The organism is Streptomyces sp. PTY087I2, from assembly GCF_001687325.1.
Taxonomy (GTDB): Bacteria; Actinomycetota; Actinomycetes; order Streptomycetales; family Streptomycetaceae; genus Streptomyces.
The window spans coordinates 1-56880 of sequence record NZ_LZRD01000024.1 but is presented as its reverse complement, the minus strand read 5'-3'; the positions used below and the strand labels follow the sequence as shown (position 1 = coordinate 56880).

Annotated in this window: 53 protein-coding genes and 1 tRNA gene (1 of these 54 only partly in view); 14 read left to right on the top strand and 40 right to left on the bottom strand. The window is 71.1% G+C overall.

Translation table 11 applies throughout. From position 1 onward, the window contains the following. Positions 1-392, top strand: partial view of a transcriptional regulator BldD gene (gene bldD, locus A3Q37_RS25955; protein ID WP_006123181.1) — the 3' portion only. Its footprint begins 109 nt before the window's first position; only the last 392 of its 501 coding nucleotides appear in the window; its start codon lies off the left edge, out of view; it ends in the stop codon at positions 390-392. Positions 393-564: 172 nt separating this feature from the next. Here bldD and nusB read toward each other — a convergent pair whose 3' ends face one another. The 7 genes from nusB to aroC all read right to left on the bottom strand — a co-directional run bounded on the left by nusB (position 565) and on the right by aroC (position 7085). After that, on the bottom strand, positions 565-996 hold the full coding sequence (nusB, locus tag A3Q37_RS25950) for a transcription antitermination factor NusB (RefSeq protein ID WP_006123183.1): 432 nt from the start codon (positions 994-996) through the stop codon (positions 565-567). Between the two features lie 2 nt (positions 997-998). Continuing rightward, positions 999-1565 (bottom strand): elongation factor P, encoded by a 567-nt coding sequence (gene efp / locus A3Q37_RS25945; RefSeq protein WP_006123185.1) that lies wholly within the window; start codon positions 1563-1565, stop codon positions 999-1001. A gap of 50 nt (positions 1566-1615) precedes the next feature. Next, positions 1616-2722, bottom strand: coding sequence for a M24 family metallopeptidase (locus A3Q37_RS25940; RefSeq protein ID WP_065488049.1), 1107 nt, complete (start codon positions 2720-2722; stop codon positions 1616-1618). Between the two features lie 68 nt (positions 2723-2790). Next, positions 2791-3687, bottom strand: a complete 897-nt coding sequence (locus tag A3Q37_RS25935; protein ID WP_065488048.1) for a Pro-rich N-terminal domain-containing protein — start codon at positions 3685-3687, stop codon at positions 2791-2793. Positions 3688-3829: 142 nt separating this feature from the next. Continuing rightward, complete coding sequence (aroQ, locus tag A3Q37_RS25930) at positions 3830-4270, bottom strand: type II 3-dehydroquinate dehydratase (protein WP_030712607.1); 441 nt, start codon at positions 4268-4270, stop codon at positions 3830-3832. Continuing rightward, entirely contained in the window at positions 4267-5904 is a 1638-nt protein-coding gene (aroB, locus tag A3Q37_RS25925; RefSeq protein WP_079137998.1) for a 3-dehydroquinate synthase, read from the bottom strand. The genes aroQ and aroB overlap by 4 nt, the downstream gene beginning before the upstream one ends. Next, a complete protein-coding gene (gene aroC, locus A3Q37_RS25920) occupies positions 5901-7085 on the bottom strand; it encodes a chorismate synthase (protein ID WP_030712602.1) in 1185 nt (394 codons plus the stop codon). The genes aroB and aroC overlap by 4 nt, the downstream gene beginning before the upstream one ends. A gap of 296 nt (positions 7086-7381) precedes the next feature. Between aroC and A3Q37_RS36020 the strand changes: the two genes are divergently transcribed. Continuing rightward, positions 7382-7846 (top strand): hypothetical protein, encoded by a 465-nt coding sequence (locus A3Q37_RS36020; RefSeq protein WP_079137997.1) that lies wholly within the window; start codon positions 7382-7384, stop codon positions 7844-7846. An 83-nt stretch (positions 7847-7929) separates the two neighbouring features. On the opposite strand, the gene A3Q37_RS25915 is transcribed toward A3Q37_RS36020, so the two are convergent. From A3Q37_RS25915 to A3Q37_RS25890, 6 genes are all read right to left on the bottom strand, one after another. Beyond that, the gene (locus A3Q37_RS25915; protein ID WP_065488047.1) at positions 7930-8760 is read right to left on the bottom strand and encodes a shikimate dehydrogenase; all 831 of its coding nucleotides are present in this window, start codon (positions 8758-8760) and stop codon (positions 7930-7932) included. Continuing rightward, the gene (gene mltG / locus A3Q37_RS25910; RefSeq protein WP_065488046.1) at positions 8753-10516 is read right to left on the bottom strand and encodes an endolytic transglycosylase MltG; all 1764 of its coding nucleotides are present in this window, start codon (positions 10514-10516) and stop codon (positions 8753-8755) included. Before mltG ends, A3Q37_RS25915 begins: the two co-directional genes overlap by 8 nt. A gap of 98 nt (positions 10517-10614) precedes the next feature. Then, positions 10615-11088, bottom strand: coding sequence for a Holliday junction resolvase RuvX (gene ruvX / locus A3Q37_RS25905; RefSeq protein WP_176711514.1), 474 nt, complete (start codon positions 11086-11088; stop codon positions 10615-10617). Between the two features lie 8 nt (positions 11089-11096). Next, positions 11097-13766 carry an alanine--tRNA ligase gene (gene alaS, locus A3Q37_RS25900; protein WP_065488044.1) on the bottom strand — a complete coding sequence of 890 codons (2670 nt, stop codon included), beginning with the start codon at positions 13764-13766 and terminating at the stop codon, positions 11097-11099. After that, complete coding sequence (locus A3Q37_RS25895; protein WP_065488043.1) at positions 13766-14113, bottom strand: DUF6167 family protein; 348 nt, start codon at positions 14111-14113, stop codon at positions 13766-13768. Before A3Q37_RS25895 ends, alaS begins: the two co-directional genes overlap by 1 nt. Before the next feature lie 7 nt (positions 14114-14120). Further along, positions 14121-14582 (bottom strand): DUF948 domain-containing protein, encoded by a 462-nt coding sequence (locus tag A3Q37_RS25890; RefSeq protein WP_065488042.1) that lies wholly within the window; start codon positions 14580-14582, stop codon positions 14121-14123. A 219-nt stretch (positions 14583-14801) separates the two neighbouring features. On the opposite strand from A3Q37_RS25890, the gene A3Q37_RS25885 reads away from it, so the two are divergent. Then, positions 14802-17003: an AAA family ATPase gene (locus A3Q37_RS25885; RefSeq protein ID WP_065488041.1), complete on the top strand. Its 2202-nt coding sequence runs from the start codon at positions 14802-14804 to the stop codon at positions 17001-17003. Between the two features lie 17 nt (positions 17004-17020). Here A3Q37_RS25885 and rpsD read toward each other — a convergent pair whose 3' ends face one another. Continuing rightward, a complete protein-coding gene (gene rpsD, locus A3Q37_RS25880) occupies positions 17021-17635 on the bottom strand; it encodes a 30S ribosomal protein S4 (RefSeq protein WP_065488040.1) in 615 nt (204 codons plus the stop codon). Positions 17636-17826: 191 nt separating this feature from the next. Between rpsD and A3Q37_RS25875 the strand changes: the two genes are divergently transcribed. Further along, positions 17827-18528 carry a DUF2470 domain-containing protein gene (locus A3Q37_RS25875; protein ID WP_065488039.1) on the top strand — a complete coding sequence of 234 codons (702 nt, stop codon included), beginning with the start codon at positions 17827-17829 and terminating at the stop codon, positions 18526-18528. Between the two features lie 20 nt (positions 18529-18548). Here A3Q37_RS25875 and A3Q37_RS25870 read toward each other — a convergent pair whose 3' ends face one another. Continuing rightward, entirely contained in the window at positions 18549-19919 is a 1371-nt protein-coding gene (locus tag A3Q37_RS25870) for a replication-associated recombination protein A (protein ID WP_065488038.1), read from the bottom strand. A gap of 55 nt (positions 19920-19974) precedes the next feature. Further along, entirely contained in the window at positions 19975-20613 is a 639-nt protein-coding gene (locus A3Q37_RS25865; RefSeq protein ID WP_065488037.1) for a vitamin K epoxide reductase family protein, read from the bottom strand. A gap of 136 nt (positions 20614-20749) precedes the next feature. Here A3Q37_RS25865 and A3Q37_RS25860 point away from each other — a divergent pair, with 136 nt between their 5' ends. Genes A3Q37_RS25860 through A3Q37_RS25845 form a run of 4 tightly spaced genes read left to right on the top strand, consistent with a single transcriptional unit; the run spans position 20750 to position 24265 of the window. Then, positions 20750-21607 carry an ABC transporter ATP-binding protein gene (locus A3Q37_RS25860; RefSeq protein ID WP_065488036.1) on the top strand — a complete coding sequence of 286 codons (858 nt, stop codon included), beginning with the start codon at positions 20750-20752 and terminating at the stop codon, positions 21605-21607. Next, the gene (locus A3Q37_RS25855) at positions 21604-22425 is read left to right on the top strand and encodes an ABC transporter permease (RefSeq protein WP_065488035.1); all 822 of its coding nucleotides are present in this window, start codon (positions 21604-21606) and stop codon (positions 22423-22425) included. The genes A3Q37_RS25860 and A3Q37_RS25855 overlap by 4 nt, the downstream gene beginning before the upstream one ends. Further along, on the top strand, positions 22383-23645 hold the full coding sequence (locus tag A3Q37_RS25850; protein ID WP_065488034.1) for a sensor histidine kinase: 1263 nt from the start codon (positions 22383-22385) through the stop codon (positions 23643-23645). Before A3Q37_RS25855 ends, A3Q37_RS25850 begins: the two co-directional genes overlap by 43 nt. Beyond that, complete coding sequence (locus A3Q37_RS25845; protein ID WP_065488033.1) at positions 23645-24265, top strand: response regulator transcription factor; 621 nt, start codon at positions 23645-23647, stop codon at positions 24263-24265. The genes A3Q37_RS25850 and A3Q37_RS25845 overlap by 1 nt, the downstream gene beginning before the upstream one ends. 63 nt (positions 24266-24328) lie before the next feature. Here the strand turns inward: A3Q37_RS25845 and hisS are convergent, their stop codons facing one another. Beyond that, positions 24329-25591: a histidine--tRNA ligase gene (gene hisS, locus A3Q37_RS25840; RefSeq protein ID WP_065488032.1), complete on the bottom strand. Its 1263-nt coding sequence runs from the start codon at positions 25589-25591 to the stop codon at positions 24329-24331. Positions 25592-25608: 17 nt separating this feature from the next. Continuing rightward, the gene (locus tag A3Q37_RS25835) at positions 25609-26298 is read right to left on the bottom strand and encodes an MBL fold metallo-hydrolase (RefSeq protein WP_065488031.1); all 690 of its coding nucleotides are present in this window, start codon (positions 26296-26298) and stop codon (positions 25609-25611) included. 157 nt (positions 26299-26455) lie between these two features. Here A3Q37_RS25835 and A3Q37_RS25830 point away from each other — a divergent pair, with 157 nt between their 5' ends. Both A3Q37_RS25830 and A3Q37_RS25825 read left to right on the top strand, forming a co-directional pair. Then, on the top strand, positions 26456-27244 hold the full coding sequence (locus A3Q37_RS25830; protein WP_065488030.1) for a peptidylprolyl isomerase: 789 nt from the start codon (positions 26456-26458) through the stop codon (positions 27242-27244). Between the two features lie 213 nt (positions 27245-27457). Next, entirely contained in the window at positions 27458-28687 is a 1230-nt protein-coding gene (locus A3Q37_RS25825) for a DUF349 domain-containing protein (RefSeq protein WP_065488029.1), read from the top strand. Between the two features lie 57 nt (positions 28688-28744). On the opposite strand, the gene A3Q37_RS25820 is transcribed toward A3Q37_RS25825, so the two are convergent. The 17 genes from A3Q37_RS25820 to pgsA form a co-directional block, all read right to left on the bottom strand. Further along, positions 28745-29953 carry an MFS transporter gene (locus A3Q37_RS25820; protein WP_065488028.1) on the bottom strand — a complete coding sequence of 403 codons (1209 nt, stop codon included), beginning with the start codon at positions 29951-29953 and terminating at the stop codon, positions 28745-28747. Next, positions 29950-30402: a carboxymuconolactone decarboxylase family protein gene (locus A3Q37_RS25815; RefSeq protein ID WP_176711513.1), complete on the bottom strand. Its 453-nt coding sequence runs from the start codon at positions 30400-30402 to the stop codon at positions 29950-29952. Before A3Q37_RS25815 ends, A3Q37_RS25820 begins: the two co-directional genes overlap by 4 nt. A 155-nt stretch (positions 30403-30557) precedes the next feature. Beyond that, positions 30558-33179 carry a bifunctional (p)ppGpp synthetase/guanosine-3',5'-bis(diphosphate) 3'-pyrophosphohydrolase gene (locus tag A3Q37_RS25810; RefSeq protein ID WP_065488026.1) on the bottom strand — a complete coding sequence of 874 codons (2622 nt, stop codon included), beginning with the start codon at positions 33177-33179 and terminating at the stop codon, positions 30558-30560. Between the two features lie 171 nt (positions 33180-33350). Continuing rightward, positions 33351-33902, bottom strand: coding sequence for an adenine phosphoribosyltransferase (locus A3Q37_RS25805; protein ID WP_065488025.1), 552 nt, complete (start codon positions 33900-33902; stop codon positions 33351-33353). Between the two features lie 3 nt (positions 33903-33905). After that, positions 33906-34988 (bottom strand): protein translocase subunit SecF, encoded by a 1083-nt coding sequence (secF, locus tag A3Q37_RS25800; RefSeq protein WP_065488024.1) that lies wholly within the window; start codon positions 34986-34988, stop codon positions 33906-33908. 1 nt (position 34989) lies between these two features. Beyond that, positions 34990-36780 (bottom strand): protein translocase subunit SecD, encoded by a 1791-nt coding sequence (gene secD / locus A3Q37_RS25795; protein ID WP_065488023.1) that lies wholly within the window; start codon positions 36778-36780, stop codon positions 34990-34992. 150 nt (positions 36781-36930) lie between these two features. Then, a complete protein-coding gene (gene yajC, locus A3Q37_RS25790; RefSeq protein WP_065488022.1) occupies positions 36931-37416 on the bottom strand; it encodes a preprotein translocase subunit YajC in 486 nt (161 codons plus the stop codon). Between the two features lie 167 nt (positions 37417-37583). Further along, positions 37584-38669 carry a Holliday junction branch migration DNA helicase RuvB gene (gene ruvB, locus A3Q37_RS25785; protein ID WP_065488021.1) on the bottom strand — a complete coding sequence of 362 codons (1086 nt, stop codon included), beginning with the start codon at positions 38667-38669 and terminating at the stop codon, positions 37584-37586. Positions 38670-38699: 30 nt separating this feature from the next. Then, positions 38700-39326, bottom strand: a complete 627-nt coding sequence (gene ruvA / locus A3Q37_RS25780; protein WP_032780883.1) for a Holliday junction branch migration protein RuvA — start codon at positions 39324-39326, stop codon at positions 38700-38702. Further along, positions 39323-39910 (bottom strand): crossover junction endodeoxyribonuclease RuvC, encoded by a 588-nt coding sequence (gene ruvC, locus A3Q37_RS25775; protein ID WP_065488020.1) that lies wholly within the window; start codon positions 39908-39910, stop codon positions 39323-39325. The genes ruvA and ruvC overlap by 4 nt, the downstream gene beginning before the upstream one ends. Before the next feature lie 160 nt (positions 39911-40070). Beyond that, entirely contained in the window at positions 40071-40823 is a 753-nt protein-coding gene (locus tag A3Q37_RS25770; RefSeq protein ID WP_006123225.1) for a YebC/PmpR family DNA-binding transcriptional regulator, read from the bottom strand. Positions 40824-40884: 61 nt separating this feature from the next. Continuing rightward, on the bottom strand, positions 40885-41478 hold the full coding sequence (gene pdxT / locus A3Q37_RS25765) for a pyridoxal 5'-phosphate synthase glutaminase subunit PdxT (protein WP_065488019.1): 594 nt from the start codon (positions 41476-41478) through the stop codon (positions 40885-40887). 6 nt (positions 41479-41484) lie between these two features. Further along, a complete protein-coding gene (pdxS, locus tag A3Q37_RS25760; protein ID WP_065488018.1) occupies positions 41485-42405 on the bottom strand; it encodes a pyridoxal 5'-phosphate synthase lyase subunit PdxS in 921 nt (306 codons plus the stop codon). Positions 42406-42526: 121 nt separating this feature from the next. Then, the gene (locus A3Q37_RS25755) at positions 42527-43075 is read right to left on the bottom strand and encodes a hypothetical protein (protein ID WP_065488017.1); all 549 of its coding nucleotides are present in this window, start codon (positions 43073-43075) and stop codon (positions 42527-42529) included. Positions 43076-43220: 145 nt separating this feature from the next. Further along, entirely contained in the window at positions 43221-44381 is a 1161-nt protein-coding gene (locus A3Q37_RS25750; RefSeq protein WP_065488016.1) for a glycosyltransferase family 4 protein, read from the bottom strand. Beyond that, a complete protein-coding gene (locus tag A3Q37_RS25745) occupies positions 44378-45289 on the bottom strand; it encodes a phosphatidylinositol mannoside acyltransferase (protein ID WP_065488015.1) in 912 nt (303 codons plus the stop codon). The genes A3Q37_RS25750 and A3Q37_RS25745 overlap by 4 nt, the downstream gene beginning before the upstream one ends. Then, the gene (gene pgsA, locus A3Q37_RS25740; RefSeq protein WP_065488014.1) at positions 45286-45978 is read right to left on the bottom strand and encodes a phosphatidylinositol phosphate synthase; all 693 of its coding nucleotides are present in this window, start codon (positions 45976-45978) and stop codon (positions 45286-45288) included. The genes A3Q37_RS25745 and pgsA overlap by 4 nt, the downstream gene beginning before the upstream one ends. 297 nt (positions 45979-46275) lie before the next feature. Here pgsA and A3Q37_RS25735 point away from each other — a divergent pair, with 297 nt between their 5' ends. Together A3Q37_RS25735 and A3Q37_RS25730 are read left to right on the top strand one after the other, a co-directional pair. Next, the gene (locus A3Q37_RS25735; RefSeq protein WP_065488013.1) at positions 46276-48501 is read left to right on the top strand and encodes an elongation factor G-like protein EF-G2; all 2226 of its coding nucleotides are present in this window, start codon (positions 46276-46278) and stop codon (positions 48499-48501) included. Between the two features lie 153 nt (positions 48502-48654). Then, positions 48655-50325, top strand: a complete 1671-nt coding sequence (locus tag A3Q37_RS25730; protein ID WP_065488012.1) for a hypothetical protein — start codon at positions 48655-48657, stop codon at positions 50323-50325. Positions 50326-50375: 50 nt separating this feature from the next. Here the strand turns inward: A3Q37_RS25730 and A3Q37_RS25725 are convergent, their stop codons facing one another. Next, entirely contained in the window at positions 50376-50942 is a 567-nt protein-coding gene (locus tag A3Q37_RS25725) for an HIT domain-containing protein (protein ID WP_065488011.1), read from the bottom strand. Positions 50943-51008: 66 nt separating this feature from the next. Here A3Q37_RS25725 and A3Q37_RS25720 point away from each other — a divergent pair, with 66 nt between their 5' ends. Continuing rightward, on the top strand, positions 51009-51686 hold the full coding sequence (locus A3Q37_RS25720) for a potassium channel family protein (protein WP_065488010.1): 678 nt from the start codon (positions 51009-51011) through the stop codon (positions 51684-51686). Positions 51687-51719: 33 nt separating this feature from the next. Here the strand turns inward: A3Q37_RS25720 and thrS are convergent, their stop codons facing one another. From thrS to A3Q37_RS25705, 3 genes are all read right to left on the bottom strand, one after another. After that, on the bottom strand, positions 51720-53696 hold the full coding sequence (thrS, locus tag A3Q37_RS25715; RefSeq protein WP_065488009.1) for a threonine--tRNA ligase: 1977 nt from the start codon (positions 53694-53696) through the stop codon (positions 51720-51722). Between the two features lie 100 nt (positions 53697-53796). Then, positions 53797-55050 (bottom strand): hypothetical protein, encoded by a 1254-nt coding sequence (locus A3Q37_RS25710; protein WP_065488008.1) that lies wholly within the window; start codon positions 55048-55050, stop codon positions 53797-53799. After that, entirely contained in the window at positions 55050-55646 is a 597-nt protein-coding gene (locus A3Q37_RS25705; RefSeq protein WP_010057269.1) for a DUF4365 domain-containing protein, read from the bottom strand. Before A3Q37_RS25705 ends, A3Q37_RS25710 begins: the two co-directional genes overlap by 1 nt. A gap of 226 nt (positions 55647-55872) precedes the next feature. Here A3Q37_RS25705 and A3Q37_RS25700 point away from each other — a divergent pair, with 226 nt between their 5' ends. Beyond that, on the top strand, positions 55873-56598 hold the full coding sequence (locus A3Q37_RS25700) for a 3'-5' exonuclease (RefSeq protein ID WP_065488007.1): 726 nt from the start codon (positions 55873-55875) through the stop codon (positions 56596-56598). 65 nt (positions 56599-56663) lie between these two features. Here A3Q37_RS25700 and A3Q37_RS25695 read toward each other — a convergent pair. Continuing rightward, a tRNA-Val gene (locus A3Q37_RS25695) sits at positions 56664-56735 on the bottom strand. Between the last annotated feature and the right edge of the window lie 145 nt (positions 56736-56880).

Sequence of the window (56880 nt, the reverse complement as noted above, 5' to 3'; positions counted from 1 at the left end):
CCGTCGTGGTCGGTTCGTACGAGCGCGGCGACCGTGCCGTGACCGTGCAGCGCCTCGCCGAGCTGGCGGACTTCTACGGGGTCCCGGTGCAGGAGCTGCTGCCCGGCACGACGCCGGGCGGGGCCGCCGAGCCGCCGCCGAAGCTCGTTCTGGATCTGGAGCGCCTCGCCCACGTCCCGCCGGAGAAGGCCGGTCCGCTCCAGCGTTACGCGGCGACCATCCAGAGCCAGCGCGGTGACTACAACGGCAAGGTGCTCTCGATCCGCCAGGACGATCTGCGCACGCTGGCCGTGATCTACGACCAGTCGCCGTCCGTGCTGACGGAGCAGCTCATCAGCTGGGGCGTGCTCGACGCGGACGCGCGCCGCGCGGTCTCCCACGACGAGAGCTGAGCGAGCGGGGCCCGGCCCCACAGCAGAAACGTGCCGCCGGGTGGGCGGGGACCTTCGGGTTCCCGCCCACCTGGCGTTTGTGTGCCCGTATGTCGCGGCGGTACACCGAAGGGCCCACAGCCGGTCGGCTGTGGGCCCTTCGTGGTGTGCGGCCGGATCGCCGCCGCCGGGGCTACTGCTCCCGGCGGAGGTTCGGCTTCAGGTCCTTGAAACGGGCCAGCAGGCCGTTCACGAAGGACGGGGAGTCATCGGTGGAGAACTCCTTGGCGAGCTGGACGGCCTCGTCGATCACCACGGCGTCCGGGGTCTCGTCCATCCAGATCAGCTCGTACGCACCGAGCCGCAGGATGTTCCGGTCGACGACCGGCATGCGGTCGATCTCCCAGTCCACGGCGTAGGTGACGATGAGGTCGTCGATCCGGTCCGCGTACTGCGCGTACCCCTCGACGAGCTCCATCGTGAACTCACCGACCGGCGGCTGACGGTCGTCGGTCCGCGAGTGCCGTACCCAGTCCGCGAGAACGCTCTGCACGGACGCACCGCGCTGGTCGGCCTCGAAGAGAATCTGGAAGGCACGCTTGCGGGCCTTGTTCCGGGCGGCCACGGTTAGCTGTTCACCCGGCCGAGGTAGTCGCCCGAGCGGGTGTCGACCTTGATCTTCTCGCCGGTGGTGATGAAGAGCGGCACGCCGATCTCGTAACCGGTCTCCAGCGTGGCGGGCTTGGTGCCGCCGGTGGAGCGGTCGCCCTGGACGCCCGGGTCGGTGTGCTGGATCGTCAGCTCGACGGCGGCGGGCAGCTCGACGTAGAGCACCTCGCCCTCGTACTGGGCGACGGAGGCGGTGAAGCCCTCGATCAGGAAGTTGGCGGCGTCGCCGACGGCCTTGCGGTCGACCATGAGCTGGTCGTACGTGTCCATGTCCATGAAGACGAAGTACTCGCCGTCCATGTACGAGAACTGCATGTCGCGGCGGTCAATGGTGGCCGTCTCGACCTTCACGCCGGCGTTGAACGTCTTGTCGACGACCTTCCCGGAGAGCACGTTCTTGAGCTTGGTGCGCACGAAGGCAGGGCCCTTGCCGGGCTTGACGTGCTGGAACTCGACGACGGACCAGAGCTGGCCTCCGTCGAGCTTGAGCACCATGCCGTTCTTGAGGTCGTTCGTGGAAGCCACGGTTGCGGAATCTCCTGGACTGAAGCTGGTGGAACGACCGAGGATCCGCGCTAGAGCGCGAGCAGTTCCTTGGTCGTCATGGTGAGTAGCTCGGGTCCGCCGTCCGCCTCGGGGCGCACGACGAGCGTGTCATCGATCCGGACACCGCCCCGGCCCGGGAGGTGGACCCCCGGTCCGACGGTGACCGGCACACAAGCGTCCAGTTTACCCATGGCTGCCGGTGCCAGTTGCGGGTCCTCCTCGATTTCGAGCCCCACACCGTGCCCGGTCCTCGGCGGAAGCCCTTCTCCGTACCCCGCGGACTCCAGCGGATGCCGGGCCGCGCGGTCCACGTCCCGGTAGGCGGCACCGGGCGCCAGGGCCTCCCTGCCCGCCCGCTGAGCGGCGAAAACAAGGTCGTACAGCTCGATCTGCCAGTCGGCGGGGGCCGTGCCGATGACGAACGTACGGCCGATCTCGCAGCGGTAGCCGTGGTAGCTCGCGCCGAGGCGGACGGAGAGGAAATCTCCCTCTTCCACCCTGCGGTCCGAGGGCCGGTGGCGTCCCTGGCCGGAGTTGGGTCCGGTGGCCACGGAGGTGACGAAGGCCGGGCCGTCGGCGCCGTGGTCGACGAGGCGGCGCTCCAGTTCGAGGGCGAGGTGGCGTTCGGTGCGGCCGACCAGGATCGATTCCAGGAGTTCGCCGAGGGCCTGGTCACTGATCTCGGCGGCGATCCGGAGGCAGCCGATCTCCTCCTCGTCCTTGACGATCCGCTGCTGTTCCACGGTGAAGCCCAGATCGGCCAGTTTCAGCCGCGGGGCGGACTTCCCCATGGCCCGGTGCCGGGCCACGGTCAGGTCGTGCTCCTCGACGGCGAGGGATTCCGCGCCCGAAGCGGCGGCGAGACCGGCGGCGACGACGACCGGGTCCTCGTCCGGGACGGGCAGGAGATCGATCCGCAGGGCCTCGTCGGGCCGCCCGTGGGCGCCGTCGCCGGCCGGGGCGCGCGGGCAGAGCAGAACGTCCTCGCCGGGGCCGAGCAGCAGCACGGCGCCGGGGGGCGCTCCGCCCGCGAGATAGCGGACGTTGGCGGGGCGGGAGACCAGGGCGGCCGCGGAGCCCGCGGCGGCGCACCGGTCGCGGAGCAGCCCGCGTCGGACGGCGTGCACCTCTGACATGGTTCGAGCGTACGAGCGGGCGCGGTGGCCCGCTCGGCCGGCGCATCCGACCGGGGGGCGAGGCTCCGCTACCAGGCGGGCGGGCTCGCGATGGAGCGGGCCAGCACGTCGTCCAGGACGCGGGCGGTGGTCTCGACGTCGTACGTGGAGTTGTCGATGATCGGGAGGCCGGAGCCGTACCAGCCGGCCATCCGGCCGTGGATGCGGGCGACCTCCTCGTCGGAGAGCCGGCGGTTGCCGCTGCGCTCCGCGTTGCGCTCCAGGACGATCTCCAGGCCGGGCAGCAGGACCACGGGCAGCAGACCGGGGCCCACATGGCGCTTCCAGCCGCCGAGGCCGACGACCGGACGGTCGGGGAAGACGGCGTCGTCGAGGATGCAGGAGATGCCGTTGGCGAGGAAGTTGCGGGCGGCGAAGCCGCAGGTGCGGCGGGCCAGGCGGTACTGGGCCTCGGAGTGGTCGTTCCAGCCGGCCTGCGGGTCGGCGAAGCCGGAGCGGACCCATTCGCGGACGTCGTCGAGGGAGACATGGGCGGTGGGCACCCGGCGGCGGGCCGCCCAGAGCTTGGCGACGGTGGTCTTGCCCGCTCCGGCGGGGCCGATGAGCAGCACGGCGAGCGTCGCGCCGCCGGTGCCGGGCTCGGCGGGGGGCGCGGGCAGCGGCACGGGGCCGCCCGGGGGCAGCTGGACGTGTCCGGTGTGCCCGGCGGTCTCCCTGGCGGGGGGCGTGGGGCCGGTGCCGCTCCAGCCGGGGCCGGGGGCCTGACCGGGGGCGGACGAGGGCTGGGCGTGGCCGGGAGGAGCCTGGCCGGGGGCCGCCGGGGGCGGGGCCTGGCCGGGGCCCGGGGGCGGCGGGGATATCGGGGGCGGGCCGGGGTGGCCGGGGTGCTGGGCCTGGTACGGCCGGCCGACGTGCCCGCTACCGGGTCCGTGGGGCGGCAGCGGGGCCCCCACTGCGTGCTGCATCCGGTGCCACTCCGTCTCGTCACTGCAACTGGCGCTGCTGGGAGGGCTACCGTACCTTCCCGGGCCGTCTCGGGGTGAACGGCCCGGGAGGGTACGAAGTGCCCGTCGGCCACGCGGCGGGGCGGGCGGGAACCGCGGGGTGTCAGTCCGTCAGTTCGTCGGCGAGGGCGCGCAGGGCGAGCCGGTAGGAGCCGATGCCGAACCCGGCCACCGTGCCCGTGGCCACCGCGGCGACCACGGAGGTGTGCCGGAACTCCTCGCGGGTGTACGGGTTGGAGATGTGCACCTCGATCAGCGGGGCGGTGCGCTGGGCGGCCGCGTCCCGCATGCCGTACGAGTAGTGCGTGAAGGCGCCCGGGTTCAGAACGACCGGAATCGATCCGTCCGCCGCCTCGTGGAGCCAGCGGATCAGTTCGCCCTCGTCGTTGGTCTCCCGTACGTCGACGTCGAAGCCGAGCTCCTTGCCGAGCGCGGTGCAGGTCTCGACGAGTCCGGCGTAGGAGGTGGCCCCGTAGACGTCGGGCTCGCGCGAGCCGAGCCGGCCGAGGTTGGGGCCGTTGAGAACGAGGACCCTGCGGGTCACGCGGAGACCTCCCCGTAGGCGGCGAGCAGCACGGCCGGGTCGGGGCCCTCCAGGACGGTGGGCTTGCCGATGCCGTCCAGCACGATGAAGCGCAGCAGGTCGCCGCGCGACTTCTTGTCGACCTTCATGTTCTCCAGCAGCTTGGGCCACTGGTCGCCGCGGTAGGTGAGCGGCAGGCCCACCGACTCCAGGATCGTGCGGTGCCGGTCGGCGGTGGCGTCGTCGAGGCGTCCGGCGAGCCGGCCCAGCTCGGCGGCGAAGACCATGCCGATGGAGACGGCCGCGCCGTGGCGCCACTTGTAGCGCTCGTTCTTCTCGATGGCGTGGCCCAGCGTGTGGCCGTAGTTGAGGATCTCGCGGAGCCCGGACTCCTTGAGGTCGCTGGAGACGACCTCGGCCTTGACCCGGATGGAGCGCTCGATCAGCTCGGCGGTGTGCGGTCCGGAGGGCGTACGGGCGCCTTCGGGGTCATCCTCGACCAGGTCGAGGATGACGGGGTCGGCGATGAACCCGGCCTTGATGATCTCGGCCATGCCTGAGACGTAGTCGTGGACCGGCAGCGACTCCAGCGCGGCCAGGTCGCAAAGAACCCCGGCGGGCGGGTGGAAGGCGCCGACGAGGTTCTTGCCCTCGGCGGTGTTGATGCCGGTCTTGCCGCCGACGGCCGCGTCGACCATGCCGAGCACGGTGGTGGGGACGGCGATCCAGCGCACCCCGCGCAGCCAGCTCGCGGCGACGAATCCGGCGACGTCCGTGGTGGCGCCGCCGCCGATGCCGACGATGACGTCGGTGCGGGTGAAGCCGGTCTGGCCGAGCGCCTTCCAGCAGTAGGCGGCGACCTCGACGGTCTTGGCCTCCTCCGCGTTGGGCAGCTGGATGGCGATGGCCTCGTACCCCTGGTCGGCGAGGTCCTGGCGGACCGCCTCACCGGTCTCGGCGAGCGCCTCGGGGTGCAGGACGGCGACCCGCTTCGCGCGGTCGCCGATGAGCTGGGGCAGCTCGCCGAGGAGCTGGTGGCCGACGAGAACCTCGTACGGGTCGGAGCCCGCGGAGCCTGCGACCTGGATGCGGGTGGGGCCCTGCTGCGTCATGCCGGTCTTCTCCACGCCGGGGGCCGCCTGGCCCTCCGGCAGTTCCAGTGCGTCGATGATCGCCTGGGCGACCTCTTCGGGGGTGTGCTCGTCGGTCGCGACGACGGTACGGGCGACCTCTTCGTACAGATGGCGGCGGGCGTCCATCAGCTCGCGCCACTGCCGGCGCGGGTTGACCGCGAGCAGCGGACGGGCGGCGCCGAGCCCGACGCGGCGGACGGCCTCGTCCACGTCCATGGAGAGGTAGACGACCGGCCGACCGGCCAGCAGCTCCCTGGTCGCCCCGTCCAGAACGGCCCCGCCGCCGAGGGAGAGGACGCCCGGGTGCCCGGCGACGGCCGCCTCGACGGCGCGGCGCTCCAGGGCCCGGAAGTGCTCCTCGCCCTCGTCGTAGAAGATCTCCGCGATCGGCTTGCCGGCCTCGGCGACGACGTCCGCGTCGGTGTCCCGGTAGGTGGTGCCGAGCCGGGCGGCGAGCAGTTCGCCGACGGTGGACTTGCCGACGCCCATCGGGCCGACGAGGACGACCAGGGGGCCGCTCATCGGATCTGGAGGTGGTCGAGGTACGACTGGACGTTGCGGCGGGTCTCGGCCACGCTGTCGCCGCCGAACTTCTCCGCGACCGCGTCGGCCAGGACCAGGGCGACCATCGCCTCCGCGACGATGCCCGCGGCCGGGACGGCGCAGACGTCGGAGCGCTGGTGGTGGGCCTTGGTGGCCTCGCCGGTGGTGACGTCCACGGTGGCCAGCGCGCGCGGCACGGTCGCGATGGGCTTCATCGCGGCGCGGACGCGCAGCAGTTCGCCGGTGGTGAGCCCGCCCTCGGTGCCGCCGGAGCGGCCGGAGGTGCGCCGGATGCCCTCGTCGGTGGCGACGATCTCGTCGTGCGCCTTCGAGCCGGGGACCCGGGCCAGCTCGAAGCCGTCGCCGACCTCGACGCCCTTGATCGCCTGGATGCCCATGAGCGCGGCGGCGAGCCGGGCGTCCAGGCGCCGGTCCCAGTGCACGTGCGAGCCGAGCCCGACGGGCACGCCGTACGCGAGCACCTCGACGACGCCGCCGAGGGTGTCGCCGTCCTTGTGGGCCTGGTCGATCTCGGCCACCATCGCCTTGGAGGCGTCGGCGTCCAGGCAGCGGACCGGGTCGGCGTCCAGCTTCTCCACGTCGCCGGGGACCGGGACGACGCCGTACGGCGCCTTGGCGGCGGCCAACTCGACGACATGGCTGACGATCTCGATGCCCGCGGTCTCCTTGAGGTAGGAGCGGGCGACGGTCCCGAGGGCGACGCGGGCGGCGGTCTCCCGGGCGCTGGCGCGCTCCAGGACCGGCCGGGCCTCGTCGAAGCCGTACTTCTGCATCCCCGCGAGGTCGGCGTGGCCGGGCCGGGGGCGGGTGAGCGGGGCGTTACGGGCGAGCTGGGCCAGCTCCTCGGGGTCGACCGGGTCGGCCGACATGACCTGCTCCCACTTGGGCCACTCGGTGTTGCCGACCATGACGGCGACCGGGGAGCCCATGGTGAGCCCGTGGCGTACCCCGCCTAGGAAGGTGACCTCGTCCTTCTCGAACTTCATCCGCGCGCCGCGGCCGTAGCCGAGCCGTCGCCGGGCCAGCGCCTCCGCGACCATCTCCGTGGTGATCGGGACACCGGCGGGAAGACCCTCCAGCGTCGCCACCAGTGCGGGTCCGTGCGACTCCCCCGCGGTCAGCCAGCGCAACCTGCTCAACGGTGCTCCTCATGCTCGCGCCTGAAATCCAACGGCGCCACCGGGTGCGCGGCCCTGGCCCGCCACCCCCGATCCTCCCACGAACGGAGGCACGATCCGGTCGCCGGTCCAGCAGACGGACCGGCGACGCCCGGAGCCAGGCACGGCCCGGTTCCGAAGAACACCTATCGGCTAAACAAGGACAATAATGAGTATTCACTCAAACAGCGACGGCCGAAATTGACCGCTATTTAGAATCACCAGGAGCTAGAGTGAGCGCGACCCCGATCAGACACTGAGCACAAACGAGGAAACACATGCGAGCAGCGACTCGGCGTTTTACTGTCATTGGTTCCACCGCAGCTCTCTTCAGTTCCATGCTTCTCGGAGGAACAGCACACGCAGAAACCCTGGCCGACAAAGCATCCTCCATTTGCGGCTCAGGCTATTATGTGCAGAGATCCCACGTGTTGTCCGACAGGCAGACACAGGGGGTCACCGCCTTCCAGCTCTACAACGCCAGTTCCAGAAAGAATTGTGCGGTCACACTGAAGCACCCGACCACTTCTTCCTTCTATGGCACCAAGACGACGTTGGGTGCAGGAATTCGCGCCGAAGGTGGATCCTGGGTCAGGGAAGAAGGAGAATTCGCCTACTACGCAGGCCCGGTATATGTAAGTGCCTCGGGTAAGTGCGTGCAGTTCTGGGGAAAAACATATCAGAGCGGGGCATCCAGCGTCTGGTATGAGACGCACACAAGTTCTTTCGCAAACTGCGGCTGACCTAATTCCAAAAAGCTGATCTGCGCGGCGCCCCCGGAAGGCGCTTCCGGGGGCGCCGCACCTGTGAAGAATCATGCTTCAGGTCACCGGGACTCGAGGGCCTCGAGTCCCGCATTTCGCATGCCTTCCAGGGATACCTGTGGCACACCTGTCATCTGCTCAACCTGAAGGGCCGCTTGATGAACCAGCAGGTCCAGGCCTCCCACCACAGCACCTGACCGCTTCGACCATGCAGCCACCAGCGCGGTGGGCCACGGCTCGTACAGCACGTCGAAGAGGATGCCGGGGGTCTCCGGTACGGATCCGGCCAACGAGTCCGTCGCGCCGGCCGGGGTGGTGGCGATCACCAGCGGTGCGCTCAGTGCCGCCGCCCCGTCCGCCCAGTCGGCGGTGATGACGTCGACCCCGAGCCGCTCCCCCCAGCCGCGCATCTCGGCGGCCCGCTCGGGGCTGCGCACGTACGCCGTGACCGGCCCGGCGCAGACCACGGCGAGCGCGGCCAGCGCGGAGGAGGCGGTGGCGCCGGCGCCGAGGACGGCGGCGGATTCCACCTTGTCGACGCCGCGTTCCCGCAGGGCGGCGACCATGCCGGGGATGTCGGTGTTGTCGCCGACCCGGCGGCCGTCCTCGGTGAACACGACCGTGTTGACGGCCTCCACGGAGGCGGCCGTCGCGCTGACCTCGTCTAGCAGCGGGATGATCGCCCGCTTGAGCGGCATGGTCAGGGACAGCCCCGCCCAGGAGGCGTCAAGACCCTCGATGAATCCGGGCAGCGCCGCCTCGTCGACCTCGAACCGGTCGTAGGACCAGTGCTCCAGGCCGAGTTCGGCGTAGGCGGCGCGGTGCAGGACCGGGGAGAGGGAGTGGGCGATGGGCGAGCCGAGGACGGCGGCCCGGCGGCGAATATCAGCCAAGTCCCTGCTGTTCCTTCCACTTCTCGTTCAGCTTCTCGTGCTCCTCGACGGTCTTCGTGAAGTCGGTCTTCTTGCCGTCGAGCGAGATGAAGAACATCCAGCCGTTCGTGGTCGGGTTGAGCGACGCCTTTATGGCATCCATGCCCGGATTACTGATCGGCCCCGGCGGAAGACCCGTGTGGTAGTAGGTGTTGTACGGGTCCGGGTTGGTCCGGATCTCCTTGGAGCCGATCTTGATCTTGCTCTGGTTCTTGAGGTAGTTGAACGCCGAGTCGAATTCGAGCTTGCGGTTGGTGATCGTGTTGTCGGGTTCGAGCCGGTTGTAGACGACTTCAGCCATCTTACGGAAGTCGTCGTGCGTGAGGCCCTCCGCCTGCACCAGGCTCGCCACCGTGAGCACCTGCCACGGGCCGTCGAGGTTGAACTTCTTGGCCGTGGCTTCGAGGTCGACCTTCCCGTACTCCTTGTTCGCCCGCGAGACCATCCGCTTCAGCGCGTCCTCGGGCTTCGACCCCTTGGGGACCGGGTAGGCCGCCGGATAGAGGAAGCCCTCCAGCGGGTCCTTCACATCCGGGTTGTCGTCCGCCCAGTCGGGCAGGCCCAGCGACTCCGCCTTGGTCTTGGCGATCTTCGCGGTGGTGCCCTTCTTCAGCTCCAGCCGCTTGTCGATCAGCTCGTAGACCTTCGTGTTACGGGTCCCCTCAGGGATCACGAACGGGTTCTGGCTCTTCGGGTCGAGCATCATCGTGACCGCGCTGGCTGCCGACATCTCCTTGTTGAGGAGATAGACCCCAGCTTGGATCAACTTGCCCTTGGGGTTGTCGTTCTGCGCCGCGACAAAGGCGTCGGACGACTTGATGACGCCCTGCTTGCGCAGGATGTTCGCGATGTCGTACCCGAACGCGCCCTCGGGGATCTCGACCTCGACCTGCTCGCTGATGCCCGAACCCGCGTAGTCGGCCGGGGCGCCGAACTGCTTCTTCCAGAAGGTGTAGCCGACGTAGCTGACGCCACCGAGGCCGCCGACCAGGACGACGGAGACCACCAGGCAGGCGCAGCCGCTGCGGCTCTTTTTCTTCTTGGTCTTGCCGCCCCGGCGCTCATTGCCGCCGCGGTCGCGGCGCGAGGAACGCGATCCGTCGTCGTCCGGGTCATCGTCGTCGTCGCGCGGCTCACGGTCGCCGGATTCGTCCGCACCGGTGAAGAAGGGGTGCGTCTCCTCCTGCGGCTCGTCCGGATCCCAGTCCGTCGACGGCTGCTGCTGAGGCTGCTGTTGCTGAGGCTGCTGTGCGGGCGCGGCCTCACGGCGGCCCGGGGGCTGCGGCGGAGGGTAGGCCTCCGGCGTGCCGTAGTAGTCCTGGCCCGTGTCGTAGCCGCCGGAGTGCTGCGCATACGGGTCCTGGGGCTCGGCCCCGTACGGCATGGCGGCGTGCTGGCCGGTGTCCCAGCCGCCGTTGTACTGCGGCTGGGCACCCGGCTGCTGCGCGTACGGGTCCTGGGGCGTGCCGTACTGCTGGTGGTTCGGCTGCTGCTGACCGTACTGCTGATGCTGGTCGTACGGCTGCTGCTGGTGACTCTGGTACTGCTGCTGGTTCTGGTACTGCTGGGCGTACGGGTCCTGCGGATAGGACTGCTGCTGGTCGCCGTACTGGCTCTGGCCGTGGGCGGCCTGGTGGCCTCCCCATCCCTGGTCCCCGTACAAGGGGTCCTCGGGATGCCACGGTTCGGAGCCGGGGCCCCGGCCATACTCAGTCATCGATCCCCTAGAGCCGCGAGACGACGTTCCGTCTCTTCGCTTCGCTGTGCGGTTTATTCGAACACCGCCGCATCGCGCGGAACGTTACCGTATCGCGATCAGACAACCACTTCGACGCCCTCGCCCGGGGGATTGCCTGACGCCCGTTCGGACTCCAGAGCGTTCTGAAGGATCACCACAGCGGCAGCCTGGTCGATGACAGACCGGCCTTTCTTGGACTTCACGCCCGAGGCGCGCATGCCCTGGGCCGCCGTCACTGTGGTCATCCTCTCGTCCACCAGCCGCACCGGGACGGGGGCGATCGAACGTGCGAACACCTGGGCGAAGTCGCGGACCTTGGCGGCCGCCGGGCCCTCGCCGCCGCCGAGGGAACGCGGCAGACCGAGGATGACCTCGATCGGCTCGTACTCCTCGACGATCTGGCGGAGCCGCCGGTGGGCGGCCGGGACATCGCGTCCCGGCACGGTCTCCACCGGCGTGGCCAGGATCCCGTCGGGGTCGCACGAGGCGACCCCGATCCGGGCGTCCCCGACGTCGACGGCGAGCCGTCGGCCGCGGCGCATCGCTGTCATCCCGCTCGTCACGCCGTCTCGTTGACGAGGCGTTCGACCGCGGCGACGGCGTCGCCGATGGCGGCCGGGTTCGTGCCGCCGCCCTGGGCGACGTCCGGCTTGCCGCCGCCACCGCCGCCGAGGGTCTTCGCGGCCGTACGGACGAGGTCACCGGCCTTGAGACCGCGCTCGCGGGCGGCCTCGTTGGTGGCGATGACCGTGAGCGGGCGGCCGTTGGCCGTGGTGAACAGGGCCACGACGGCCGCGCGGTCGCCCTGGATGCGGCCGCGCACGTCCAGGACCAGCTTGCGCAGGTCGTCGGCGGAGGTGCCGTCGGGGACCTGGCCGGTGACCAGGGCGACGCCGCGGACGTCCTTGGCGGAGTCGACGAGACCGGCGGCGGCCGCGAGGACCTTCTCCGCGCGGTACTTCTCGATCTCCTTCTCGGCGTCCTTCAGCTTGCCGAGCATGCCCGCGATCTTCTCGGGAAGCTCCTCGGGACGGCCCTTGACCAGCTCCTGGAGCTGGGCGACGACCGTGTGCTCCTTGGCGAGGAAGTTGTACGCGTCGACGCCGACCAGGGCCTCGATGCGGCGCACGCCGGAGCCGATGGAGGACTCGCCGAGCAGCTTGACCAGGCCGAGCTGGGCGGTGTTGTGGACGTGGGTGCCGCCGCACAGCTCCTTGGAGAAGTCGCCGATGGTGACGACCCGGACCCGCTCGCCGTACTTCTCGCCGAACTCGGCGATGGCGCCCTGCTTCTTGGCCTCGTCGATGGACATGACCTCGGCCTGGACGTCGAGCTCCCGCGAGAGGACCTCGTTGATCCGCTGCTCCACGTCGGTGAGGACCGTGCCGGGGACGGCGGCGGGCGAACCGAAGTCGAAGCGGAAGCGGCCCGGCGAGTTCTCGGAGCCTGCCTGGGCGGCGGTCGGGCCGAGCGCGTCGCGCAGCGCCTGGTGCGTGAGGTGCGTGGCGCTGTGGGCGCGGGCGATGGCCCGGCGGCGGGTGGCGTCGATGGAGGCGAAGACCGGGGCTCCGACCGTCACCTCGCCGACCTGGACGACGCCCTTGTGGACGTGGACGCCGGGGACCGGCTTCTGGACGTCGCGGACCTCGATCACGGCACCGGTGTCGAGCCGGATGCGGCCGGTGTCGGCGAGCTGGCCGCCGCCCTCGGCGTAGAAGGGGGTGCGGTCGAGGACGACCTCGACCTCGTCGCCCTCGGTGGCGGCGGGCGAGGGCACGCCGTCGACCAGCAGGCCGACGATGGTCGACTCGCCGGCCAGGCTGGTGTAACCGGTGAACTCGGTGGCGCCGGAGGTGTCGGCGACCTCGCGGTAGGCGGAGAGGTCGGCGTGACCGGTCTTCTTGGCGCGGGCGTCGGCCTTGGCCTTGTCGCGCTGCTCCTGCATGAGGCGGCGGAAGCCGTCCTCGTCCACGGAGAGCCCCTGCTCGGCGGCCATCTCCAGGGTGAGGTCGATCGGGAAGCCCCAGGTGTCGTGGAGCAGGAACGCCTTGTCCCCGGCGAGGACCTTGCCGCCGGCGGCCTTGGTCTCGGTGACCGCGGTCTCCAGGATGTTGGTGCCGCCCTTGAGGGCCTTGAGGAAGGCGGCCTCCTCCGCGAGCGCGACGGTCTCGATGCGCTTGCGGTCGGTGATCAGCTCCGGGTACTGCTGCCCCATCGTGTCGATCACGACGTCGATCAGGTCCTTGACGACCGTGCCGGTCGCGCCCAGCAGGCGCATGTTGCGGATGGCGCGGCGCATGATGCGGCGCAACACATAGCCGCGGCCCTCGTTGCCCGGGGTGACGCCGTCGCCGATGAGCATCACCGACGTACGGATGTGGTCGGCGACGACGCGGAGCGAGACGTCCGTGGCGTTCTCGGCGCCGTAGCGGACGCCGGTCAGCTCGGTGGCCTTGTCCATGACGACGCGCAGGGTGTCGGTCTCGTACATGTTCTGTACGCCCTGGAGGATCATCGCCAGGCGTTCCAGGCCGAGACCGGTGTCGATGTTCTTGGACGGCAGGTCCCCGAGGATCGGGAAGTCCTCCTTGCCGTCGCCCGCGCCGCGCTCGTACTGCATGAAGACCAGGTTCCAGATCTCCACGTAGCGCTCGTCGTTGACGGCCGGGCCGCCCTCGACGCCGAACTCGGGGCCGCGGTCGTAGTTGATCTCCGAGCAGGGGCCGCAGGGTCCGGGGACGCCCATGGACCAGAAGTTGTCCTTCTTGCCCAGGCGCTGGATGCGCTCGGCGGGGACGCCGATCTTGTCGCGCCAGATGGCCTCGGCCTCGTCGTCGTCGAGGTAGACGGTGATCCAGAGCTTCTCGGGGTCGAGGCCGTAGCCGCCGTCCTCGACGGAGTTGGTCAGGGCCTCCCAGGCGAGCTGGATGGCCCCTTCCTTGAAGTAGTCCCCGAAGGAGAAGTTGCCGCACATCTGGAAGAAGGTGCCGTGGCGGGTGGTCTTGCCGACCTCTTCGATGTCCGGCGTACGCACGCACTTCTGCACGCTGGTGACGCGCGGGGCGGGCGGCTTGACCTCGCCGAGGAAGTACGGCTTGAAGGGAACCATGCCCGCGGGGACCAGCAGCAGAGTCGGGTCGTCCGCGATGAGCGACGCCGAAGGCACGGCAGTGTGACCGCGCTCCTCGAAGAAGCTCAGCCAGCGGCGGCGAATTTCAGCCGACTCCATCAGTGGTCCTCATTCCGGTTGTTCGATGTGTAGGGAAGTGTGCGGTACGTGCTCGGGTGCGCGGCGGGTTCGGGCGCTTCGACGGCGTAGTGCCGCTGTACGGGAAGGTCCTGGTCGACCGGGGCCTCCAGGCCGAGGGCGCCGCCCAGTTCGGCTTCGCGGCGGACCATGCCCTCGCGTACGTCGAGGGCGAAGTCCTTGAGCCTGTGACCCGTCTCGATCGCCTTGTCCGCGGCCTGGGCCGCGAGGCTCTCGGGGGTCAGCTGCTTGAGCTTGCGGTTGACCTTGGTGGTGGCCCACACACCGGCGGCTGCGCCGGCGGTGAACCAGAACGTGCGGCGGAACATCGCTCGATCAGTCCTTCTGTCCGCGGGCGTTTCGGCGTTCGCTCCTGCGTCCGCGCGCCGAGGGTACGGTCCGGCCGACGATCACCGTACGGCGGGCGGAGCCACGGCCCCGGGCCCGTTCCGGTTCGGGCTCGGGCGCGGTGCGGCGGCCGAGGGCCTGCCGTACGCCGTAGCCGAAGGCGGCGACCTTGACGAGGGGGCCGCCGAAGGTGGAGGCGACGGTGGTGGAGAGCGCGGAGGCGTTGGAGGTGACCTCCTGGACGTCGCTCGCGATGGCGTCGACCTTGTCCAGCTGGGTCTGCGCGGACCGGACCGTGGCCGAGGCGTCGGCCAGCAGCGGAACGGCCTGTTCGGTCACGTCCGCCACCAGCTTGGTAGTCGCCCTGAGCGTCTGGGCGAGCCTCACCAGCACCACGGCGAGGAACGAGACCAGGATCGCCCAGAAGACGGCCACGAGGATCCCGGCCACCTCTCCACCGGACACTGTGCACCGCTCTCTGTTTGTCGGTCGGCCCCTTCGGGGGCTTGTCTCCGTCGGTGCCGCCGGCTGCCGCCCGCGCGCCCGATCGTCGTGCTACGAGCCTATCGCGCCGCGCATCTCCTCCCCTACCGCATTCCCCGTGGGCCGGGCGGGAGTTGTCCGGCGAGATTGTACGGAGAGCTTTCAAGCCAGTACGCTCCGTGTTTCATGCGACGCCTGCACGTCCCCTGCCCGAATCCCGACGATCCCGACGCCCGTCCCGCGGCGACGCCCGGCAACCTCCCGGCCGAACTGACCAGGTTCGTGGGCCGGGACGACGAACTGGCCGAGCTGGGCGGGCTGCTGGAGGAGTCCCGGCTCGTCACCGTCGCCGGAGTGGCGGGGGTGGGCAAGACCCGGTGCGTCATCCGGGTCGCCGCGCTCCGGGAGAAACGGTACTGCGACGGGGTTCTGCTGGCCGAGCTGTCCACCGTCCGCGATGCCGACCTGCTGGAACACGCGCTGATCGACGCTCTGGGGCTGGCCGATCACACCAGCCGGCCGCCGCGCGCTGTCCTCGTCGAGCACCTGCGCGAGCGCCGGACGCTGCTGGTGATCGACGGCTTCGAGCATCTCGTCGACGCCTGTGCCGACCTCGTCACCGATCTGCTGCGCCGGGCCCCGAGTCTCCAGGTGCTCGCGGCCGGGCGCTGCCCGCTGCGGGTGGACGGGGAGCGGACGTATCCGCTCGCCCCGATGTCCGACGGGGACGCGGTGGAGCTGTTCTCGGAACGGGCGCGCGGGGTGCGGCCGGGCTGGGAGCCCGCGGCGGACGAGCGGTCGGCCGTGCTGGAGCTCTGCCGCCGCCTCGACGGCATTCCGCTGGCCCTGGAGCTGGCGGCCGGGCGGCTGCGCGCCCTCTCGGTGGAGCAGGTGCTGCTGCGCCTCGACGACCGGTTCCGGCTGCTGACCGGCGGCCGTCGCGGTGCGCCGCAGCGCCATCAGACGCTGCGGACGGCGATCGGCTGGAGCCATGAGCTGTGCACGCCCGAGCAGCGGCTGCTGTGGGCGCGGCTCTCGGTCTTCGCCGGGCAGTTCGACCTGGAGGCCGCGGAGTACATCTGCGGCGGGACGGATCTGCCGGCGGACTCGGTGCTCGATGTGCTGGAGGAGCTGATCGCGCAGTCGGTGGTGGAGCGCGAGGACGGCCCGGCCGGGGCCCGCTACCGGCTGCTGGACACGGTCAGCGAGTACGGGGCGCGGTGGCTGGCGGCGGCCGGGGACGCCCAGCGGCTGCGGCGCCGGCACCGGGACTGGTTCCTGGGGCTCGCGACCTGGTGCGAGCTGGACTGGTTCAGTCCGCGCCAGGCGGAGGTGGCGGCGCGGATCGACAGCGAACTGCCCAATCTTCGCCGGGCGATGGAATGTTCGATGGAGAGCCCCGACGAGGTGCATCTCGCGCAGCATCTGGCGGGCACCCTGTGGTTCTACTGGACCGGCTGCGGGCGGCTGTCCGAGGGGCGGCACTGGCTGGACCATGTTCTGGAGGAGCCGACCCCGCACGATGCCGCACGGCTGAAGGTGCTGTGGGTGCTGGGCTATGTGGCGGTGCTCCAGGGCGACGCGGTGGGCGCGATCTCGGCGCTCCAGGAGTGCCGGGAGGAGGCCGAGCGCTGCGGGGACGCGACGGCGCTGGCGTACGCGGTGCACCGCACGGGGTGTCTGGCGATCGTGACGGACGACATGGAGCGCGCCGAGGAGCTGCTGCGCGAGGCGCTCGGCCGGTACCGCGAAGTCGGCGAGCTGAACAGCAACGTCCTGATGGCGCAGGTGGAGCTGGCCATGGCGGTGGCGTTCCTCGGCGATCTGGACGCGGCGGCGGTGATCTGCGACGAGGTCCGGGAGATCTGCGAGGACCACGGGGAGCGGTGGGCGCTGGCGTACGCGCTGTACGTCCTGGCGTACGCGGCGCTGCGGCGGGGGCGGCCGGCCCGGGCGCGGCAGATGCTCGGCGAGTGTCTGACGATCGGCCGGACGTTCAACGATCTGCTGGGCACGGTGCTGTCGCTGGAGCTGCTGGCGCTGGTGACGGCGGTGGAGGGGGATGCCGGGGAGGCCGCCGTGCTCCAGGGGGCGGCGGAGGGCATCTGGCCGTCGGTGGGGTTGCAGCTGTTCGGCTCGGCGTTCTACGGGCGGCCAAGGGTGGAGTGCGAGGAGCAGGCGCGCCGGGAGCTGGGGAACGCGGCGTACGAGGAGGGGCTGCGGGCGGGGCGGCGGCTGGATCCGGCCACGGCGGTCGACCGGGCCCTGGCCGGTGGCGGACCGGGTGCGCCGGGTGCGGGCGGGGTGCCGGCGCCGGGCGGGCCCGGGGGAACGCGAAGGCCCGCCGCCTCCCGGATGACCGGGAGGGGCGGGCCGGAGCGCTGGTGAGAGCGGCTACGCCTGGATCAGCGGGCGTAGTACTCGACGACGAGCTGCTCGTCGCAGATCACCGGGATCTCCTTGCGGTTCGGGTCCCGGTCCAGGCGGAAGGCCAGGGCCTTCAGGTTCACCTGGAGGTAGCGCGGGGTCTCACCCTCGGTGTCGTAACCACCCTCGCGGGCCACCTGGAAGGGGACCTTGGAGCGGCTGCGCTCGCGGACCTGGACGATGTCGTCCGGGCGCACGCGGAAGGACGGCTTGTCGACCTTGCCGCCGTTGACCTCGATGTGGCCGTGGACGACCATCTGACGGGCCTGGTAGATGGTGCGGGCGATGCCCGAACGCAGGACCAGGGCGTCGAGACGGCGCTCGAGCTCGACGACCAGCGCCTCGCCCGTCTTGCCCTCGGCCTTCTTGGCACGGTCGTAGGCGCGCACCATCTGGCGCTCGCTGATGTCGTACTGCGCACGCAGGCGCTGCTTCTCCAGCAGACGGACCTTGTAGTCCGAGTTCTGCTTGCGGCCACGGCCGTGCTCGCCCGGCGGGTACGGACGAGCTTCGAAGTACTTGACAGCCTTGGGCGTCAGGGCGATGCCGAGGGCACGCGACTTCTTGACCTTGGGACGCGACTGGTTAGGCACGTTCTCCAGACCTCCGTTGTAGGTTAGGTTAGGCTTACCTTACTCAAGGAGATCGCATGTCTCGCCCTGGGAACACCACTCACGTCACGGACAGCACAGACAGCGGCAGCACCTCAGAGGAGGATGCTGCTACGACGGAAGGCCGATCAGATCGTGGTCAGCCGCGTCCCAGCGGGCTAGAAAACACTCGGATGCCGTCAGCAGCCGAGCGCACACGAACTCTCGTACAGAGTACCTGCTCCGCGCTGCTGGTCGTACCGGGGCTCGATCTGGCCCGCGCCGAAGCCCTGGTCCCGGACAGCCGGAGCGTGGGGCCCGAGGGGGATGTGTTCCTCGAATTCCCCGCGGATTCCCCGGCGGTACGGGCCGCGACGCACGCGCAGGGCGACGAGCTGACCGCCGTGCTGGAGATCACGGACGTCGCTCCGGTCTCCGTACCGCACCGGATCCGCGGCCGCGCCTGGGTCTCCGGCTGGCTCACCTCCGTGCCCGGCATCGCCGAGCCCGGCCGGATGATGCTGCGCCTGGAGTTCGGCGAGGCGTACGTGGACGACCTCTGGGGCGCCGAGGACATCGAGCCGGAGGACTTCCGTGACGCGGCCCCCGATCCGCTGGTCCACCACGAGGCGGAGTTGCTCCAGCATCTGGCCTCCGCCCACGACGAGCAGATGCGCACCCTGTGCGGGCTGCTGGGCGAGCGGACGGCCCGGGCCTGCGCGCCGGATCAGCCGAACGCCGTGCCCGTGGCACTGGACCGGTTCGGGCTGCGGGTCCGCTTCATCGAGAGCAGGGACGCGTGCTTCGACGCCCGCTTCGAGTTCCCCGAGCCCGTGCGCGATGTCACGGAGCTGCGCCGCGCCATGCACACCCTCTTCGAGGCGGCCGCGTCCTGACCCGGGCGGCGTAGAAGCCCCTACGCCTGCTCGCCGCCCTCGCCGGCGCGGCCGAGGCGCTCGCGGACGCGCTCGACGACGTCCGCGTACCGCGCCTCGGCGCCGTAGCGGGTGGGGGTGTAGTACTGCCGGTCCCGGACGGCGTCCGGGGCGTACTGCTGGGCGGCGATGCCGCCCTGCACGTCGTGCGGATAGACATAGCCCTGGGCGTGGCCGAGCTTGGCGGCGCCCTTGTAATGACCGTCGCGCAGATGGGCCGGGACGGGTCCGGCGAGCCCTCTGCGTACGTCTTCCTGCGCGGCGGAGATCGCGAGCGTCGCCGCGTTGGACTTCGGCGCGAGCGCGAGGGCGATCGTGGCGTGGCTGAGGGTCAGCGCCGCCTCCGGGAAGCCGATCATGGCGACGGCCTGGGCGGCCGCCACCGCCGTCGGCAGCGCGGTGGGATCCGCGAGCCCGATGTCCTCGCTGGCCGAGATCATCAGCCGCCGGGCGATGAACCGGGGGTCCTCCCCCGCCTCGATCATCCGGGCCAGATAGTGCAGGGCGGCGTCCACGTCGGAGCCGCGGATCGACTTGATGAGCGCGCTGGCCACGTCGTAGTGCTGGTCGCCGTCACGGTCGTACTTCACGGCGGCGCGGTCGACGGTCGCCTCGACCGTCTCCAGCGTGATCTCCGCCTCCTGCGTGGCGATGGCCGCACCGGCCGCGGCCTCCAGCGCGGTGAGCGCACGCCGCGCATCGCCGCCGGCGATCCGCAGCAGATGCGCCTCGGCGTCCTCGGGCAGGGTGACCGCCCCGCCGAGCCCCCGCTCCTCGGTCAGCGCCCGGCGCAGCAGCGAGCGCAGGTCGTCGTCGGTCAGCGGCTCCAGGGTGAGCAGCAGGGAGCGCGAGAGCAGCGGGGAGATCACCGAGAAGTACGGATTCTCCGTGGTGGCGGCGATGAGCGTCACCCAGCGGTTCTCCACGGCGGGGAGCAGCGAGTCCTGCTGGGCCTTGGAAAAGCGGTGGATCTCGTCCAGGAAGAGAACGGTCTCCTTGCCGAAGCCACCGGTGGCGCGGCGCGCGCTCTCGATGACGGCCCGGACCTCCTTGACGCCCGCGGTGATCGCGGAGAGCTCCACGAAACGTTTGTTGGTGGCCTTGCTGACCACATACGCCAGAGTGGTCTTACCGGTGCCGGGCGGGCCCCACAGGATGACGGAGGACGCCCCCGCAGGACCGCTTCCCCCGTCGCCGACGAGACGGCGCAGGGGCGAGCCCGGCTTCAGCAGATGCTGCTGGCCGACGACCTCGTCGAGGGTGCGCGGACGCATCCGGACAGCGAGGGGGCTGCTGGACGGGTCCTTCTCCTGGCGGTCTTCGGCGGCTGCGGTAAAGAGGTCGGGCTCCACGTCATGAAGCCTAAGCGACCCCACTGACAGCCCCACCAGGGGCGGGTCCGGCGGCTCAGCTGGTCCAGAAGTCCCACCAGCGGGTCAGGATCAGCATGCCGATGATCCCGATCCACATCACCGGAAGCACCCAGGGGAACTCGGTGAGCCCGTTCCGCAGCCAGGACGGGGCCGGGAGGATGCGGTTCTTGACGTTGTGCGTGGTCACGTAGCAGAACATGACGATGGTGGCGACCCAGGCCAGGCAGCACCACAGGCAGAGCGAGTTGATGTTGTACAGGGACTGGTACTGGAGCCAGGTGCAGAAGCCCACCCCGAACAGCGTCCCGGCGTTCAGCCCGAGCCAGAACCAGCCGCGGTAACGGGCCCCGGCGAGCAGCCCCATCCCGATCGCGATGACCATGCCGTACGTGACCAAGCCCAGCATCGGGTTGGGGAACCCGAACGCGGAGGCCTGCTCGCTCTTCATGATGTTGCCGCACGCGACGACGGGGTTGAGGCTGCAACCGGGCGTGAAGGAGGGGTCCTCCAGCAGCTTGAACTTGTCGATCGTGATGACCCAGGAGGCCAGCAGACCGGCCGCGCCGGTGATCACCAGCAGCAGGGCAAGACCGCGTCCGGCCCCGAAGGCGCGCTTGCGGCCGCCCTCGTCCTGGTCGGAGGAGAGGCCGTGGTCTACCGCAGCAGTCGTCATATCGCCGTTCCGTCACCGAGTGGTCAGCCGGGCAAGGTCATTGTGCCGCACCCCCGTACCGGTCCACCGTTCGATGGACATAAAGGTGTACGACCGGTGGGCAGCGGATCGTCGGCCGCACGGAAGGCTCGGACCCATGACGGAACTCGTGGTGAACGTGCGCGGACTGCGCAAGCGATACGGCGGTGTGACCGCGCTGGACGGCCTGGACCTGGGCATCCGGCGGGGCGAGGTGTGCGGACTGCTCGGCCCGAACGGCGCCGGGAAGAGCACCTGTGTGGGAGTGCTCCAGGGGCAGCGGGACCGGGACGGCGGCCAGGTGGAAGTCCTCGGCGTCGACCCCGCGACGGCCGACCGCCGTCAACGGTCCCGAGTCGGGATCGTCTGGCAGGATGAATCCGCTCCCGCCGAGTTGACGGTGCGGGAGACGGTCCGGCACTTCGCCCGCTACTATCCACGCCCGCGCGACCCCGACGAGACCATCGCCCTGGTCGGTCTGGAGGCGAAGGCGGGATCCCGGACGAAGGCCCTCTCGGGCGGTCAGCGCCGCCGCCTCGATGTGGCGCTCGGAGTGATCGGCTCCCCCGAACTCCTCCTGCTCGACGAGCCGACCACCGGTTTCGATCCGGCGGCCCGGCGGCAGTTCTGGGAGCTGATCCGGCTGCTCGCGGACGACGGCACCACCATCCTCCTGACCACGCACTATCTGGAGGAGGCCGAGGCGCTCGCCGACCGGCTCGTGGTCGTCGCCTCGGGCGCCGCGGTCGCCGCGGGGACCCCCGGGGAGCTGCGGGCCCGGTACGGCACCCGCGCCACGGTCCGGTGGACGGAGCCCGACGGATCGCCGCGCTCCGAGGAGACCGCGACGCCGACCCGTACGGTCACCGCGCTCGCCGACCGGTTCGGCGGAGAGGTCCCCGGCCTGCTGGTCACCCGGCCCACACTGGAGGACGTCTATCTGCGGCTCACCGGGCAGTCGGAGGCCGTCCGATGACCGCACAGGACACCACCGGCCTGCCCGGTGCGTGGCGCCTGGGTCTGCTGCGCGGCGGTCTGGAGCTGAAGCAGTTCTTCCGCCTGCGCGACCAGGTCGTCTTCTCGCTCGCCTTCCCCGTCGTCCTTCTGGTGCTGCTCGCCTCGATCTTCGGCGGTGAGGTGGCGGACGGCGAGGTCCCCGTCTCGCAGATCTATGTGGCCGCGATGCTCGGGGCGGGCATCATGGCGACCAGCTTCCAGTCGCTCGGCATCTCCATCGCGATCGAGCGCGACGAGCGGCTGCTGCGCCGGCTGATCTCCACACCGATGCCGCCCGCCGCCTACTTCCTGGGAAAGGTGTGGCTGGTCCTGGTCACCGGGGCCCTGGAGGCGGCCGTCCTGCTGGCGGTCGGAGTCGGACTGTACGATCTTGAGCTGCCCGGGGACGTGTCCACCTGGCTGACGTTCGGCTGGATCTTCCTGCTCGGGACGGCGGCCTGCGCGCTGCTCGGCATCGCGATCAGCAGTCTGCCCGGGTCGGGCCGGAGCGCGGGCTCGGTGGTCATCCTGCCGTTCCTGGTGCTCCAGTTCGTCTCCGGCGTCTACATCCCGGCGAGCCAGCTCCCGGACTGGATGCTGAACATCGGCGCCCTGTTCCCGCTGAAGTGGATGTGCCAGGGCTTTCGCGGGGTCTTCCTGCCCGAGTCGGCCGCCGTGCTGGAGCAGACGGGCGGCTGGGAGTTCGGACGGATCGCCCTCGTGCTGGGCGCGTGGTGCATCGGAGGGTTGCTGCTGTGTCTGCTGACGTTTCGCTGGAAGAACCGGCGCGACGGCTGACCGGTACGGGCGGGGCTCGCGACTCCGACGTCTGGGTCCGGTCGGTGCGCCCCTGGGACGGGTATTTCGCCGTCGTCTGGGCGGTCACCCTCGCCGTGGTGCTGGGAGCCGCCGAACCGTCGTGGCCGGTCCGCCTGACGGCGGCCGCGATCGTGGCGCTGAATCTGCCGTGGTACGTCCTGATGGGCCGGCCGGCGATGCTGGACGGCAGCGGGGCCGAAGGGCCGGCCCGCCGCTATGTGGCCGGAGCGCTGCTGCTCTTCCTGCCCACCGCGATGCTGGTCGGCGAGACGCAGCTGGTCACGTTCGCGCTGGCCCCGCAGTGCTTCATGCTGCTGCGGCTGCGGGACGCGCTGTGGGTGCTGGGCGGGATGGGCGCGGTGCCGTTCGTGGGGTGGACGCTGCTGTGGCACCCGACAGCGGGCGAGGCCGCGTTCCGGCTGCTGCTGGCGGTGGCGACCTTCGCGTTCAGCGCGTTCCTGGGGCGGTGGACGACGCGGATCATCGCCCAGAGCCGCGAACGGGCCGCGCTGATCGCCGAGCTGGAGGCGGGCCGCGAGGAGATCGCCCGGCTGTCCACGGCCCACGGGGCGCTGGCGGAGCGGGAGCGGATGTCGCGGGAGATCCACGACACGCTCGCCCAGGGCTTCACCAGCCTGCTGATGCTCTCGCAGGCCGTCGAGTCCGAGCTGGAGCACGATCTGCCGCAGGCCCGGCGGCATGTCGCGCTGATGACCCGGACCGCGCGGGAGAACCTCGCCGAGGCCCGGGCCCTGGTGGCCGGCGGTTCACCGGCCGACCTGGCGGGCAACTCGCTGGCGGACGCGCTGCGCCGGCTGGCCGACCGGCACACCGCGCAGACCGGGGCCCCGGCGCGGCTGAAGGTGGACGGGGACGTGACGCCGCTGCCGACCGCGTACGAGGTGGTCGTCCTGCGCGCCTGCCAGGAAGCCCTCGCCAACACCCGTAAGCACGCGGGTCCGTCCGTACCGGTGGCCGTCGTGCTGACGTACTCCTCCGACGCCCTGACCCTGTCCGTACGGGACGAGGGGTGCGGCTTTGATCCCCGGGCGCCTCGCGAGGGTTACGGCCTCGACGGTGTTCGGGCCAGGGCCGAGGAGGCGGGCGGCTGCGCGACGGTCAGCAGCGCGCCGGGCTCCGGGACCTCGGTGACCGTGTCCCTGCCACTGCCCCAAGGCGCCCTCGGAAGGAGCACCTGATGATCCGTGTCCTGTTGGCCGACGACCATCCCGTCGTACGGGAGGGGCTGCGCGGGATGCTGGAGGCCGAGCCGGACCTGACCGTGGTGGCCGAGGCGTCCAGCGGTCCTCGCGCCGAGGCGCTCTGCGCGGAGCTGCTGCCGGACATCGTGCTGATGGACCTGCGGATGCCGGGCGGCGGAGGCGTCGAGTCGATCCGCCGGATCAGGGCGGCCGGGCTGCCGTGCCGGGTCGTCGTGCTCACCACGTACGAGAGCGACAGCGACATCCTGCGGGCTGTGGAGGCCGGGGCGTCCGGCTATCTGCTCAAGGACCTGGGCCGGGCGGAGCTGGCGGACGCGATCCGGGCCGCGGCCCGGGGCGAGACGGTGCTGGCCCCGACGGTGGCGACCCGGCTGGTGGACCAGTTGCGCGAAGCGCCGGAGGTGCCCCGGCTCTCGGAGCGCGAGACGCAGGTGCTGCGGCTGGTGGCGGAGGGGTGCACCAACGCGGAGATCGGGCGGCGGCTGTTCATCGGCGAGTCGACGGTGAAGACCCATCTGCTGCGGGTCTTCGGGAAGCTGGGCGTCAGCGACCGGACGGCGGCGGTGACGGGGGCGATGCGCCACGGGCTGCTGTGAACGCGACGGGGCGCGGGCGGCGGGACCCGAGGTCCCGCCGCCCGCGCCCCGTTCACGGCTCGGTCAGCCCAGCCGCTTCGCCAGTTCCGCCGCGGCCTCCGCAAGCGGTACCGCGGTCTGCTCGCCGGACTCCATGTCCTTGAGCTGGACGACGCCCTCGGCGAGATCGCGCTCGCCCGCGACCAGGGTGTAGCGGGCGCCCGAGCGGTTGGCGCTCTTCATCGCGCCCTTCAGGCCCCGGCCGCCGAAGGCGAAGTCGGCGGCGATGCCCGCGCGGCGCAGCTCGGTGACGACGGCGAACAGGGCCCGGCGGGCCTCGTCGCCGAGGGGGACCGCGTAGACGCTGGTGGTGGCGGGGAGGTCGAGTTCGACGCCCTCGGCCTCCAGGGCGAGGACCGTGCGGTCCACGCCGAGCGCCCAGCCGACGGACGGCAGCTCGGGGCCGCCGATCATCTCGGAGAGGCCGTCGTAGCGGCCGCCGCCGCCCACCGCGGACTGCGAGCCGAGACCGTCGTGGACGAACTCGAAGGTCGTACGGGTGTAGTAGTCGAGGCCGCGCACCAGCTTCTCGTCGTCCTCGAACGCGACCCCGGCCGCCGTGAGCAGGGCGCGGACCTCTTCGTGGTACGCCTTGCACGCGTCGCACAGGTAGTCGCGGAGCTTCGGGGCGTCGGTCAGCTGCTTCTGGACGTCGGCCCGCTTGTCGTCCAGGACGCGCAGCGGGTTGATCTCGATGCGGCGGCGGGTCTCCTCGTCGAGGTCCAGGTCGCGCAGGAAGGTCTGGAGCGCCTCGCGGTAGACCGGGCGGCACTCCTTGTCGCCCAGCGAGTTCAGCAGGATGCGGAACTGGCGCAGGCCCAGCGAGCGGTAAGCCTGGTCGGCCAGGATGATCAGCTCGGCGTCCAGGGCCGGGTCCTCGGTGCCGATGGCCTCGGCGCCGACCTGCGAGAAGTGGCGGTAGCGGCCCGCCTGCGGACGCTCGTAGCGGTAGTACGAGCCGGAGTACCAGAGCTTGACCGGGAGGTTGCCCAGCTTGTGGAGGTTGGCCTCCAGGGCCGCGCGCAGCACGGAGGCGGTGCCCTCGGGGCGCAGCGCCAGCTGGTCGCCGCCCTTGGTGGTGAGGGTGTACATCTCCTTGGTGACGATGTCGGTGGACTCGCCGACTCCGCGCGCGAACAGCTCGACGTTCTCGAAGCCGGGCGTCTCGATGTAGCCGTAGCCGGAGTCGCGCAGGGGCGCGGAGATGGCCTCGCGCACCGCCAGGAACTTCGCGGAACGGGGCGGGGTCAGGTCGTACGTGCCCTTGGGGGCCTGAAAGGTGCTCACGTGAATACGTCTCTCGTCTACAGTCCTCGGCGCGGCGCCGCTTCCAACCCGTTCATGAAGGGGTTGGTGGCGCGCTCGCGGCCGATGGTCGTCTGGGGGCCGTGGCCGGACAGCACCACGGTCGAGTCGTCGAGCGGCAGGCACACACGGGCCAGCGACTTCAACAGCTCGGCGTGGTCGCCGCCGGGCAGGTCGGTGCGTCCGACGGAGCCGGCGAAGAGCAGGTCGCCCGAGAAGAGGACCGGCGGAATGTCCGCGGCCTCGGGCATCCCGAACGTCACCGACCCCTTGGTATGGCCGGGCGCGTGCGAGACGCCGAACTCCAGCCCTGCCAGCGTCAGCTTCGACCCGTCGGTCAGCTCCTTGACGTCGTCCGGCTCCCCCACGGTCAGCTCGCCCATGAGCGGCATCCCGATGGAGCGGCCGAGCGCCTTCTCCGGGTCGCTCATCATGTAGCGGTCCTCGGGGTGGATCCAGGCGGGGACGTCGTGGGCGCCGCAGACGGGCACGACCGAGGCGACGTGGTCGATGTGGCCGTGGGTGAGAACGACGGCGACGGGCTTGAGCCGATGCTTCTTCAGCGCTTCCTCGACGCCCTGGGCGGCCTGGTGGCCCGGGTCGATGATCACGCACTCCTCACCGGCGGCGGGGGCGACCAGATAGCAATTGGTCCCCCAGGCCCCGGCGGGGAACCCGGCAATAAGCACGATCGTCCTTAATGTTCGGCGGAGGATGCGGCCCGCAGTACAAGGATGCGGCGGATCAGAGCCTACCGGCGCTCCTCATGACACAGGTAACCCATATACGGTACGGGCAGCTCAGGCCCCCATCCGACGATCCACGACGTAACAAGGAGCCCAACCGGTGTCCAGCAGCGAACAGCGGCGGCGGAACGCCCGGCTGAAGTACGAGCGCCAGCAGAAGCGCCGGGAGGAAGCCCGCCGCAGGACGAGGCGCATCACCGCGATCGTCGCGGCCTCGGTGGCCGTGGTCGCCGTCGTGGGCGTGAGCGCGTTCGTCGTGGCGGGCAGGGACGACGACAAGGACAAGAAGAGCGAGGCGGCGGCGAGCCAGACCCCCACTCCGGAGCCTTCGGAGAGTGAGAGCAAGGCTCCCACGCCTCCGATGAAGATCGACAAGAAGGCCACGTACACGATGTCGCTCAAGACGAGCCAGGGCGACATCGCGTTCTCGATGGACGCGGCGAAGACCCCGGAGACGGTGAACTCCTTCAAGGCGCTCGCCGACAAGGGCTATTTCGACGACACCAAGTGCCACCGGCTGACCACCCAGGGCATCTTCGTGCTCCAGTGCGGCGACCCCAAGGGCGACGGCACGGGCGGTCCGGGCTACAACATCCCGGACGAGAACCTGGACGCGCTCGGCAAGGCGGGCGACGACGGTACGGTCGTCTACCCGCCGGGCACGGTGGCGATGGCCAACACCGGCCAGCCGGACTCCGGCGGCAGCCAGTTCTTCCTGGTCTACAAGGAGACGAAGCTCCCGCCCACCTACACGCCGTTCGGCACGATGGACGACGCCTCGCTGAAGGCCGTCGAGAAGGTCGGCGCGGCCGGGGTCGAGGGCGGTGCGGGCGACGGCGCCCCGAAGAAGGCCGTGACGGTCGAGAAGGTCTCCGTCGAGAAGAGCTGAGCCCGCGGGACGGCGGCCGACGGAAAGGGGCTCCGCCCGGGCGGAGCCCCTTTGCCCGCCCGGGCGAAGAATTTCAGCCGCGCTGAGTGCGGACAGCCGGGCGGCCGGTCGCCTAGATTGGCGTTGTGCAGGGCGGGCGATGCCCGCCCCAGGAAACTGTGGACGATGCCCGGGGGGCGAACCCCCTCGCAGGCATCAGGTGGAGGAGGCGCTGTGAGCAGCGACCCGTGGGGCCGCGTCGACGAGACGGGCACCGTGTACGTGCGTACAGCCGAGGGCGAGCAGGTCGTCGGATCGTGGCAGGCCGGTTCGCCTGAGGAGGCTCTGGCCTATTTCGAGCGCAAGTACGACGGCATGGTGGTCGAGATCGGCCTCCTCGAACGGCGGGTGAAGACCACCGATCTGTCGGCGAAGGACGCGACGACGGCCATCGACCATCTGCGGCAGCAGGTCGACGAGCACCACGCGGTGGGCGACCTGGACGCGCTGCGCAAGCGGCTGGACGCGCTCGTCGCGACGGTCGAGGCGCGCCGCGAGGAGCGCAAGGCGCAGAAGGCCAAGCAGACCGACGAGGCCAAGCAGGCCAAGGAGGCGCTGGTCGCCGAGGCCGAGGAGCTGGCGCGGAGCGAGCAGTGGCGGTCGGCCGGTGAGCGGCTGCGGGCGCTGGTGGACACCTGGAAGGGTCTCCCCCGCCTCGACCGCAAGTCGGACGACGAGCTGTGGCACCGCTTCTCGCACGCCCGCTCGGCGTTCTCCAAGCGGCGCAAGGCCCACTTCGCCGCGCTGGACGCCCAGCGCGAGGAGGCCCGCAAGGCCAAGGAGAAGCTGGTCACCGAGGCCGAGTCGCTGTCCGGCTCCACGGACTGGGTCGGCACGGCGGCGCGCTACCGCGACCTGATGACCGAGTGGAAGGCGGCGGGCCGCGCCCAGCGCGAGGCCGAGGACGACCTGTGGAACCGTTTCCGCGGTGCCCAGGACATCTTCTTCGCCGCCCGCGGCGAGGTCTTCGCGGAGCGGGACGCCGAGCAGGGCGAGAACCTCAAGCTCAAGGAGGAGCTCGCCGCCGAGGCCGAGAAGCTGGTGCCGGTGAAGGACCTGAAGGCGGCCCGCGCCGCGTTCCGGTCCATCAACGAGCGCTGGGAGGCCATCGGCCACGTACCGCGTGACGCCCGCCCGAAGGTCGAGGGCCGGATGCAGGCGGTGGAGCGGGCGCTCCTGGAGTCCGAGGAGTCCGAGTGGCGCCGGACGAACCCGGAGGCGCGGGCCCGCGCCGCGGGTCTGACCGGTCAGCTCCAGGCCGCCGTGGACAAGCTGCGCGGCCAGATCGACACCGCGCGCGCCCAGGGCAACAACGCCCGCGCGGACAAGCTGGCCAAGGAGCTGGAGGGCCGCCAGGCGCTGCTGGACCAGGCGCTGAAGGGCCTGGAGGAGTTCGGCGGCTGAGAAGCCGTACCAAGGCGAGGCCCCGGTACGCGTTGCGTACCGGGGCCTCGCCCATGTTCACGGCTGGGGAACAGGGCGTTCCCCCGTGCGCCGGGCGCCGCCCGCCACGAACAGCGCCAGTACGGTCAGCGCCGCGCCGGCCCACAGCACGCTCGTGGTGCCGATGCCGTCGACGGCGAAGCCGCCGAGGAGCGCGCCCAGCGCGATGGACAGGTTGAACGCCGAGACGTACAGCGAGGTGGCCGCCTCGGTGGCGTCCGGTGCGGCGTCGAGTATCCAGGTCTGGAAGGTGACCGGCACCGCGCCGTAGCCCAGCCCCCACAGGACCAGGATCGCCCCCGCGGAGAAGGCGCCGGTGTCCGCGAGCGCGAGGATCGCCATGGCCGTCGTGAGGACCACCGAGATGCCCATGACGCAGCGCCGGAGGTGGTGGGTGACGAGGGCCCCGGCGATGAAGTTGCCGCAGATCCCGGCGACTCCGAACGTCAGCAGCAGCACGCTGATCGAGCTGTCGGCCACCCCGTCGCCCTGGAGGACCGGCCGGACGAACGTGTAGGCGAGGAAGTGGCCGGTGATCACCAGGAAGGTGAGGGCGATACCCACGCGGACCCCGGCGTTGCCCCTGAAGACCTGCGGGAGAGCCGAGAAGGTGACGGTCCGCCCGGCCGGGACCCTGGGCATGAAGAAGAGCATGCAGGCCAGGGAGACCAGACCGAGGATGCCCACGGCGGCGAACGCGGTACGCCATCCGCTGAGGTCGCCGATGAGCGTTCCGCTGGGCACCCCCAGGACGGACGCGGTCTCCACCCCGCCGAAGATCACGGCGGTGGCCCGGGCGACATGTCTGGCCGGCACCAGCCGCAGGGCGATCCCTCCGGCGATGGACCAGAAGCCGCCGACGCTGAGGCCGATCAGGAACCGGGCGACGAGGACCACCGTGAAGCTGGTGGCGAAGGCGGAGGCCAGATTGGCCGCGCCCATCAGCCCGATCAGGACCACCAGGACGATACGGCGGTCGATGTGCCCGGTCGCCACGGTCACCAGGGGCGCCGAGACCGCGGCGACCAGACCGGGCACCGTCACCATGAGCCCCGCGGTGCCCTCGGAGACGTCGAGGGCCTGGCCGACGGGGGTGAGCAGCCCCACGGGGAGCAGCTCGGAGGTCATCAGGGAGAAGATGCCCAGGGTCACCGCCATGACGGCGAGCCACCCCTTGACGGGTGAGTGACCGGTGGCCGTGGTCGTCCCGGTCTCGACGGTGGTCACGGGGTACCGGGTGTCTTGCGCGTGGTGACGTTCATCCGGTTCCACGCGTTGACGGTGAAGACGAGGGCGATGAGCTGGGCGAGCTCCTTCTCCTCGAAGTGGCGTGCGGCTTCCTCGTACACCGTGTCCGGTACTCCCCCGGGCAGCAGGGTGACGGCTTCGGTCAGAGCGAGGGCGGCCCGCTCCTTCTCCGTGAACAGGCTCGACTCCTCCCAGCCGGAGAGCTGGTAGATCCGGTCCTCCGACTCCCCGGCCTTGCGGGCGTCCCCGGTGTGGTAATCGATGCAGTAGGCGCAGCGGTTGATCTGCGAGGCGCGGATCTGCACCAGTTCCAGCAGGACGGGGTCGAGCCCTTCGCGGGCGGCGGCGTCGAGGGCGAGCACCGCCTTGAAGACCTTGGGAGAGACGGCGGCGAAGTTCATGCGCTGAGGCACCTGAAAAGTGGTCATGCAAGGACCGTAGGCGCGGAAGCGACCCGGATCGGGGTGCATTCTCAGGGCAAAATCATGGGTCAATCACCGGGCGTCAAGACGCAGTGGCCGTACGGAAAAGGCCGTGGCGTGACCTCGGTACGGTCACGCCACGGCAGTGGTTACGGCGACGCCTACGGCCTGCGGGCCGACGTGACCCGGTAGACGTCGTAGACGCCCTCCACGCCGCGTACGGCCTTCAGGACGTGGCCCAGGTGCTTGGGGTCGCCCATCTCGAAGGTGAAGCGCGAGGTGGCCACCCGGTCGCGGGACGTCTGGACCGCCGCCGACAGGATGTTGACGTGCTGGTCGGAGAGGATCCGGGTGACGTCGGAGAGCAGCCGGGAGCGGTCCAGCGCCTCGACCTGGATGGCGACCAGGAAGACGGAGGACTGGGTGGGCGCCCACTCGACGTCGAGGATCCGCTCGGGCTGCTGCGAGAGCGACTCCACGTTGACGCAGTCCGCGCGGTGCACGGAGACGCCGCTGCCCCGGGTGACGAAGCCGATGATCGGGTCGCCGGGAACGGGCGTGCAGCAGCGGGCGAGCTTGACCCAGACGTCCTCGACGCCCTTGACGACGACGCCGGGGTCCGCGTTGGCGCGGCGCTTGCTGCGGCCGCCGTGCGAGGGCGGGGTGGACTCGGCGATGTCCTCGTTGGCCTCGTCGTGGCCGCCGAGGGCCTGCACCAGCTTCTGGACGACGCCCGCCGCCGCGACATGGCCCTCGCCGATCGCCGCGTACAGCGAGGAGATGTCCGGGTAGCGCATCTCGTGGGCGAGGGTCACCAGCGAGTCGCCGGTCAGGATGCGCTGGATCGGCAGGTTCTGCTTGCGCATGGCCCGCGCGATGGCGTCCTTGCCCTGCTCGATGGCCTCGTCGCGGCGCTCCTTGGAGAACCAGGCGCGGATCTTGTTGCGGGCGCGCGGCGACTTGACGAAGCCGAGCCAGTCCCGGGAGGGTCCGGCGCCGGCCGCCTTGGAGGTGAAGACCTCGACCAGGTCGCCGTTGTCGAGCGTCGATTCGAGCGGGACGAGCCGCCCGTTGACGCGTGCTCCTATGGTCCGGTGGCCGACCTCGGTGTGGACGGCGTACGCGAAGTCGACGGGGGTCGCGCCGGCGGGCAGCGCTATCACGTCGCCCTTCGGCGTGAAGACGAAGACCTCGTTGCGCGAGAGGTCGAAGCGCAGGGACTCCAGGAACTCGCCGGGGTCCTCGGTCTCCTTCTGCCAGTCCAGGAGCTGGCGCAGCCACGCCATGTCGTTCACCGTGTCCTGGCCGCGCCCGGTGTTCTTGGGGACGTCGGTACGGACCTTGGAGGCGCCCGCGACGGCCTCCTGCTTGTACTTCCAGTGGGCGGCGATGCCGTACTCGGCGCGGCGGTGCATGTCGAACGTACGGATCTGGAGCTCGACGGGCTTGCCGCTGGGGCCGATCACCGTGGTGTGCAACGACTGGTACATGTTGAACTTGGGCATCGCGATGTAGTCCTTGAACCGCCCGGGCACCGGGTTCCACCGGGCGTGGACGGTGCCGAGCGCCGCGTAGCAGTCGCGGACCGTGTCGACGAGGACGCGGATGCCCACCAGGTCGTAGATCTCGGCGAAGTCGCGGCCTCGCACGATCATCTTCTGGTAGACGCTGTAGTAGTGCTTGGGGCGGCCGGTGACGGTCGCCTTGATGCGGGCGGCGCGCAGGTCGGACTGGACCTCGTCGGTCACTATGGCGAGGTATTCGTCGCGCTTGGGGGCCCGCTCGGCGACGAGACGGACGATCTCGTCGTACATCTTGGGGTAGAGGATCGCGAAGGCTAGGTCCTCCAGCTCCCACTTGATGGTGTTCATGCCCAGCCGGTGTGCCAGCGGGGCGTAGATCTCCAGCGTCTCGCGGGCCTTCTTCTCCTGCTTCTCCCGCTTGAGGTAGCGCATGGTGCGCATGTTGTGCAGGCGGTCGGCGAGCTTGATGACGAGGACCCGGGGGTCCTTGGCCATGGCGACGACCATCTTGCGTACGGTCTCGGCCTGGGCGGCCTCGCCGAACTTGACCTTGTCCAGCTTGGTGACGCCGTCGACGAGCAGGGCGACCTGGTCGCCAAAGTCGCGCTTGAGGGTGTCCAGGCCGTACTCGGTGTCCTCGACGGTGTCGTGCAGCAGGCCCGCCATCAGCGTCGCCGGGTCCATGCCCAGCTCGGCCAGGATCGTGGTGACGGCCAGCGGGTGGGTGATGTAGGGGTCGCCGCTCTTGCGCTTCTGGCCGCGGTGCCAGCGCTCGGCGACCTGGTAGGCCTTCTCGATCTGGCGGAGCGTGGCCGTCTCGATCTTGGGGTCGTTGCCCCGGACCGTACGCAGCAGGGGTTCCAGGACCGGGTTGTACGGGCTGGAGCGCTGTACGCCCAGCCGGGCGAGGCGGGCCCGCACGCGGTTGGAGGAGCCGCCGGAGCGGGAGGCGGAGCCGGTGGAGGCTGCGGCCTTCGCGGGGGGTCCGGGCGGCGGGGGCTTGGGCGCGGCGGGGGCCGGCTTCCTGGCCGGAGGCTGCGCGGGGCCCTTCGTCCCGGCCGGTTTCGGCGGGGCCTCGGGGGCCGCGGGCTTCGCGGGAGGAGCGGCGGGCTTCGCTGCCCGGGGGCGCGCGGTATCGGCGGCCGGCTCGGCGGGCGCGGGCTCCGGCGCGTTGGAGGGCGCGGCCTTCTCCGGCGTGGCGGGGGCCGCCACGGGCTTGTCGGGCTGCGGGGCGGCGGCTGACTGGGCCTCGTCTGGCAAGAGCGCTCCTCGTGCGGATCCGGGGTACCCGGAGAGCCCATGGTATCGATCCCCCGGCGGGACCTCGCCCGGGGACGGTGGGAGCCTGCACAACGAGGGATGGGCACCCGGTGTTCCCGGGTGCCCATCCTGATGTGCTCGGTGTCCGTCGCCGGACGGTGGCCTGCGGGTTCAGACCGTGATCAGCGCCTCCAGCGGGGTGCCCGCGAGGCCCGGCTCCAGGCGGGCGCGGCCCGCGAGGAAGCCGAGCTCCATGAGGACCGCGACGCCCGCGACCTGGGCGCCGGCCCGCCGGATGAGGTCCAGCGAGGCTTCGGCGGTGCCGCCGGTGGCGAGGACGTCGTCGATGACCATGACCCGGTCGTCGGCGTCGAGGTCCTCGGCGTGGATCTCGATCTCCGCGCTGCCGTACTCCAGCTCATAGGTCTGGCTGAGCGTGGCTCCGGGGAGCTTTCCGGCCTTGCGGACCGGGACGAAGCCGATGCCCGCCCGGACCGCGACGGGCGCGGCCAGGATGAAGCCGCGCGCCTCCAGGCCGACGATCTTCGTGGCGCCGTGCCGTACGCACAGCTCCGCGAGGGCGTCGGTGAGCGCCGTGAAGGCCACCGGGTCCGCGAGCAGCGGGGTGATGTCCTTGAACACCACGCCCGGCTTCGGGTAGTCCGCGACATCGCGGATCCGGCTGAGCAGCAGCTCCCTGATGGATTCGGTGGTGCTCGTCATCGCTCAGCGCTTCCCGGGGGTGCGGTGCGACCGGGGGCGGCCGATCGCCGTGCCCGCCGTCTCGGCGTCGTCGCGCCGGTCCTCGGGGCCGTCGTCGGGGGACTCGCCCTTGGCGGCCGCGGCGGCCCGCTTGGCCAGGACGCGCTTCTTCAGGGCCTTCATCTGCGGGTCGCGTTCCTTGAGGTCGGCGACGAGCGGCGTGGCGATGAAGATCGAGGAGTAGGCACCGGCGGCGAGACCGACGAACAGCGACAGCGAGATGTCGTTCAACATGCCCGCGCCTAGGACGCCGCCGCCGATGAACAGCAGACCGGCCACCGGCAGCAGCGCCACCACGGTGGTGTTGATGGAGCGGACCAGGGTGCTGTTGATCGACCGGTTGGCGATCTCGCTGTACGTGAAGCGGGTCTGCTTGGTGATGTCTTTCTGGCCCTCCTTGAGGCTGTCGAAGACGACCACCGTGTCGTACAGGGAGTAACCGAGAATGGTCAGCAGACCGATCACCGTGCCCGGGGTGACCTCGAAGCCGACCAGGGCGTAGACGCCGACCGTGATGGTGATGTCGTGAATCAGCGCGACGAGGGCGGCGACGGCCATCCGCCACTCGAAGGCGATGGCCAGATAGATCACCACCAGGACCATGAAGACCCCGAGGCCGGTCCACGCCTTGTTGGCGATCTGCTCACCCCAGCTGGGGCCGACCAGGTCCGCGTTGATGTCGTTGGCGGGGATGCCGAGCTCGTCGGAGAGGGTCTCCTTGATCTCGTTGGCCTTGGCGGTGTCGACCTCGGTGATCTGGATGCGCAGACCGCCGTTGCCGAGCTCCTGGACGATGGCCTGGTGCCCGGAGGCCTCGGTCGCCACGTCGGTGGCCTGAGCCGTGGAGATCTGGGCCTTGGTGTCGGTCGTGAAGACCGCGCCGCCCTGGAACTCGATGCCCATGCGGAGGCCGCCGACCGCCACGCCGATGATGGCCGTGATGGTGATCAGGATCGAGACGCCGTACCAGATCTTGCGGTTGCGGATGAAGTCGTAGCCGACCTCGCCGCGGTAGAGCCGGGCGCCGAGATTGCCGAGTCGCGACATCTCACGCCTCCTTCGGTTCGGTGGGGGCGTTGACACGGCGCGAGCGGCGCAGCGGCGGCTGGGCGCCGAGCCGCTTCGGGTCCAGCCCGGACCACGGGCCGCCCTTGGAGAAGAACTTCGTCCGGCCCATGAGCGTCATCAGGGGCTTGGTGAAGAGGAACACCACGACGACGTCGAGCAGCGTGGTGAGGCCGAGCGTGAAGGCGAAGCCCTGCACCTTGCCGACGGTGACGATGAAGAGCACCGCGGCGGCCAGGAACGACACGAAGTCGGAGACCAGGATGGTGCGGCGGGCGCGCGGCCAGGCGCGCTCGATGGCCGGTCGCAGCGTGCGTCCTTCGCGGATCTCGTCCCTGACGCGTTCGAAGTAGACGATGAAGGAGTCCGCTGTGATACCGATGGCGACGATGGCGCCGCAGACCGCCGGGAGGTTCAGCGCGAAGCCGATGGCCGGGCCCAGCAAGGACATGATCGTGTACGTCAGGATGCCGGAGACCAGAAGGCTCAGCAGCGCGATGAACGCCAGACCCCGGTAGTAGACGACCAGGTAGATGATGACCAGCGCCAGACCGATCGCGCCGGCGATCAGGCCCGCCTGGAGCTGCTCGCTGCCGAGCGCGGCGGTCACCGTGGTGACGCTGACCTCCTTGAAGGTCAGCGGCAGGGCGCCGTAGGAGAGGATGTTGCCGAGGTCCTCGGCCGACTGCTGGGTGAAGCTGCCGGAGATCTGGGCGTTCTTGCTGAGCGCCGTGCGCACCGAGGGGGCGGAGACGACCTCGCCGTCGAGGACGATGGCGAACTGGTTCATCGGCGGCTGCTGCTGCGAGAGCCGGCTGGTGATCGTCTGGAACTTCTTCGCGCCCTTGGAGGTGAACTCCATGGACACGATCCACTCGCCGGTCTGCTGGTCGATGGCGCCCTTGGCGTCGTCGACGTCGCTGCCGGAGACCTCGGCGGGGCCGAGGATGTACTTCTCGTAGCTGCCCGGGACGTTCGAGCCGCAGGCCACGATCGTGTCGGTGGCCTTGGCGTTCTTGCCCGCCTCGGTCCGCTGCTTGGGGTCGGTGCAGTCGAGCTTGGCGAACTCCTCCTGGAGCTTCGCCGTGGCCGGGTCGGCGGAGGGGGACGCCTCGGGGGACTCGGACGCCTTCGGCTTGTCGGAGGCGGCGGGGGTCGGGTCGTCCTTCTTCAGGGCGCCGGTGACCGCGCGGCCCTGGGTGGTGGCGCTCGCCGAGGGGGTGGCCTCCGAACCGGTGGCCTCCTCACCCTGGGGCTTCTCCTCGTCCTTGGCCTTGTCCTCGCCCTGGGCGGACTCGCCGGGCTTCGGGGTGGCGGAGGCCGAGGGGGTGGCGGAGCCGGAGGGCGTGGGCGTCTCGGGACCGCTCGCCTGAACCGTCAGCACGGGCCGGAAGTAGAGCTGGGCGGTGGTGCCGACCTGCTCCTGGGCCTGCTTGGAGTTCGTCCCCTTGGGGATGTTGACGATGATGTTCTTGTTGCCCTGGGTCTGGACCTCGGCCTCGGAGACGCCAAGACCGTTGACCCGCCGCTCGATGATCCCGACCGCGGTGTCCATGTTGGTCGGGTTGATCGCGTTCGGCTTGCCGGGCTGGTTCTGCGCTTCCAGCGTGATCGACGTCCCGCCGGCCAGGTCGATGCCCAGCCGGGGTGTGGTGTGCCCGGACAGGAACATCCCGCCGGCGAGCGCGACCATGACGATGAGGATCAGCGCCAGGGCACGCCCCGGCCTGCCCTGACCGCTGGACGGCCCTCGGCCCTTCTTGGGTGCTGCCACCTTCTCGTTTCTCCCTGTCCAACCGCCCCGCGCCGGGTACGCGCCCGAGCGGCCACGAAGTGTAGTGGGGACCCTGCCCCCGCAGACGACCGCACGGTCCCGGGGACGCCCCGCGTCGGTGGGCGCGCGACGTCCCCGGGATCGTGAGAACTACTTGGAGTCGGCGTCGCCGTCGGTCTTGCCCTCGCTCTTGGCGTCCTTGCCGTCCTTGACGTCCTTGGCGACGGCGTCCTCGGGCTCGGCGTCCGCGTCGTCCTTGCCCAGGTCGATCTTGGCGACCTCGGCGTCGGCGTCACCGGTCAGCGAGGAGGCGTCGTCGGGAACGACGGTGCCGTCCGCGTCCAGCTCCTGGTCGTCGCCGTGCACGATGCGGTTGTACTCCGCGTCGTCCAGGACGGCGCCGATGGCGTTCTTCGCGTAGACGGCGTGGACGCCGGGGGCGACCTCGAGGAGCACGGTGTCGTCGTGGACTTCCTTCACGGTCGCGTACATGCCCCCGATCGTGCGGACGCCGGTACCGGGCTGCATGTCGTTGCGCATCTGCGCGGCCGCCGCCTGCTTCTTCTTGGCGGAGCGGGTCATCAGGAACATGGCCCCGATGAGCACGATGAAGGGGAGAAGAGTGATGAGATCCACGGGACGGGAATTCCTTCGCACGACCGCGACTGGAATGCGGCCTCTATATACGGGGGTGGGTACACCGACCGGTTAGGGCGGCATCGGCGGAGTCTAGATGAGTCCGCATCGATGGAACAACGCCCAGCATGGCACCCAGGTTCCTGTCCGGGCGAACCTGTGACATATCACGCCCCGAACAGGCCCTGTTGTCCCTTTGCTCCGTGCTGCGGCGGGACCAGTCCCAGATGGGCCCAGGCCGCGGGGGTGGCGACCCGGCCGCGCGGGGTCCTGGCCAGCAGTCCTTCCCGTACGAGGAAGGGCTCGGCGACCTCCTCGACGGTCTCGCGCTCCTCCCCCACGGCGACCGCGAGGGTGGACAGGCCGACGGGGCCGCCGCCGAACAGCTTCAGCAGGGCGCCGAGGACGGCGCGGTCCAGCCGGTCGAGTCCGCGGGCGTCGACCTCGTACACCTTGAGGGCCGCCGCGGCGATCTCCCGGTCGATCGCTCCCTCCGCCTTGACCTGGGCGTAGTCCCGGACGCGGCGGAGCAGCCGGTTGGCGATACGGGGGGTGCCCCGGGAGCGTCCGGCGATCTCGGCGGCGCCGTCCGCGTCGATGGCGACGTCCAGGAGGCGGGCGGAGCGGTGGACGACGCGCTCCAGCTCGGCGGGGGCGTAGAACTCCATGTGCCCGGTGAAGCCGAAGCGGTCGCGCAGCGGGGGCGGCAGCAGTCCGGCCCGGGTGGTGGCCCCGACCAGGGTGAAGGGGGGCAGCTCCAGCGGGATCGCGGTGGCGCCGGGGCCCTTGCCGACGATGACGTCGACGCGGAAGTCCTCCATCGCCATGTAGAGCATCTCCTCGGCGGGCCGGGACATGCGGTGGATCTCGTCGAGGAAGAGGACCTCGCCCTCCTGGAGGGAGGAGAGGATCGCCGCGAGGTCGCCGGCGTGCTGGATGGCGGGGCCCGAGGTGATGCGGATCGGGGCGCTCATCTCGGCGGCGATGATCATCGAGAGGGTGGTCTTGCCGAGGCCGGGTGCGCCGGAGAGCAGCACGTGGTCGGCGGTGGCGCCGCGGGCGCGGGCCGCCTTGAGGACCAGGTCGAGCTGTTCGCGGACCTTCTCCTGGCCGACGAACTCCTCCAGGTCCTTGGGGCGCAGCGCCGCCTCGACCGCGGTGTCCTCGCCGTCCGCGTCGGCGTCGACCAGCCGGTCGTCGAAGACCGGGCCGGTCGGCTCGTCGGTCTCGGGTCCGGTCTCGTCCCAGTTCATTCAGGGGCCTCTTCGGTGGTTCGGTGCCGGTCAGCGTGCGCGGTTGAGAGTCTGGAGGGCGGCCCGCAGCAGCTGCGGCACGGGGGGTGCGGTGCCCTCGGCGGCGGCGGCCTCGGCCTGCGGGGCGACGGCGTTGACGGCCTCGTCGGCCTCGCGGCTCGCGTAGCCGAGGCCGATCAGGGCGGCCTGGAGCTGGTCGCGCCAGCCGGCGGTGACGGGGGTGCCGATGCCCTGCTGGCCGATGTGCGCGCCGACCGGTTCGCCGAGCCGGTCCTTGAGCTCCAGCAGCAGCTTCTGGGCGCCCTTCTTCCCGATGCCGGAGACGGCGGTCAGCGCCTTCTCGTCGCCGGTGGAGACCGCGAGGCGCAGGGCGTCGGGGCTGTGGGTGGCGAGCATCGCCTGGGCGAGCCGGGGGCCGACGCCGCTGGCGGTCTGGAGCAGCTCGAACACCTGCCGCTCGTCGTCGTCGCGGAAGCCGTACAGCGTGAGGGAGTCCTCCCGGACGACGAGGGAGGTGGCGAGCCGGGCCTCCTTGCCGACGCGCAGGTCGGCGAGGGTGTGCGGGGTGCACTGGACGGCCATGCCGATGCCGCCGACCTCGATGACGGCCGTGGTCGGGGCGAGGGCGGCCACCGGGCCGGAGACGAAGGCGATCATGCGGAGCGGCCTTTCAGCGTGCGCGGGGCGCGGGACGCGCCGGAGGTACGGGGGGTCGCGGGCGGGCCGGACGTGCGGTGGGCGGCCACCGCCTGCTGGAGCCTGTTCTGTGCGGGGGCGCGCCAGATGTGGCAGATGGCGAGGGCCAGGGCGTCGGCGGCGTCGGCGGGCTTGGGCGGGGCGTCCAGCCTGAGCAGCCGGGTCACCATGGCCCCGACCTGGGCCTTCTCGGCGCGGCCCGAGCCGGTGACGGCGGCCTTGACCTCGCTGGGGGTGTGCAGGGCGACCGGGATGCCCCGGCGGGCGGCGCAGAGCATGGCGACGGCGCTGGCCTGGGCGGTGCCCATCACCGTACGGACGTTGTGCTGGGCGAAGACCCGCTCCACCGCCACGTAACCCGGGGAGTACTCGTCGAGCCAGGCCTCGATGCCGCGCTCGACGGCGACCAGCCGGTCGCCCAGCTCCGCGTCGGAGGAGGTGCGCACGACGCCGACGCCGAGCATGGTCAGCGGGCGGCCCGCGACCCCCTCGACCACGCCGACCCCGCACCGGGTCAGTCCCGGGTCGACGCCCAGAACCCGCATGGAGCCCCCCTGTCCTCGCTGCCTCGCCGCTCGCGACGCCCACTCGTTCATCTGTTCCCGCAGGCTATCGGCTCGCACTGACAAAGCCCCGCAACCACATGACGACGGGCCGACGGGGTGTCCCCGTCGGCCCGTCGTACCGTGCTGTGCCGGCCGCGCCTCAGGCGTCGACCTTCTCCATGACCTCGTCGGACACATCGAAGTTGGCGAAGACGTTCTGCACGTCGTCGCTGTCCTCCAGCGCGTCGATGAGCTTGAAGATCTTGCGCGCGCCCTCTTCGTCCAGCTCGACCTGCATGGTCGGCAGGAAGTTGGCCTCGGCGGAGTCGTAGTCGATGCCCGCCTCCTGGAGCGCGGTGCGCACCGCGACCATGTCGGTGGCCTCGCTGACCACCTCGAAGGTCTCGCCGAGGTCGTTGACCTCCTCGGCGCCCGCGTCGAGGACCGCGCCGAGGACGTCGTCCTCGGTCAGCTCGCCCTTGGGCACGATCACGACGCCCTTGCGGTTGAACAGGTACGAGACGGAGCCCGGGTCGGCCATCGAGCCGCCGTTCCGGGTCATCGCGACACGTACGTCGGAGGCGGCACGGTTGCGGTTGTCGGTGAGGCACTCGATGAGCACCGCGACACCGTTGGGGCCGTAACCCTCGTACATGATCGTCTCGTAGTCGGTACCGCCCGCTTCGAGACCGCCGCCGCGCTTGACGGCGGAATCGATGTTCTTGTTCGGGACGGAACTCTTCTTCGCCTTCTGGATGGCGTCGACGAGCGTCGGGTTGCCATCGGGGTCGACACCGCCGGAGCGGGCCGCGACCTCGATGTTCTTGATCAGCTTCGCGAAGAGCTTGCCGCGCTTGGCGTCAATCACGGCCTTCTTGTGCTTCGTCGTAGCCCATTTAGAGTGGCCGGACATCTGCCTTCTCCTTCGCGTCACCAAAATCGAGTCGAACCCGAGAGATCCTACCGGGGTCCGCTCACTTCACCGCGCGCACCATGTCCACGAACAGAGCGTGCACGCGATGATCGCCGGTCAGTTCGGGATGGAACGACGTGGCGAGGGCATTTCCCTGCCGTACGGCCACGATGTGACCGCCGTGCTCGGCGATGACCTCGGCCTCGGCCCCGACGGACTCCACCCAGGGGGCGCGGATGAACACGCCTTCCACCGGGCCGCCGTCGATCCCGTCGACCTCGACCGACGCCTCGAACGACTCGTTCTGCCGGCCGAAGGCGTTGCGCCGCACGATCATGTCGATGCCGCCGACGGTCTCCTGGCCCGAACGCGGATCCAGGATCTTCTCGGCCAGCATGATCATTCCGGCGCAGGTGCCGTAGACCGGCATCCCGGCCCGGACCCGCTCGCGCAGCGGCTCCATCATGCCGAAGAGGACCGCCAGCTTGGACATGGTGGTCGACTCGCCGCCGGGGATGACCAGGCCGTCGACCTCGGCGAGCTCCTCGGGGCGCCGGACCGGCCTGGCCAGGGCGTCCGCCGAGGCCAGGGCGATCAGGTGCTCCCGTACGTCGCCCTGGAGCGCCAGGACGCCGATCACAGGGGTGTCACTCATCGGTGGTTACCAGCCGCGGTTGGCGTAGCGCTCGGCCTCGGGCAGGGTGTCGCAGTTGATGCCGACCATGGCCTCGCCCAGGTTGCGGGAGGCGTCCGCGATGACCTTCGGGTCGTCATAGAAGGTGGTGGCCTTCACGATGGCGGCGGCGCGCTTGGCCGGGTCGCCGGACTTGAAGATGCCGGAGCCGACGAAGACGCCCTCGGCGCCGAGCTGGCGCATCAGCGCGGCGTCGGCCGGGGTGGCGACACCACCGGCGGAGAACAGCACGACGGGCAGCTTGCCGAGCTCGGCGACCTCCTTGACCAGCTCGTAGGGGGCGCGGAGGTCCTTGGCGGCGGCGTACAGCTCGTTGTTGTCGAAGCCGCGCAGACGCGCGATCTCGTTCTTGATCTGACGCAGGTGGCGGACGGCCTCGACGACGTTTCCGGTGCCGGCCTCGCCCTTCGAGCGGATCATGGCCGCGCCCTCGGCGATGCGGCGCAGGGCCTCGCCCAGGTTGGTGGCGCCGCAGACGAAGGGGGTGGTGAAGGCGAACTTGTCGCTGTGGTTGACCTCGTCGGCCGGGGTGAGGACCTCGGACTCGTCGATGTAGTCGACGCCGAGGGACTGGAGGACCTGGGCCTCGACGAAGTGGCCGATGCGGGACTTGGCCATGACCGGGATGGAGACGGCCCCGATGATCTCCTCGATCATGTTGGGGTCGGACATCCGGGCCACGCCGCCGTCCTTGCGGATGTCGGCGGGGACCCGCTCCAGGGCCATGACGGCCACGGCGCCCGCGTCCTCGGCGATCTTCGCCTGCTCGGCGTCGACGACGTCCATGATCACGCCGCCCTTGAGCTGCTCGGCCATGCCGCGCTTGACGCGGGCGGTGCCGGTGGCGGGGGACTCGGCGGACTGCGGGGTGCTGGGAAGCGTGGACACGGGACCTCACTCGGTGAAAGACGCTGGATACTGCATCGCCGAGCAAACGCTGTGGGGGCAGGCCACAGCAAGGGCCAATGAACAGGCCGTGGATCGTTTTGGCCTGGGATCGTCCCCCGGCTCAGGTGCCCGGGCGGTCCGCGAGGGCCACCGGCGGGGCGTCGTCCATCTCGAAGGCGAGCGGGAACGGGGCGTGCCCGGCCAGCCGGAGGAGCCGGACGGTCCGGTGCCGGCGCAGGGCGCGGGCGGCGCGCACGGCGTCGTTGTGGAAACGGCGGGCCATGGGCACACGGCGTACGGCGGCGGCCAGTTCGGTGGCCGCCTCCTCGCCGCCGGGGATCTCCTTCACCGCGTCGACCTGGGCCGGTTCGCCGAAAACGGCGCGCAGGGCGGTGCTCAGCTCGCTCTCGGCGACCTCGCGGTGGTCCTCCTCGGCCTGCCGGGCGGCGTGCGCGGCCTCGTACAGGACGATCGAGGCGGCCGGGTCCAGGACGCCGGAGGTGGCCAGCTCCTGGGTGACCGAGGCGCGGCGCAGCAGTTGGGCGTCGAGGGCGGCACGGGCGGCGTCGATCCGGGAGTGCAGACGGTCGAGCCGGCCGGCGGTCCAGCTGAGGTACACGCCGATCGCGATGACGGCGAGAACGATCCAGACGATGAGGGTTACGGTCACGGGCCCACACGCTACCGTCGCCGGCGGCCCCCGTTTCCACAGGAGTCCACCGAGGCCGCACCGGACGCCCGGTTTCCACAGGAGGCCCCGAGACCGTGTACCGGCGCCCGGTCCGCGCCACCGCCGGCCGCGGGCCCCCGGGGGCTCAGTCCCGGGCCAGCCCGAACCGGGCCCGCAGCCCGGAGCGTTCGTCCGCCGCGACCGACGCGGCCCCGTCGGTCACCGTCTCGTACACCGCGAGGATGTCGGCCCCCACGGTCGCCCAGTCGAAGCGCCGTACGTGGGCCTCGCCCCGCTCCCGCAGCCCCTTCCGGCGCTCCGGGTCGCCCAGCAGCCGGATCGCGGCCTCGGCCAGCGCGTCGGCGTCCTCGTTGGCGAACAGGTCACCCGCCGCCCCCTGGTCCAGCACCTGCGCGAAGGCGTCCAGATCGCTCGCGAGGACCGGCGCACCGGCCGACAGCGCCTCGACCAGGATGATGCCGAAGCTCTCGCCGCCGGTGTTCGGGGCCACGTACACATCGACGCTGCGCAGCAGCCGGGCCTTGTCCTCGTCGCTGACCATGCCGAGGAACTCGACGCGCTCGCGCAGCTCCTTCGGCAGCGTGGCCACCGCCTCCTCCTCGTCGCCGCGCCCGGCGACCAGCAGCCGGGCCTCGGGGCGGGCGGCGAGGATCGCGGGCAGCGCCTTCATCAGGACGGGCAGGCCCTTGCGGGGTTCGTCGATGCGGCCGATGAAGCCGAGCGTCTGGCCCTGCCACTCGGCCTTCGGCTCGGCCTTGGCGAAGAAGCCGACGTCGACGCCGTTGGGGATGACGACGGCGTCCCCGCCGAGGTGCTCGACCAGGGTGCGCCGGGCGTACTCGCTGACCGCGATCCGCGCGCTGATCTTCTCCAGTGCGGGCTGGAGGATCGGGTACGCCGCGATCATCGCCCGGGAGCGCGGGTTGGAGGTGTGGAAGGTGGCCACGATCGGCCCCTGCGCCGCCCAGCAGGTCAGCAGGCCCAGCGACGGGGAGGTCGGCTCGTGGATGTGGATCACGTCGAACGTGCCGTCGTGCAGCCAGCGCCGCACCCGGGCCGCCGACAGGAAGCCGAAGTTCAGCCGGGCGACGGACCCGTTGTACGGGACCGGGACGGCCCGGCCCGCCGAGACGACGTACGGCGGCAGCGGGGTCTCGTCGTCGGCGGGGGCCAGCACGGAGACCTCGTGGCCGAGCCGGATCAGATGCTCGGCGAGGTCCCGGATGTGGAACTGCACGCCGCCCGGTACGTCCCAGGAGTACGGGCAGACGATGCCGATCTTCACTTCGGTTCCCCCCGGGGATCCAGGTCGTCCAGCCAGAGCCGCTGGAGCATGTGCCAGTCCTCCGGGTGTTCGGCGATCCCGCCGGCGAAGGCGTCGGCCAGCGCCTGCGTCATCGCGGCCGTCCTCTCCGTACGGCTGCCCTCCTCGGGCACCTCGACCGCCGGGTGGACGCGGGCGCCCATCACCGGTGTCCCGTCGTACCAGAGGGTGACCGGCAGCAGGAGCGCGCCCGTCTGCTGGGCCAGCAGCGCCGGGCCCGCGGGCATCCGGGCGGTGGCGCCGAAGAACGACACCTCGACGCCGGACGCGGACAGGTCCCGGTCCGCGACCAGGCAGACCAGGCCGCCCGCGCGCAGCCGCCGGGCCAGGGTCCCGAAGGCGGCACCGCCGCTGTGCGGCAGGACCTCCATGCCCAGGCCCTCGCGGTAGGCGACGAACCGGTCGTAGAGCGTTGCGGGCTCCAGCCGTTCGGCGACGGTGGTGAAGGGGACCTTGAGGTCGGTGGTGACCCAGGCGCCCGCGAGGTCCCAGTTGCCCAGGTGGGGCAGGGCGAGGATCACGCCGTTCCCGGCGTCCAGGCCCTCGGTCAGCAGCTGGGCGTCCTTGACGTCGATGCTCGCCTTGATCCGCTCCGGGCTCCAGGTCGGCAGCCGGAACGACTCCATCCAGTAGCGCATGTACGAGCGCATCCCGGCCCGCGACAGCTCGGCCAGCCGCGCCGGGCCCGCGTCGGGGACGACCCGCGCGAGGTTGGACTCCAGGCGCAGCACGCTCTTGCCGCGCCGCTTCCAGACCTGGTCGGCGATGGTCCGGAAGAGGCGGGCGGCGGCGGGCTCGGGCAGCGTCTTGACCGCGCCCCAGCCCAGTCCGTACAGCCCGTCGGTGAGCCGGCCCCTGAGCCCGCTCACCGGTCGGCCTCGCTCCCCTGCCCGGCGGAACCGGCGGAATCCGTGACGGCCGCCTCGGCGGCGTCCGCCTCCGCCGACTCGCGGCGTACGGTCACCACCCGCTGGACCAGCGTCACGAGGCTGCCCACGGCGACGATCCACAGCGCGATCGGGAGCAGGATGTCGATCCCGGGGACACCGAACTTGTGCAGTCCGGCGAACCCGGCGGCGACCAGCGAGATCACCAGGCGCTCGGCGCGCTCCACGAGTCCGTTGACCGCGACCGGCAGCCCGATCGACTCGCCGCGCGCCTTGGTGTACGAGACCACCTGGCCGCTGGCCAGGCAGAAGATCGCGACGGCGCAGAGGATGTTGTCGTCACCGCGGCCCGCGTACCAGAGGGCGAAGCCGGCGAAGATCGCCCCGTCGGCGACCCGGTCCAGCGTCGAGTCGAGGAACGCGCCCCACCGGCTGGAGATCCCGGCCTGCCGCGCCATGTTGCCGTCGACGAGGTCGGAGAAGACGAAGATCGTGATGACGATCGTGCCCCAGAAGAACTCCCCCATCGGGAAAAAGACCAGCGCACCTGCCATCACTCCGGCCGTGCCGATGAGAGTGACCGCGTCGGGGCTGACCCCGAGGCGGAGCAGCAGAGCGGCGAACGGTGTGAGGACACGCGTGAAGAATGCACGCGCGTACTTGTTCAGCATGGCCTTCCCGAGGGTTCGGTTCGCCGAGCGGCCCCTTCGGCCACCGGCTGGCCCATCGTAGTCACGGCCGGTGCCCCGCACCGGACGGGCACCCGCCGCCGGGTGTCACACAGGCCGCCGCCCGGCCCCGCGGCGCCCGCGCGCGAGCTATGGACGGGGTCCCGCCGCGGTGCCAAGCTCGAAGGACCGCGGGCGTCGCCGAGACCGCCGCGGCGGCCTCTCCCCGCCCGTGACCACCGCTGCTCCGTGCGCGGTCGCCCTCCCCCGCACCGCGCCATCGACCGGGAGGCACGCACCATGGGCGACAAGGCACACGCACACCCCGGAGCCGCCGGAGGAGCACCGGCGGTCGACCGTCCCTCCGCCGTACGCAACGTGGTGCTGGTCGGCCCCAGCGGATCGGGCAAGACCACCCTGGTCGAGGCCCTGGCCCTGACGGCGGGGGCCGTGAACCGGGCCGGCCGGGTCGAGGACGGGGCGACCGTCTCCGACTACGACGAGATCGAGCGGCGCCGACGCCGTTCCGTACAGCTCTCGCTGGTCCCGGTCGCCTGGGACGGGTGCAAGATCAATCTGCTGGACACCCCCGGCTACGCGGACTTCGTCGGGGAGCTGCGGGCCGGTCTGCGTGCGGCGGACGCGGCCCTCTTCGTCGTCTCGGCGGCCCAGGAGGCCCAGTCCGTGGCGGCGACCACCCGGGCCGCCTGGGAGGAGTGCGCGCTCGTCGGCATGCCGCGCGCGATCGTCGTCACGCACCTGGACACCGCCCGCACCTCCTTCGACGACATGACCCGGATCTGCGCCGAGAACTTCGGGGGCGAGGACCCCGACGCCGTACTGCCGCTGTATCTGCCCGTGCTGGGTCCCGAGGGGGCCGACGGGCACGCCCCGCTGACCGGGCTCACCGGGCTGCTGAGCCGGCGGATCCTCGACCACTCCTCCGGCGAACGCGCCGAGCTGCCGCCCGCGCCCGAGCAGGAGGAACCGCTGCGTCAGGCCCGGGACCGGCTGATCGAGGGGATCATCGCCGAGAGCGAGGACGAGTCCCTGATGGACCGCTACCTCGACGGCGAGGACATCGACGTGGCGACCCTGATCGCCGATCTGGAACGGGCCGTCGCCCGGGGCTCCTTCCACCCCGTCCTCACGGCGGCCCCGGCGGCCGAGGGCGCCCGTCAGGGCATCGGCACCGTCGAACTGCTGGAGCTGATCACCCGCGGCTTCCCGACCCCGCTGGAGCGCACCCCGCCCGTCGTCACCACCCCGTCGGGCAAGCCCCGGCCCGCCCCGGTCTGCGACCCCGAGGGCCCGCTGGTCGCCGAGGTCGTCAAGACGTCCTCCGACCCGTACGTGGGCCGGGTCTCGCTGGTCCGCGTCTTCTCCGGGACCCTGCGCCCCGACGACTCCGTGCACCTGTGCGGCCACGGCCTGGACGCGACCGGGCACGCCCCGCGCCCCCGTCACGAGGCGGAGCTCCGCGTCGGGGCGCTCACCTCCCCGTTCGGCCGCCGGCAGAACGCGCTGGACCGGTGCGTCGCGGGCGATCTGGCATGCGTGGCCCGGCTCGGCGAGGCGGAGACCGGCGACACGCTCTCCCCGGCCGGCGACCCGGTCCTCGTCGAGCCCTGGTCGACGCCGGACCCGCTGCTGCCACTGGCCGTACGGGCGCACGGCAAGGCGGACGAGGACAAGCTGTCGCAGGGCCTGGCCCGCCTGGTCGCCGAGGACCCCACCCTGCGCCTCGAACAGAACCCGGACACCGGCCAGGTCGTCCTGTGGTGCCTGGGCGAGGCCCACCAGGAAGTGGCCCTGGACCGGCTGCGCAACCGGTACGGCGTCCAGGTCGACGCGGAACCGCACCGGGTGCCGCTGCGCGAGACGTTCGCGAGCCGGGCCGCCGGGCGCGGACGGCACGTCAAACAGTCCGGCGGACACGGTCAGTTCGCGATCTGCGAGATCGAGGTGGAGCCGCTGCCGCCGGGCTCCGGCATCGAGTTCGTCGACAAGGTCGTCGGCGGTGCGGTGCCCCGCCAGTTCATCCCCTCGGTGGAGAAGGGCATCCGGACCCAGGCCGCCAAGGGGCTGGCCGCCGGGCACCCGCTGGTCGACGTACGGGTCACGCTGCTGGACGGCAAGGCGCACTCGGTGGACTCCTCGGACGCCGCGTTCCAGACCGCCGGGGCGCTCGCGCTGCGCGAGGCCGCGGCCGAATCCCGCATCCAGCTCCTGGAGCCGGTGTGCGAGGTGAGCGTCCTGGTCCCCGACGACTACGTGGGCCCGGTGATGAGCGACCTGTCGGGGCGGCGGGGCCGGGTCGTGGGCACCGAGCAGGGCGCGGGCGGACGCACCCTCGTACGGGCGGAGGTACCGGAGATCGAGGTCGGCCGGTACGCGGTGGACCTGCGCTCCCTGTCGCACGGCACCGGCCGCTTCGACCGTACGTACGCCCGGCACGAGGCGATGCCGCCGCAGCTCGCCGACCGGGTCCGCGCGGAGCTCGCGAACGGGTCCCCCGGCGCGTGACCGGCGCACGGTCGCACACTCGGTCCCGTTCGGGCCGGTGACCGGTGATGGTGTGATCCGGACGATACGCTGTGGTCGCAGCTCAGAAGGTATGCCGCGTACGGTAGTTGGGCACACCGCAGGAGCAGACGTGCGGCGAGTGGGGGCGACAAGGTGGCCAACGACGGATTCGACTTCTCACCCGGGGCCCAGATCCCGATCCAGGGCTCGGGCAGTCAGACCGTGGCGACCAATGCCCTGGCCTCGGCCGCGTATCGGGACAGTCCGGTGGAGACGATCCTCGACGCCAACAGCGAGTGGCACAAATCGGAAGTGAAGCCGGGCTCCTCCAAACTCTTCAAGTCCGACTACTTCAAGCCGAATCTCGGCGAGGCGTTCGCCCGCGCCGTCCAGGAGCGCATGCTCGGCGGCGCCCGCAAGGCGCTGATCCAGTCCTTCGGGACGGACCCGCAGACCGTGGTGGAGCACTGTCTGTCGGCGAACAACCTGCGCAAGGCCCGCGACACCCGTCTCACCCTGGTGACCGTGGTGTTCGGCGTGCTGTTCCTGCCCGGCATGCTGGCCTGGGTGATCGCCTTCCGGATCCGGGACGCGCTCAACAAGTCCAAGGACACGGCGTTCCGCGCGGTCGGCACGGTGCCGCTGGCCGCCTTCGGGATCGGCGCGCTGGTCCTGATGATCCGGCTCCCCCTGGACGGGCTGCTCGCGCTCTACATCCGGGGCGCGATCGTCGCCCCGGTGATCGGCTGGCTGCTCGCCAAACGGATCGCGGAGGCCTCGGCCAAGGACCTGCGGGCCCGCTGGGAAGGCCTTCTCTCCGGCAGCGGGGTGATCGCGAGCATCCCCGAGGCGGTGCCGAAGAACCCCAACGAGACCGCGCGCGAGGCCCTGCGCCAGGGCCTGGAGAAGCTGTCGGCCGAGCAGCAGTCGAACGCCGTCTTCTACGCAGGCCCCAAGGGCGTCCTCGGCATGGGCACCCGCTGGGGCAGCTGGCAGCTGGCCGAGGAGCTGGTCCCCAAGGACCCGTCGAAGGAGATCCACCAGTTCCGCAGCTGGGATCTGATCCGGATCATCCACGACCAGCTGAAGATGCTGGAGCGCGGACCGCTGAACACCGGCGGCTTCCCGAAGCCGTCCGTGAAGCACTGGATCGTCTCGCCCATCGGGGAGAACGCCGACGCCGTCACCCGCCCCGAGGGCGAGGACGTCGCCACCTTCCAGGTGAAACCACACGAGATACAGCGGATCTGCAACCACCAGCAGTTCGGCAGCGGCGACCGGCACTACCTGGGCGTCCAGTTCACCCTGTGGGACGGCCAGCTGGTGATCACCATGATGATCACCGTCACCGTGCTCCACGAGACGCTGCGCATCGAGGTCACCGGCCACGCCCTCGGCCCGGTGCACGGCCTGTTCCTCACCAAGCCCGCGGCGAAGACGAAGACGGTCAACAAGACCGTCCGCTTCTGGGAGACCCGGGACGTCCAACTGGCCCTGGTGGACGCCAAGGAGGTCGTCCGGCTCGCCCTGCGCGCGCCCCTCACCTGGTATCCGCCGCTGCTGGACTACCTGGGCGGGAAGATCGTGCTGCCCGAGCCGTTCGGACTGCGGCACGCGTGGGCGGCGAAGCCCTGGAACCACCGCTTCATGGCGGACGACGCGATGCGGGCCGCCACCCCGGTCCTGCGGGCGGTCCACACGGCGGCGATGCGCGTCCTCGCGGAGAACGGCGTCGACACGGAGCGCTTCGACAACCGCTCGATGATACTGAGCGGACTCGTCCAGGACGCGGCCCCGCGCAAGGCCGACGTCTACGACGCGTAACTGCGTACGGGAGGGCCCCCGCCTCGGTGGGGGCCCTCCCGTACGACGTACTACTGGACGGCGGCGGGCCAGGCGTCGGCCAGCATCGCCCGGGTGTCACCCAGCAGCTGGGGCAGCACCTTGGTGTGGCCGATGACCGGCATGAAGTTGGTGTCCCCGCCCCAGCGCGGCACCAGGTGCTGGTGCAGATGCGCGGCGATCCCGGCGCCGGCGACGGAGCCCTGGTTCATCCCGATGTTGAAGCCGTGCGCCCCGGAGGCTGCGCGCAGCGCGACCATCGCCCGCTTGGTGAAGTCCGCGAGCTCCGCGGTCTCCGGCCCGTCCAGCTCGGTGTAATCGGCCACATGCCGGAAGGGCACGACCATGAGGTGGCCGCCGTTGTACGGATACAGGTTCAGCACCGCGTAGACGTGCTCGCCGCGAGCCACGACGAGCCCGTCCTCGTCGGATTTCGCCGGGATCGAACAGAACGGACAGCCGTCGTCGGCACCCGGGCCGCTCGGCTTGTTCTCGCCCTGGATGTACGCCATCCGATGGGGCGTCCACAGGCGCTGGAATGCGTCGGGCGTCCCCACGCCGATCTGCTGCTCCGGCTCACTCGTCATGCCGATCAGCATATTGCGTCACCCCGGCGGAGCGTGTCGCCGGGGCCGCACCGCTCGGCCGCCCCCGATGCTGAGGCGATGAGCGACCGAACCGCCCCCGATCCACCCGCCCGGCTGACCCGCTGGGAGCAGCGCACGGAGGTTCCGCTCTTCCTCGCGGGGCTCCTCTTCCTCACCGGGTACGCGGTCCGGGTGCTGGCCCCGCACGACGCCCAGCCGTGGCACGACATCGCGCTGACCCTCGTCTGGTCGACCTGGCTGCTGTTCCTCGTCGACTATGTGACCCGGCTGCGGCTCAGCGGCCTGGGCTCACGCTTCCCGCGCGTGCACTGGCTCGACACCCTGGTCCTGCTGCTGCCGCTGCTGCGCCCGCTGCGCATGGTGCAGGTCTATCAGGCGGTGCAGCGCCGCCACGACCGGCCGCGGCTGAACCTGTACGCGCGGGTGATGGCGTACGCGGGCATGACCGTCGGCCTGCTCGGCTTCGCCGCCTCGCTCGCGGTCTACCACCTGGAGCACCGGGCCCCGGACGCCTCGATCCGCACGTTCGGCGACGCGGTGTGGTGGGCGTGCGCGACGCTGACGACGGTCGGTTACGGGGACGCCACCCCGGTCACGTTCTGGGGGCGGGTGGTCGCGGCGGGGCTGATGGCCTGCGGTCTGGCGCTGCTGGGCGCGGTGACGGGGTCGTTCTCGTCGTGGCTGATCCAGGTGTTCACCAGGGAGGACGAGAAACGGCCCCCGGAGCGGGGTTAGCGCTCCGGGGGCCGCTCCTGTCATACGTACGGATCAGACCTGTACGCGGTCCTCCACGGCCTTGGCGATCTTGGCGATGGCCTCGTCGACCGGGATGCCGTTCTCCTGCGAACCGTCGCGGTAGCGGAAGGAGACGGCACCGTTGGCCATGTCCTCGTCACCGGCGATGATCATGAACGGAACCTTGTTCTTCTGCTGGTTGCGGATCTTCTTCTGCATCCGGTCCGAGGACGCGTCCACGTCCACCCGCAGCCCCTGCTTGCGCGCCTTGGCGGCGAACTCCTGGAGGTAGGGGATGTGGGCGTCGCCGATCGGGATGCCGACGGCCTGGACCGGGGCGAGCCAGACCGGGAACGCGCCCGCGTAGTGCTCCAGGAGCACGGCGAAGAAGCGCTCGATGGAGCCGAACAGAGCCCGGTGGATCATGACCGGGCGCTGCTTGGAGCCGTCAGGCCCCGTGTACTCCAGGTCGAACCGCTCCGGCAGGTTGAAGTCGAGCTGCACGGTCGACATCTGCCAGGTGCGGCCGATGGCGTCCCGGGCCTGCACGGAGATCTTCGGCCCGTAGAACGCGGCACCGCCCGGGTCCGGGACCAGGGGCAGGCCCTGCTTCTCGGCGACCTGACGGAGCGTCTCGGTGGCCTCTTCCCAGGTCTCGTCGGAGCCGACGTACTTCTCCGGATCCTTGGTGGACAGCTCCAGGTAGAAGTCGGTCAGCCCGTAGTCGCGGAGCAGGTTCAGCACGAAGGTGAGCGTGCGGTCGAGCTCCTCCGCCATCTGCTCCTTGGTGCAGTAGATGTGCGCGTCGTCCTGCGTGAAGCCGCGCGAGCGGGTCAGGCCGTGCACGACGCCCGACTTCTCGTACCGGTACACCGTGCCGAACTCGAAGAGGCGCAGCGGCAGTTCACGGTAGGAGCGGCCGCGCGCGTCGAAGATCAGGTTGTGCATCGGGCAGTTCATCGGCTTGAGGTAGTAGTCCACCCCGTCGTCGAGCTGCATGGGCGGGTACATGCCGTCGGCGTACCAGTCCAGGTGGCCGGACTGCTCGAAGAGCTTGCCCTTGGTGGCGTGCGGGCTGTAGACGAACTCGTAGCCCTCCTCCTCGTGCCGGCGGCGCGAGTAGTCCTCCATGGCCCGGCGGATGACGCCGCCCTTGGGGTGGAAGACCGCGAGGCCGGGGCCGATCTGGTCGGGGAAGGAGAAGAGGTCCAGCTCGTTGCCGAGCTTGCGGTGGTCGCGCTTGGCGGCCTCCTCCAGGAACTCCAGGTGCGCCTTCAGCTCGTCCTTGGTGGGCCAGGCGGTGCCGTAGATGCGCTGGAGCATCGGGTTCTTCTCGCTGCCGCGCCAGTACGCCGCGGCGTTGCGCATCAGCTTGAACGCCGGGATGAACCGGGTGGTGGGCAGGTGCGGACCGCGACAGAGGTCCTTCCAGCACAGCTCGCCGGTCTTGGCGTCGAGGTTGTCGTAGATGGTCAGCTCGCCGCCGCCCACCTCGACGTCCGCGCCGTCGTCCGAGGAGGCGGAGCCCTTGATGCCGATGAGCTCCAGCTTGTACGGCTCGTCGGCCAGCTCCTCGCGGGCATCCTCGTCGGAGACCACGCGGCGGGAGAACTTCTGGCCCCGCTTCTGGATCTCCTGCATCTTCTTCTCGATGGCCTTGAGGTCCTCGGGGGTGAACGGCTTCTCGACGTCGAAGTCGTAGTAGAAGCCGTCCTTGACCGGCGGGCCGATGCCGAGCTTCGCCTCGGGGAAGAGCTCCTGCACGGCCTGGGCCATGACGTGCGCGGTGGAGTGGCGCAGGATGTTGAGGCCGTCCTCGGAGGAGATCTCCACCGGCTCGACGCTCTCGCCGTCCTGGAGGACGTACGAGAGGTCCTTCAGCTCGCCGCCGATACGCGCGGCGACGACGGTGCGCTGACCGGGGAAGAGCTCACCGGCGGTCGTGCCCGTCGTCACCACGTGCTCTTCCCGCTCGGAATCGCGTTGGATGATCACACGGACGTCTGACACCGGTCTCTCCTGACTGAGGGGGATGTCCAACACTGATCGGTTGGTCACCAGGAATCGTACCGAGCCGTACGCCCCCGATGCGAACGCCTTCCGGGCGGCCCTACGCCTCCTCCCCCGCGCACGCCTCCTCGAAGAAGTCCACGTTCTCCTGGAGCGCCTTCATCAGCCGGTCCCGCTCCACCTCGTCGACCTGAACGGGCGCGACCTGCGAGGCCCCGGTGAGCCGCCGGAAGCCGCCCCGGTTCTCCAGCCGCCCCTCGACCCGCAGCGGCAGCCCCACGAGGTGGGCGTGGCCCGCGATGCGGTACGCCTCCTCGTCCAGCTCCACGCGGACGTGCGCGACCTCGGCCCCGGCCAGCACCCGCAGCCGTACGATCCCGGCGCCGCGCGGCCCGGAGCGGCGCAGCCGGACCACCACGCCGGTCAGCCGGACCTGCACGGCGGGTTCGTCGCGGAGGTAGCGGGCTCCGGCGGCGCGCAGGGCGGGCAGGTCGCCCGGGGAGAACTCGACGGGCGCGGGGCGGGCCGGGCAGCCGTCCGGGGTGCCCGCGGCGGGCGCCCACCGCAGGTCGATCCGGGCCCCTTCGGAGCCGCGTACCAGGGCGATCAGCGCCTCGGTGAGCTCCCGGCCGACGCCTGCGGCGATCGCGCTGTCGAAGGCTTCCATGCCGCCGGTGGCCCGCTGGTAGTCGACGGCCTCCCGGGTGGCGTGCAGGGCGTGGCAGAGCCGGACGGCGACGGCGCGGCCGGAGGCGACGGGGACGTACGCGGTGAGGCTGCGGCCGTCGGCGCCGGGCCCGATCAGGGCGTCGTCGAGGGCGGCCCGGGCCTTCCGGCGGTGCCGGGCGCCGTGGTAGCCGGCCCGGCCGCGGGCCGCGAGGGCTCCGGCCATGAGGACCTGCCGGGCGGCCGACCGCAGCTCATCCGCCTCGGTCCAGCCCGCGGCCCCGGCCGCTCCGGCCGCCGACTCGGGGACCTCGCGCCGCCAGCGGATCTCGTCGCTGGGCACGGCGAGGGAGACGAGGACGTCGCGGGCGGAGGGGTCGGCGCTGCGGCCGAGGGCGAGAAGGGCCTCCTCGATCAGCTCCCCGCTGTCGGGGAAGGCCGCGCTCTCGGGCACCAGCAGGCTGGTGGCCCCGGCGGCGGATCCGGGCGGGGTCCAGCGGCCGTAGCGTCCGGGCGCTCCGCCGCGCCGCTGCCAGCCGTGCCGGCGCAGGAGGGCCCCGAGGACGGCGGGATCGGGCAGCTCGGCGCCCGCGTCGGCGAGCGGCGGGGGCCAGGGGCGGGCGGGGGGGTGGGAGCGGGCGGCGGGCAGTCCCGCCGCGCCCGTGGGCTCGTCCATCGACCGGTGCATCAGGGTCTCCCTCCGGCCCCGACCCGGGCCATGATGTCGCAGAGTGCGCGGTCGTCGAAGATCCGCGAGGTCGGGATGCGCACAGTGGTCCGGTACCGGCCCGTCACCGCGTGGCCGGCCAGGTTGGTCCAGTAGCAGCAGTGGCGCAGATCGAGGCCGCCGGGCCCGGCGCGCAGCCAGTCGTCCTGGCTGCGGGGCACGATCATCACGACCAGGATCTTGTGCACCGTCACCGGGGAGCGGGCGAGCTTGACGAGGTGGGCGTTGTCGAGGGTGAAGGAGAACGCCCCGCCCGCCGGGTGCGGCGGTATCTGGTAGGTGCACTTGAGCTGCACCTTGATGGTCACTTCGTCGTCGACGGTGTGGGTCGGGGCGCCGTGGCTGACGTGCCAGTCGATGCCGTTGTCGGGGAAGGGCTGGGACAGGGAGCATCCCGCCGCCGCGGCGACGGCGTGCAGATAGCCCACCTGAAGGGTCTCCATGCAGGCGGTGGTGGCGAGGGAGCCGCGCAGCGGCGCGTCCGGCTGCTGCGGCGGCCGGGGCCCGAAGGGCTCGGCGCGGGCGGTTCCCCCGGGGTCGGGCTGCGCGAGCGCCATGGCTCCGTGTGCCTTCCGGGCGTGCCGATCGACGGCAGGCAGCCTGCCGACGGGTGTGGTGGGCGGGACGGATCGACGGACGCCGACGGCAACTCCCCGACGTCCCACCTGTGTTGTCACCGCATCGGACCGCCCGCAAACGGCGTATCAGGCAAACAGCCCGGGTATCACCGATATCGGGCAGAGGAATCACTCCATCTGCCGTGCGGGTGCGAGGAGTTCGGGGATGATGCACTGGTTCGAAGGGCCGCTGGCCGCTTTTGACACGGAGACGACAGGCGTGGACGTCGAGCGGGACCGGATCGTTTCGGCCGCTCTCGTCGCGCAGGACACCGCGGGCGGTCGCGTCCGCGTGACCCGTTGGCTGGTCAATCCGGGGATTCCGGTCCCGCCCGGGGCGACCGAGATCCACGGGCTGACCGACGATCACCTTCAGCGCAACGGGCGTTGGCCCGCGCCGGTGATGGACGAGATAGCCCGGGCGCTGGCGGAGAGCTGTGCGACCGGCCGGCCGCTGGTCGTGATGAACGCGCCCTTCGATCTGACGCTGCTGGACCGGGAGTTGCGGCGGCACCGGGCGTCGTCGCTGGCGGGGTATCTCGACGGGGTGCCGATGCGGGTGGTGGACCCGCGGGTGCTGGACAAGCATCTGGACCGCTACCGCAAGGGCCGCCGTACGCTCACGGATCTGTGCGCGAGTTACGAGGTGGTGCTCGACGGGGCCCATGACGCGGCGGCCGACGCGACGGCTTCGCTGGAGCTGGTGCGGGCGGTGTGCCGGCGGTTCTCGACCCGGCTGGAGCGGCTGTCGCCGTCGGAGCTGCACACCCTCCAGGCGACCTGGCACGCGGCCCAGGCGCGTGGGCTGGAGGCCTGGTTCGCGAAGAGCGGGACGCCGGAGGCGGTGGACCCGTCGTGGCCGCTGCGCCCGGAGCTGCCCGCCGCGGCGTGACGGGCGGGGCGGTCCGGATATGCGAAAGCCGGTCCGCGTGATGCGTGCGGACCGGCTTTCCCCGGTGGGCGATACTGGGTTCGAACCAGTGACCTCTTCGGTGTGAACGAAGCGCTCTCCCACTGAGCTAATCGCCCGGGAACGGGTTGAACCATACAGGGCTTCGCGGGCTTCGTTCAAACCGCTTCCGGCCGGGCTCTACTCACGGCGTCCCGGCCGGGAAGTGAGTATCCGAGCGCATGTACGGGCGGGGCGGCGGGGGTCACACTCCCGTACATGGAA

Bases quoted from the DNA above. Each gene is read 5' to 3' on its own strand.
- ruvX (WP_176711514.1), bottom strand. From the start codon at position 11,088: ATGACAGCGATGCGCCGCGGCCGACGGCTCGCCGTCGACGTCGGGGAC.
- A3Q37_RS25700 (WP_065488007.1), top strand. From the start codon at position 55,873: ATGATGCACTGGTTCGAAGGGCCGCTGGCCGCTTTTGACACGGAGACG.
- A3Q37_RS25845 (WP_065488033.1), top strand. From the start codon at position 23,645: ATGATCCGTGTCCTGTTGGCCGACGACCATCCCGTCGTACGGGAGGGG.
- A3Q37_RS25875 (WP_065488039.1), top strand. From the start codon at position 17,827: ATGCCGTCAGCAGCCGAGCGCACACGAACTCTCGTACAGAGTACCTGC.
- pgsA (WP_065488014.1), bottom strand. From the start codon at position 45,978: ATGCTGAACAAGTACGCGCGTGCATTCTTCACGCGTGTCCTCACACCG.
- A3Q37_RS25720 (WP_065488010.1), top strand. From the start codon at position 51,009: ATGAGCGACCGAACCGCCCCCGATCCACCCGCCCGGCTGACCCGCTGG.
- mltG (WP_065488046.1), bottom strand. From the start codon at position 10,516: ATGACTGAGTATGGCCGGGGCCCCGGCTCCGAACCGTGGCATCCCGAG.
- ruvA (WP_032780883.1), bottom strand. From the start codon at position 39,326: ATGATCGCCTTCGTCTCCGGCCCGGTGGCCGCCCTCGCCCCGACCACG.
- A3Q37_RS25940 (WP_065488049.1), bottom strand. From the start codon at position 2,722: ATGTCAGAGGTGCACGCCGTCCGACGCGGGCTGCTCCGCGACCGGTGC.
- A3Q37_RS25705 (WP_010057269.1), bottom strand. From the start codon at position 55,646: ATGGCGCTCGCGCAGCCCGACCCCGGGGGAACCGCCCGCGCCGAGCCC.
- A3Q37_RS25735 (WP_065488013.1), top strand. From the start codon at position 46,276: ATGGGCGACAAGGCACACGCACACCCCGGAGCCGCCGGAGGAGCACCG.
- alaS (WP_065488044.1), bottom strand. From the start codon at position 13,766: ATGGAGTCGGCTGAAATTCGCCGCCGCTGGCTGAGCTTCTTCGAGGAG.
- A3Q37_RS25770 (WP_006123225.1), bottom strand. From the start codon at position 40,823: ATGTCCGGCCACTCTAAATGGGCTACGACGAAGCACAAGAAGGCCGTG.
- aroB (WP_079137998.1), bottom strand. From the start codon at position 5,904: ATGAGCGGCCCCCTGGTCGTCCTCGTCGGCCCGATGGGCGTCGGCAAG.
- A3Q37_RS25935 (WP_065488048.1), bottom strand. From the start codon at position 3,687: ATGCAGCACGCAGTGGGGGCCCCGCTGCCGCCCCACGGACCCGGTAGC.
- A3Q37_RS25895 (WP_065488043.1), bottom strand. From the start codon at position 14,113: ATGTTCCGCCGCACGTTCTGGTTCACCGCCGGCGCAGCCGCCGGTGTG.
- ruvC (WP_065488020.1), bottom strand. From the start codon at position 39,910: ATGCGGGTTCTGGGCGTCGACCCGGGACTGACCCGGTGCGGGGTCGGC.
- A3Q37_RS25710 (WP_065488008.1), bottom strand. From the start codon at position 55,050: ATGCACCGGTCGATGGACGAGCCCACGGGCGCGGCGGGACTGCCCGCC.
- A3Q37_RS25725 (WP_065488011.1), bottom strand. From the start codon at position 50,942: ATGCTGATCGGCATGACGAGTGAGCCGGAGCAGCAGATCGGCGTGGGG.
- A3Q37_RS36020 (WP_079137997.1), top strand. From the start codon at position 7,382: ATGCGAGCAGCGACTCGGCGTTTTACTGTCATTGGTTCCACCGCAGCT.
- A3Q37_RS25855 (WP_065488035.1), top strand. From the start codon at position 21,604: ATGACCGCACAGGACACCACCGGCCTGCCCGGTGCGTGGCGCCTGGGT.
- A3Q37_RS25885 (WP_065488041.1), top strand. From the start codon at position 14,802: ATGCGACGCCTGCACGTCCCCTGCCCGAATCCCGACGATCCCGACGCC.
- A3Q37_RS25805 (WP_065488025.1), bottom strand. From the start codon at position 33,902: ATGACGAGCACCACCGAATCCATCAGGGAGCTGCTGCTCAGCCGGATC.
- pdxT (WP_065488019.1), bottom strand. From the start codon at position 41,478: ATGAGTGACACCCCTGTGATCGGCGTCCTGGCGCTCCAGGGCGACGTA.
- ruvB (WP_065488021.1), bottom strand. From the start codon at position 38,669: ATGAACTGGGACGAGACCGGACCCGAGACCGACGAGCCGACCGGCCCG.
- A3Q37_RS25865 (WP_065488037.1), bottom strand. From the start codon at position 20,613: ATGACGACTGCTGCGGTAGACCACGGCCTCTCCTCCGACCAGGACGAG.
- A3Q37_RS25815 (WP_176711513.1), bottom strand. From the start codon at position 30,402: ATGACCACTTTTCAGGTGCCTCAGCGCATGAACTTCGCCGCCGTCTCT.
- secF (WP_065488024.1), bottom strand. From the start codon at position 34,988: ATGTCGCGACTCGGCAATCTCGGCGCCCGGCTCTACCGCGGCGAGGTC.
- A3Q37_RS25860 (WP_065488036.1), top strand. From the start codon at position 20,750: ATGACGGAACTCGTGGTGAACGTGCGCGGACTGCGCAAGCGATACGGC.